Consider the following 48,003-nt stretch of genomic DNA (forward strand, 5'->3'; position numbering starts at 1 on the left):
CCAGGAACACCCCGACCGGCACACGTGAAGCCGGGACAGCGCTGGTGGTACACGCATCTTCGGACCCGTCGAGCCCACAACCTGCTGACAGGACTCCTCCGCGACCGGCAACTGTTCACGTGGCTAGGGCGTGTCTGATAAATGCTGTAACCAAGCGATGACACCGTTGAGCACGACAGCGGCTCGATAGACGACGGCGAGTTTGTCATAGCGAGTGGCCAGTCCTCGCCACTGCTTCAAACGGGCGTACCCGCGCTCGATGACATTGCGGCCCTTGTATTTGATTGCATCGAACTTCGGTGGATGGCCACCCTTTGATCCTCGCCGGAGACGATGGCCTTGCTGATCGGAGGGTTCGGAGATGACTGCCTCGATCTTCCGCGACCGCAGCAGTGACCGGTTCGCTCTCGATGAGTAGGCCTTGTCGCCAAGGACGGCGTCCGGGCGGGTGCGTCGACCGACCTGAAGGTTGTCCAACAGAGGGGCGAGCATCGGGCTGTCGCCGTCCTGGCCAGCGGTGCAGATTGACACCAGCGGCAGTCCGTGGCCATCGACGAGCTGATGAGTCTTTGTTGACAAGCCTCCGCGCGAGCGGCCGAAAGCGTGGTCAGGCGACTCTGTCAGTAGATCCTTGTAATTCGACGAGTCCCTTTTTTAGGCGGCTGATGTTCGTCGCGTGTTTATGTGCGCGAGCGATCGTGGAGTCGACTGAGACGGTGAAGTCGACTTTGTCATTCTTTGCCGCGTGGACAGTCAGAGCCTGGTGGATGGCATCCCAGGTGCCGTCGGCGGCGAGGCGGCGGTGCCAGGTCCACACGGTCTGCCATTTGCCGAAGGTCTCGGGCAGATCGCGCCAAGCGATACCGGTGCGGTAGCGGTAGATGATGCCCTCGATCATCTGTCTGGGATCGGAGAACGGGCGGCCTCGTCGGCCGGTCGGTGCCGGGAGGTAGTCGGCGATGAGAGCCCATTGGTCATCAGTGAGTAGTTGGAATCGAGACACGATTCCAGGGTTTCAGAATCCCGCCGGGAAATTTATCAGACACGCCCTAGAACTAGCCGAAGACGACTACACGATCGCGAAGACTACGAACCCATTAGAGGGCGGCCCGAACAAAGCGATCAAGGACTTCCTCCGAGCCCATCGAGGACTGAACATCGATCATGCCCGCCGAGGAGTCGACTGGCTGTTGTCTCTGCGCACCGAGGCACCCAAGGACCCGTGGTCGTTCGTTACTCCACGAGCGTGGACACCACCGCGCAGCGTCCCGAATGTGGTGAAACCCGACACGGGCCGAGAGGAGACGAATCTTCTCTACGGGACGGGATTCAGCGTCGAGGATGGCAATGGGATCCAGAAGGGCTGGGGCGGCAGAACCCGGTGAGAACCAGCATCGACACGCCCTGCCCATACACACATTTTGGCCTATAACCCGTGGAATCTGGGCGCAAGCGATTCGGCGGGAACGCAAAAACCCCTACACCCGATATCTCATCGGATCGCAGGGGTTCTGCTTAATGCGGAGCCGGTGGGATTTGAACCCACGGTCCCCCTATTGGAGGACTTCACCTTAGCAGGGTGACGCTTTCGGCCGCTCAGCCACGACTCCTTTGCAGTACGGTGATCCGCTCCGGCGAAATGCACGGTGACACACCCTCCAGCACTACAGATAACAGCCTAAGGTAAAGGTGGCATCCAGGGCAAAGCGCGGAGTCGGAGAGTGGGCTTCGTCATAATCCGGTCCACCGCTGAAGCCCGCGAAACCGGGCCGAATGTCCCTTCTGCACTGCTCTCCCACACCGGAATTCCAGCATTCATCAATGTCCGGGCGTAAAATCGGCGTGAAGTGCTTTGCGGTCCGAACTCTTCTTCCCGCGGGAACACCGGTCGATTACCCGACGACGACGGCGATGTTCCCTGCGCCCGAGAGGAGAACGGCGAGCGGGCCGTACTGCACGAGTAGACAGTTCTGAGGAGAAGACAACTTGCCAGAGTTTCCCCCTGACAAGCGCGGACCGCACGGGAGCGACCCCAATTCCCAGACAACTGGTCGTCGGCTCCGCGCCTCCTCTCGCCCCCGCTTCCGTGGAGACACCGCCGCCAGCGACGATCATTCGACACCGCAGTCGAGCTCGCACGCCCGCTCGCAACAGCAGAACTCGCGTCCGTCGATACCCGAGCAGGCAGACTCCCCTCACAGCGCGCATTCCGGCTACAGTGCCGATTCCCGCTACGGCGCCGACGCTTACCGCCGTGACGCGCAACAGCAACCAACTCAGGGAGTCGAGCCCCGCCGGCCCGGCGAGAACTCCGGCCAGGATTCCGCCGCTCGGTCACCGCATGCTCCACCACCGCGCCCGGTAGCTCCGCGCACTCGCCGCGAAGCACGGATGCTGCGCGCTGCCGCCGCCAGCGGAGCTTCAGCAGCCGGAGTCGCCGCCGCAGCGAACTCGAATTCGAACTCGTCCGACGCTTTCGACGCGAACTTCCACCGCAATGCTGCCCACGATGCCCCGCGCACGTTCGCACGCAGCGAATCGGCCACTTCGGCGAGGGATCCCCGTGACTCCGCCCGATCGGACAACTTTTGCACGGAAGACGCGCCGACGACCCGCCGCGATGCACGCGAACGGCACTCCGCCGAATCCCGCGGCCAGGGCCGGAAGAAGGCACCAGCCGCACGATCAACACGCAATGCCGCGGCCGCAGCAGCGGTCGGCGCGGGCAGCACAGCATCCGCTGTCGGAGCATCGTCTGCCGCCAGAAGAGCCGACGACAACGGCCCAACGCACAACGCGAAGCCCGCCGAGCACGGACCGGCACGGGCCCGCCGTCATTCCTCCCGCCTCGGCGAAACCTTCCCCAGCCTCGTCGGTTGGACTTCGCTGAGTACGCTGCTGCCCGGAATCGGACTGCTGCGCACACGATTCCGTCCCGCCGGCCTCGTCGTGTTCGGACTCTTCGTCCTCACTCTCCTCGCCGGGCTCGTGTATCTACTGGTCAAGGGGCCGGTGCGGGCTATCGCCACGGTCGTCGCCAGCCCCTCTCTGCTCAACTTCCTCGCGATCGCCGCCGTGCTCGTGGCCGTGATCTGGATCCTCGTGATGATCGTGTCACACCTCGGGCTGCGCCGCGGGCACAAATACCGGCCCTGGCAGAACAAGATGGCAGGCATCCTCGTCGTCTCCCTGGCCCTCATCATCGGCATCCCGCTGGGCGTCGGCTCCGTCTTCGCACGCGTGCAGTCGGACACTGTGGCCAGCCTCTTCGGTGACAGCACAGGCAAGGCCCACAGCCCCGAGGAGCTCTGGGCGGACAAGCCGTACATCAACGTCTTCCTCATGGGCCGCGACAACGGCGACGACCGTGAGGGCACACGCCCGGACACGATGCTCGTGGCCTCGATCGACACGAAGACCGGCAACGCCGCGCTCATCTCCGTGCCCCGCAACCTCGCGTTCCCGATCTTCCCCGAAGACAGCGAACTCGAAAAGGCCTGGCCAGACGGGTTCCGCCCCTCCGGCGACCCCTCCGAAGACCTCATCAACGCCGTGTGGCAGTGGGGTGAGCAGAACCCCGATAAGATCGGCGACGACCACGGACTCGAACCGGGAATGTGGACGACGATGCAGGCTGTCGAAGGCTCGCTGGGGCTGAAGCTCGACTATTGGGCCGCGGTCGATATGGCCGGGTTCGAAGATGTGGTCGATGCCATCGGCGGAGTCCAGATCGACGTCGAACGCCCCATCCCGATGGGCGGCGGAACGTCGATGTCCGGCGTGAAGAACGAGGTCTACGGTTGGGTCGATCCCGGCCCGCAGGTGCTCAAGGGCAAGGACGCACTGTGGTACGTCCGCTCCCGCGAAGGCAGCGACAACTACGACCGCATGTGCCGTCAGCAGCGCATGCTCAAGACCACGCTCGAACAGATCGATCCGCAGGAGATCGCCACGGCCTATCCGAAGCTCGCGAACTCCGCGACCCGGAACATCGCGACCTCGATTCCGCAGAACGAGATCCCGGCCTTCATCGAGCTCGCCCTGATGATGCAGAAAGGCGACGTCACGACGGTCCAGATCAACAACGATGTCACCCCCACCTACGACCCCGACTTCGATGTCCTCCATAAGTGGATCCTCGGCGAGGTCAAGGGTGCATCGGACGGCGAGGAGACTCCGAAGCCGACGAACGTCGGCAGCAAGTCCCAGGAGTCCGGTGACAGTGCGGATGCGTCCGAGGACACCGCCACCGAGGATGCAGGTGCCGACAGTGCCGAAGCTGCGGACTCCGCCGATGGTGCGACCGAGGAAGGCGGCGCCGAGGCGGCCCCCACCGAAACGACGACGCCGGGTGAGCCCGATGCTGAGGGCAAGTGCTACCCGAAGGGGTACAAGCCCGGTGACGACTTCCCTGGCTACCCCGGCCCTAACGGCGGAACCGGCGAGCAGGGGTGAACGACACCCCACAGACTCCCATCCCCGCGGTCGCGATCATCGGCGTCGGACCGCGCGGTCTCACTGTCCTGGAGAGGCTTGTGGCGTTGGCGGCGAAGCGCTTCGCTGGCAGCTCCGAGACCGCGCTGACTATCCACCTCATCGACCCGTATCCGCCGGGTGCCGGCATCGTGTGGCGCACCGACCAGCCCGAGTCTCTGCTGATGAACACCACCATTGCCGAGCAGACGGTCTTCCCCGACTCCAGTTGCACCTTCCTCAGCCCCGATGATGTGCCGACCGGACCGTCCATGGCCGAGTGGTATGTCGCGGACGGCGGCACCGAACCGCTGCACTCGACGTTCCCCAGCCGCAGCCTCTACGGCCGCTACCTCCGCGATGCCTACCGCCGCATCCGCGCCCACGCACCGGACTTCATCGAGATCGTCGAGCATCCGACGAAGGCCGAATCCGTCATCGACCTGCCCACGATGGATCTCCCGCAATCCGCGCCCGAGGAATTACGGGCCGCGGTCCCCGAGCAGCTCGTGCGTTGCCAGAACGGCACGACGATCGTCGCCAGCGCCGTCGTGCTCGCCGTCGGCCACATCCCCAGTGCCCAGCCGGAGGAGCGCGCCCGCCTCGCGGCGTTCGCCGAGCAGAATGGCGGGCTGTATCTGCCGCAGGGCCTGCCCGCAGAAACCCCCGTCGCCGAGGTGGCCCCCGGTGAGCGTGTCATCGTCCGTGGCATGGGGCTCAACTACTTCGACCTGCAGACCTTGTTCACTCATGAGCGCGACGGTCGCTATCTTCCGCAGCCCGGCGGGGACCTGAAGTATGTGCCCAGCGGAGACGAACCGCGATTGGCGCTGGGATCACGTCGCGGAATCCCGTATCGCAGCAAACCGATCTGTCAGGAGCATCCTCGGCGGGACTGGCCGCTGCGGTATTTCACGAAGGACAATGTCGCGCTGCTCGCCGGACTCGACAACCTCGATGGGGAGCGCAAAGCCGGTGCGCGGTTCAATGACCAGCTGTGGCCGCTCATCCTCGCCGATCTGCGTTTGGCGTACTATCACACGCTCTCCCAGGTCCGTCCCGAAGCGTTCGCCGATGACCCCGGTCAGCTGCGTGAGGCCATCGGCGAGGCCGTGTCACGCCACCTGACCCGACGCACCTGGCAGGAGACCCACCCGCAGGCGGCGGGCGATGCCGGTGCCGCCGAGACCACCGAGGAGACCGCCCGCCAGGGCCGCGTCACTCGCGAAGCCTTCGCCTGGTCGGAGATCGAAGAGGCACTCGTGCCCGATCCTGCCGATCGCATGTCTCTGCACACTCTGCTCAACCCGCTCGAAGGCGAGCTGTTCACCAGTCGCGAACCCGGCGAGCCCGGTTCCCTGCACGAGTGGATGCTCGACTTCCTGCGCACCGACCTGCACAGCTCCCTGGCCGGTCCGACCGGCAGCCCGGAGAAAGCATTGTTCACTGTGCTGTGGCAGTCCCGCCTGCTGCTCAAGGACCTCATCGTCGCCGGTCACATCGATCGGGTGAGCATCGACATGGAGATCCTCGGCTGGTTCGAGGGCTTCGTCTCCGGCATCTGCGATGGGCCTCCCCCACAGCGGATCGCCGAACTCCTTGCCCTCGCCGAGGCGGGAATCGTGTCCTTCATCGGCCCCGATATGCGCATTGAGGAGAACCCGGACGCACTCGAAGCGCGTGAGGCGAACGCCGCTGCGGTATCCGGGACGGCCGCCGATGTGGCGTCCGGGGCGAAAACGCCGGGGCCGCGACCGGAGCTCTTCACGGTCACCTCGGCGCAGGCCGCCGGTGAGATCACGGGCAGTGTCGTCATCGATGCCGCATCCCCGACGAATTCCGTCTCGCGCGCAGCCGATGTCCTGCTGTACGGGATGCTCGAGCGCGGTCAGCTCACCGCAGCACGCTTGACCTTGGACGACGGTCGGGAGAAGTTCCTCAACGGACTCGCGCTCACCCCTCGCCCCTATCGCACGATCGATGTCGAAGGAAACGTCAACCCGCGCCGATTCGCATTGTCCATTCAGCTGTCGTCGAAGCAGTGGGGTCTGGCGATCGCCGCGAACCCCGGCACCGATGCGGCCACACTCAACGACTCACACGCCGTTGCAGAGGCGATCCTCGACCTCCTCTGAAGCCCCGCGGGCTCTCGCCAGACGCCAGACGCCGAGCACTGAACGCGAACAGCCCAGTTTAAGGTGCACAGCCCAGCTTCAAACGTGGGCTATCCAACTCAGACTGGGCTATTCGCAGACCCGCGCCACCGACGCCCCGCGCCACCGACGCCCCGCGCCATGGCGGCTACGCCATTTCCAGGGCGGCTTCGGGCTTCGTGGTCCGGGCCCGGACGATCGCGAGCAGCGACATCACGATGCCGATGACCGCCCAGGCCAGCAGTCCGCCGTAGGCTGCGGCCTGTCCGGTGGTGCCGGCGGCGATCGCGGCGAAGCCGTTCATCGACGGGGTCAGCGGCAGGATCGGTGCCACAAAGTCGAAGAACTGCGGCACCGCGCCGATCGTCCGCCCGGCCACGGCCAGGACCACGGCGATCACCGACAGGAACCGCCCCACTCCGCCGAACCACGCCACGAGGGCGAAGTTGAGGATCATGAACACGATCGCCGAGGCGAAGGTGAGCACCGCGATGTCGAAGCCTTGGACCGCATCGATGTCCATCACGGTCACCGCGAGGATCGAGAGCACGAGCGCCTGCAGCACACCGACGACCACGCCGGGCAGCAGACCTCGGGCCCACACGGCGAGCGAGGGCTTCGTCGACAGCAGGGCCCAGGCCGGAATCGGTTTGAGCACCGTGTACGTGACGAGCCCGCCGATCCACAGGGCGAGCATGATCAGCAGCGCGATCGTCGATCCTGCCAGGACGTTCGTCAGACCATCCGGGCTCGGGGCCTTGATGTTCGCCGAGGCGACCTTCGACAGCTGGTCGCGTTCCGGAGCCGTGTAGGAGGGCACATCGTCCGCTCCGTCCTTGACTCCGTCCGCGAACTTGCTGACACCCTTCGCGTATTTGCCGGTGCCCTTGTCGAGTTCGTCGAGTCCGGCCGCCAGATCGGAGGTGCCTGTCGCGGCCTCGGAGACACCGTCGGTGTACTTGCCGACACCGGTGCTGTACTCGTCGAGCCCCGCGGAGAGCTGCCCGGCTCCGTCGGAGAGCTCTGAAGAACCGTCCGCGAGCTGCCCGACGCCCTTTGACAGGGCCGGCATCCCGTCGGCGAGCTGCTGGTTGCCGTCGGCGACACCGGCGGCACCGTCCCGCAGACCCTGAGAGGCCTTGAGCAGCTTCGGAGCGTTCTTCGAGATGTCCGCCATGCCCTTCGTCAGCTTCCCGAGGCCGTCCTCGAGTCCCTTGACGAACTTGCTCACACCGTCGGAGAGCTCCGATGCGCCGTCAGCGAGTTCATCGGACCCGCCGAGGAGAGAGGCGCCGTCCTTCTCCTGCTCGAGCCCGTCGACGGCGGTGTTGAGTCCACCCGACGTGCCGTTGAGCAGGCCCTGCGCGTAGGCCTGTTCGATGCCCTTGCAGACCTGATCGGGGGTGCCGGTCGGGCACATCTCGGCCCGCGCCTGCTTCGCCTCGGCCGCGGTCATGATGTCCTCCTTCACGAGCCCGTCGAGATCCGGCTTCGCACCGGCCAGCTGATCGGCCTGGTCAGCGCCCTTCTTGAGACCGTCACGGTACTGGTGCAGACCATCGGAGAGGCCGGAGGCCCCCTTGGACACGCCCTGCGCGCCCTTGTCGAGTTTCTTTCCCCCGTCAACGAGGTCGTCGAGTCCGCCTTCGCCGGAGTCACCGGATCCGGCGAAGCCCTTGATGATCTCGTCGATCGACTTCGTGTATTCGTCGACTCCGTCGGAGAGTTCGCCGGAACCGTCGGCGAGCTTCTGGGTGCTGTCGGGAAGTTTCGCTGTCTTCTTGTCGAGTTCGTTCAGGCCTCCGGACAACTGGGAAGCGCCCTTCGACAGCTCTCCGGCACCGTCAGAGAGGTCCGAGGCACCGGTCTTGAGTTCGCCGCCGGACTTGCCCAGCTGTTCCATCCCCGCAGCCAGTTCACCCGCGCCGCTCGCGGACTTGTCCGTGCCTTCCTTGAGTCCTTCGGCGCCCTTGTCGAGTTCCCCGGCGGCGTCGCCGAGGTCCTTCATCTGCTCGCCCATCTCGTTGAAGCCGACGTAGATGTTGTCGAGGTAGGTCTCGGTCATCTTCGTATTGAAGGTCGTGCGGGCCACCTCGGCGACGGAACGGGAGATCTGCGTGTCCAAAGCCGGTACTGTGCCCGAGACATCGACGTCGATCTGCGTCTGGGTCGCCGATTTCGCGTCGTCGACCGAGGTCACTGCGCGGGAGAAGCCTTCGGGGATCGTCAGCTGCGCGGCGTACTTGCCGTCGGACAGCCCCTTCTCAGCCTCGTCTTCGTCGGTGATGACCCAGTGGATGTTGTTCTCATCCTCGCCCACGAGGCCGCTGGTGAGCTGTCGCCCGATCGGCACGGTCTTGCCGTCGACCTTCGCGCCGTCGTCGTTGTTGACGACGGCCGCCTCGATGGTGTCGAGGCGGTCGCCGCTCTTCCAGGTGGCGAGGATGAATCCGGCCGCCACGATGATGGGGATGAGGACCAGGCCGAGGAGGGAGAGCCAGTTCACCGGTCGCTTCGAGTTCGCACGTTCGAGTCTCACGACTGCACGCCTTCCATGTTGGTGCTGTCAGCGGCGTGGGTGTGTTCGCCGCCTGATTCGCTGTCGGTTTCGCCTCGTCCATCGGGCCGAGCTTCGTCGAGGTCGAGGTGAAAGTAGTTCGTGTCGGGGCTGAAGATCCCGGTCACATCGCCGTCGGGCAGGCCGAGGACGACGGTGGTGCCGTCTGCGACGAGCTGCGGCAGGAGGTCGCGCAGGTCGCGTCCGGGTCCGGCCGCGTCCCGTGCTCCTTCGCTCAGGTGCTCGGCACCGTCGATGATGAGCAGGTCCGGCGCCGAGGCGGCCATCCGAGAGATGTCGCGCGGGCTGATCGCCTGGTCGGCTCCGCCTGAAGTGAGGTCGAAGTACGGCACCTGGCGGCGGACCCGTCCGGAGTGTTCGGGCAGGACGTTCTCGCCGATCTTCATCTCTCCGGCCGTGAGCCCGACGCGGCCGGAGACGGCCAGCAGCAGGGCCCTGCGCGCGGCGCCGCTGGCGACGAGGATCTGTCCGGGCCGCAGCGAGATGTCGACGCGGGCGAAGCCGCGCTCCCCCGAATACACGCCGATTCCGCGACCGTAGACCCGGTAGTCCGAGTTCGGCTCCGGCCAATCGCGCAGCGCCACCTCGTGGGCCAGTCCCTCACCTTCGACGTCGAGGCGCGGCAGGATCCGATCGAGCCACTTCGGCAGCCACCAGGCTTTGTCGCCGAGGAGCTGCATGATCGCGGGCACCAGCGACATGCGCACGAGGAACGCGTCGACGAAGATTCCCGAGGCCAGGGCCAGGGCGATGGATTTGATGATCGGCTCACCGGCGGGCACGAAGGCCGCGAAGACGGAGAACATGATGATCGCCGCGGCCGAGACGACGCGGGCCGACGAGGCGAAGCCGGCCCGGATGGCCTCCTTGGCCGAGGCCCCGTGGACATAGGCTTCGCGCATGCCGGACACGAGGAACACCTCGTAGTCCATGGCCAGGCCGAAGAGGATGCCCATGACGATGATCGGCAGGAAGCTGATGACCGGCCCAGTCGAATCGATCCCCAAGGGGGCGGCGAAGAGTCCGTCGTGGAAGACGAGGACGACCGTACCGAAGGAGGCGAACACGGACAGGAGGAAGCCGCCGGTGGCCTTGATCGGCACTGCGATCGACCGGAAGACCATCATGAGCAGGATGATAGAGAGTCCGACGACGAAGATGCCGAAGGGCAGCAGAGCCTTGCCGAGCTGGTCGGAGACGTCGATCTGAATCGCAGTGGCACCGGTGACGGCGGTGTCGAAGTCGAAGTCGTCTTCGATCTCCTTACTCAGGTCCCGCAGCCGATCGACCGTGTCGAGAGTCGCAGGATCGTCGGAGGCAGTGGTCGGAATGATCTGGAACAGACCGACGGTCGCGTCCCGGTTCGGGGTGGCCATGATGACCTGTTCGACGCCGTCGACCTTCTCGATGCGCTTCTCGATCTCCTCGACGTCTCCGAGCGGGTCGTCACTGGTCACGATCTGGCTGGTCATGACCAGGGGTCCGTTGTAGCCGGGCCCGAAGTGTTCGTCGATGAGGTCGTAGGTCGCCCGCGCCGGGGTGCCCTGCTCCTGGTCACCCGCGGTGGGCAGGGACAGCTGGAGCTGGGTTGCGGGGATCGCGAAGAGCGCGAGTCCGCCGACGATGACGACGATCGTCAGCAGCGGGATCTTCGTGACGACCTTCAGCCACCCGGCGAAGAACTTGTTCATGATCGTCGGCGGGTACGGGTCGCCGCCTTCGGCGCGCGCCTCGTCGGCGATCTTCTCCCGCATTTCTGGGTCGGTCACCTCGGGGGCGGTGGTCGCGGAACCAACGCCCGCCTCGGCGCTGGTCGATGTTCCATCCGCCGAGGCGGCCGTACCGTCCGTCGCCCGCTGAGCGGCCGCGGCGAAGGCCTTCCGGTAGCGCTTCGTCGGCTTCGGCGTGATCTTGGCCTTCACGAGTCCCAGCAGGGCCGGGACCATCGTCAGGGAGATCATCACGGCCACGGCGACGGAGCCCGAAGCGCCGATGCCCATGATCGTGAGGAAGGGGATTCCGGCCAGGGAGAGCCCGAACAGGGCGATCATCACGGTCATGCCCGCGAACACGACGGCGGACCCGGCGGTCGCTACGGCGCGTCCGGCCGCCTCGATGGGGTCGTGGCCTTCGGCGAGGAGGTCACGGGCGCGAGAGACGATGAAGAGCGCGTAGTCGATGCCCACGGCCAGGCCGAGCATGAGCGCGAGCATAATCGACGAGGAGTTGATCGTCGCGAATGCGGTGCCGCCGACGATGAGCAGCACGGAGATGCCGACGCCGATGAGTGCGGTGATCAGCGGCATGCCTGCGGCGCGGAAGGAGCCGAGGGTGAGCAGGAGGACGATGAAGGCGATGACGACGCCGATGCCTTCGACCCAGGAGATCTCGACACCGGTGATCTGGAAGAGCTCACCGCCGCCTTCGACCTCCGCTCCGGGCAGGGCGTCGCGCAGCGGGTCGAGGGCGTCGATGAGGTTGTCGCCGGCGTCCTCGCCGACGTCCTGCTGAGTCCCGTCGTACTGGACGGAGATCATGGCCGCCGTCTCGTCCTTGCTGATGGCGCCCTCGACGAGGTCGGAGTATGGAGAGGTCACCGTGTCGACGTGAGGGAGGTCCTCGATGCGATCGATCTCGTCTTCGATCGCGTCCTTGTACTTCTCGTCCTCGACCGAATCGCCGTCATCGGCGACGACGATCACCGAGGCGGAGACACCGGCGGCTTCGGGGAACGTCGACTTCATCGAGTCGAGAGCGGTCTGCGCCTCCGAGCCCGGGAGCGTGAAGTCGTTGTCGAAGTCCTTGGAGAAGGCTGCGACTCCGGCACCGATGAGTACGAAGATCAGAAGCCACGCGGCGATGAATCGCCACGGGGTCCGATACGCACGACGGCCCAGGGCGTAGAGGAAAGTTGACACGAAAACCTCGATACAAAAGTGTATTGGATACAGTATTGTATTGTTGTGCAACACCCACCATCCATGCAAATGGATCCCAGAATTCGCGCGGATTCTCATAGGATGCTCAGCCGCCGACAGGACCACCGCCACGAAATGACGATGAACACAGACGAACTCAGCCCGCGCAGGCGCCAGACCCGAGCCACCCTCGTTCAGGCCGGCACCTCGGTCTTCGCCGTACGCGGCATCGACGGCGCCTCGATCGAGGAGATCTGCGAGGCCGGAGGGCTGACCCGCGGGGCGTTCTATTCGAACTTCTCCAGCCGTGACGACCTGGTGCTCGCGATCATCGAGATGCGCACCGAGGAGAATCTCGATCGACTCGATGCCACGATCCAACGATGGACCGAGCAGCTGACCGCAACGGTCGAGGTGCCGGAGATCAAGGCACTGATGACGACGTTCATCGACGACGTCTTCAACGAGAAGAAGCAGACCGTCGCCGAGACCATCACCGAGCAGGAGATCGAGCTCTACTGCCTGCGGGTGCCCCACCTCCACGCGCGCTACGTCGAGCTCAACAACTCACAGTTCGAGCGTCTGGCCGCACTGGTGACCACGGCTCTCGACGTGGCCGGAGCGACGACGAAGCAGCCGATCGGCGACTTCCTCACGGTCATCATCTCCGTATTCAACCGGATCGCGCTGAGTGCAGCGGCAGGCAAGGCGATGGATGAGCACGTCGACATCGACCCGAGCCTCATCATCGAAGTCCTCATGCACCTCATCGACTTCTGCCCCGACGACGAGGACTGAACACGCTCGACGAAGCGGCCCAAGGCACTAAGGTGGTGCCCGTGAACGAACTCCAGCGCGAATTCTCTGCTTTCATCAACAATATGGACGTCCGCCTCGGCGCGTTCGTCCTCGCCGACCTCCCCGAGACCTTCGAGAAGGAGGATGGGGAGACCGTGAAGTTCCCGAAGGACTTCGGACCGCAGTCACTGCCGATGCTCGAACTCTTCGTACTCTCGAAGTTCCCGAACACCGAGGAGATCCTCAAACCGGAGCACCGCCGCTTCTTCGAAGGACTCATCCGCTACCTCGGCGAAACCTATCTGCGTGCGATCGGCGGGGTCTGGGACCACGACGAGTCGACAGGCAACGGGATGCCGTTCATCCGCCCCGACAACGCCGACGGCCCGGCCGCCGGTGAGCCGATCCCGCTGGTGGGCATCGTGCTGGCCGCTGTCGATCAGCGCAGCGCCGAGGTCTTCACCGCGGTGCTCGAGAAGGCCAGGGAGCTCCTCGGCGGGGACGGCCAGCCGCGACGCAAGTGCACGGGGCTCTCACTCGGCGTGCTCAACGCCGAGAACTCGAGTGAGGAAGAGGTCGAGTTCCTCTCCCGCTTCATCGGCACCGTCGAGCCGGGCATCGCCGCCTGGACTCAGGAGCAGGCCGATCCGAGCTCGTGGGGCTTCGACCGGGAGAGCCTGGCCCGCCTGGGCAAGCAGGTCGCGGTCCGCTACGACGGACCCGACGACATGATCGCCGAGGACGAGACTCCCTTCACCGCCGGCGCCATGCGTTTCATCGGCGAGACGGTGCGCCGCATCGCCTTCGGCCAGTGGCGCTACGGCGCCGGGCTCGAAGCCGATGATCCGCGCAGCAAGCAGCCGTTCATCCGCTTCGTCATCGGCGAGCAGAACCTCGACCTCGTGCCGTGGCGACTCATCCAGGCCGCTCTGGAGAACGACGATGCAATCGCCTCCGCCCTCGACGCGGTCATCGAGATGCGCGAACAGGAAGCCGCCGAGGCGGCCGAGAGTTCCGATGATTCCGCAGGTGGCGCGAACGCGGCAGACGACTGAGAGACCGCCGTCGCCGGGAGGTCGCGGACTGGATCCGTGGCCGTCCCTGCGCGTGATTGTGGGTTCAGAGTTGGAAGCGGCGGTTTCCGTCCAAACCTTCGGCCGGTGAGCCGGGCGCGAGGTCTATCTGCTTGCGCGCCGGGTCGATGCGCACGCTCACCAGGGTCGCCGATCGGTTCCCGTATGCGGCGTCGGGTGCCGGAGTGCAGCACACTGGCGCTTCTCCCGGCTCTGTCGTCAGCAGCTTCGTGAGATCGCCGACCGTTACGGGTGCGCGCTCTTCATCGCCCGATGAGGCGGCACCGTGGGACGAGCCCTCGTCATTACCCGCACCGGCACGTTCGGCTTCGAAGCGCACGACCGCCTCGGCGAGGTGACGGTAGCGCTCCTGTGAAGTCGATTCGGGGCGCAGCTCCATCGCGCCGTCGAGCAGATCCGGGTGCAGGAAGTGGTTCGTGTGGATGAGGAACCCGGACTTCCCCGTCTCTTCGTCGGCGGAACTCGTCGCCTGTACCCGTCGTTCGCGCTTGGCTGCACCGGCGATCTCGACCTGGACAGCCGCCTCGGCGGTGATGACGGTGATGATCGACGACGATGAGGTCGGTGCCGAGTCGATGATCTCGAGCGCCTCGGCGAGGGTGCCGGCTTCGGCCAGGACCCGGGCGAGGATCATGTGGATGGGCACTCCCCCGGCCTCGTCACCGGCGTGCTTGAGGATGTTGAGCAGCACCCCGACGCCCGCCTCGTTGAGGCCGATCTTGCCGAGCATTCCGAACTCGGCGATGCCGACGTGCCGGTGTTGCCCGGGCACGGAACCGACGTCGTTGAAATGCCACAGGGTGGAGAAGTCCACCGCCCAATCCCAATTCTGCGCGGCTACGGACGCGCCTGGGCTGGTGTGGCTCACGGTCGAGCATTCGGTCGGTGCGGCCGTCGCCTGGGTCATGATCTCGGTGCGGGCGATGATCTCCATGAGCTCGGTGACATCGATGCCAGCACCGGCGGCCACGGCTTCGGCCTCCTCGGCTCCGGTCAGCCACCATTCCCGGAGTTGCTGCCAACTCGACGCTGCCGCCGACTGCACGGCCGCCTCGGTGATGGACAGGTGCGAGAAATAGCGCCGATACGCGTCTAGGGTGGAGGCGATTCCCGTGCGGAGCTCCTCGCCGCGCTGCTGTCCGCGGGCAACGTGGTCGCTCGCGCGGACGGTGAAGGTCGTGGGCCGCACCTCGGCGGCGGGGACGAAATCGGTGCTCATGGTGCCTCCTCCTTCGGCCGGCGGCTCAGTCCTTGCCGACGAGAGAGCCGACGCCGATGTCGATACCGAGATAATGCATGTGCGCGGCGGTTTCGGCAAGGGCGGCGAAGAGGTTGAAGTTGTGCAGGCTCTCGAAGCCGCGCGACCAGTGCAGGCCCGCCGCGATCGAGTAGACGCTATGGTCGTCGGTGGCTTCCATGCGCGCGCGGATCTCGCCGAGGCGTTCGTGGTGGTGTTCGACGAGTTCGACCTTGCGGTCGTGGAGTCCGGTGAAGCGGAAGCCGTGGGCCGGCAGCACCGCCACGTCCTCGTCGAGCTGACCGATCTTCTCGAGCGAGCGCAGGTAGTCGCCGAGGCTGTGCGTGATCGCGCCGGAGTCGAGGCCGATGTTCGGGGTGATCGTCGGCAGAACGTGGTCGCCGGAGAAGAACAGTTTGTCCTCGTCGCGGACGAACGCCGAGTGTCCGTACGTATGTCCCGGAGTCCACATGGCCGTCACTCGGCCTTCGTCGAGCGGGAGTTCGGTGCCGTCGTCGAGGACGTGGATGTTCTCGGGCAGCTGGCTCATCGCCTGTCTGTAGAGGTCCATCGAGGCGCTCTTCGAGCCACCCTTGCTCGACCCGACCTGGAGGCTCTCGACTTCGGCCCAGCGGTCTTCGGGCACACCGTAGACGCGGGCGATGTTGAGGTTGGGGTCGATGCCGGTGCCGAGGTCGACGGCATTGGTGTAGAAGCGCTTGATCGCGCGCAGATCCTCGCCATGCATGGCGACCCACGCGTCAGGGTTCTTCGCGAGCAGTGCGGGCACGAGCCCGATGTGGTCGCGGTGGTAGTGGGTGATCGCGATTCCGTGGATGTCGGCGACCTTGAAGCCGAGGTCGTTAAGCGCCGAGGTGAGCGCCAGGTACTGGTCCTTGCCGTCCCAGCCTGGGTCGATGAGGACGATGCCGGTTCCGTCGGCGATGGCATAGCAATAGATGTAGACGAGGGGGTTGTTCGGGATCGGGACCGGGAGGGCCCAGACTCCTTCGGCGACTTTTTCCACCGGAGGCAGGACGCGATCCTTCCATGCCGCCGACTGCTGGGAACTGAGCGTTTCGATCGCCATACTTCTCTCACACCTCTCATGGGGGCCACATTGTCCGTTGACTGCAATCTACTCCGTTTCCGTTGAGAACTGACAGTTCGTTCGATAACCGGGCCCGGAATTCACTGTCGGGACTACCGATATCGTCGTTCAACTTGCCGTTCCCCATCGTAAACGTTGCGATTTGGCACTGATACTCAAGGAAATCCTCGGCGAGGGTTTCGTTTTCAGTACTTTCAACGTTAAGATCATGACGCACATCACTTCCGGGTCGGTCGTCGATGTCGACGTCCTCGGCCCGGTGGGCGGCAAGACTCATTGGGGAGGATTGATATGGCTGCCTCTGGCTCACTGAAGCGCAACCTCGGACTGTGGTCCATCGTCGGACTCGGGCTCGGCTATATGACGCCGACGGTCGTGTTCGACACCTTCGGAATCGTGTCCGGCGAGACCTCGGGAGCCGTGCCTTCGGCTTATCTCATCGCTCTCATCGTCATGATCTTCACGGCGTTCAGCTACGGCAAGATGGTCAAGGTCTTCCCCACCGCGGGCTCGGCCTATACGTATACGCGGGAGACGATGTCGCCGGGACTCGGCTTCCTCGTCGGGTGGACGTCGCTGATGGACTATCTGCTGCTGCCGATGGTCAACTGCCTCATCGCGCGCCTCTATATGGAGTCACTCGTTCCCGATGCGCCGCCGTGGGTGTGGGTCGTCGTCTATACGGTCGTCATGACCGGCATCGTCACCTCGTCGATGCGGGGAACGGCGAACTTCAACGCCGTGCTGCTCATCTTCGCGGTCACGATGGTCACTCTCTTCTGCATCTTCGCGATCGTCAACCTCACCAACGGCGAGGGCGCCGGAGTCGTGTTCAGCCCCGAGCCCTTCGTCCACGAAGGCGTGAAGCTCTCGACGCTGCTCACCGGCGCGACCGTCGTGTGCTTCTCGTTCATCGGCTTCGACGCCGTGACGATGTACACGAACGAGGCCAAGCACGTGAACCTCATGCCGAAGGCGATCATGCTCACCGTCGTCTCCGGTGGCGCCATCTTCCTCGTCGCCAGCTACTTCGCGCAGCTGCTGTTCCCCGACAACTCGCAGTTCAACATCGTCGACGATCCGCTGCCGGAGATCGGATTCCTCACCGGCGGTCACGTCTTCCAAGGCTTCTTCCTGGCCGCGGCATTCGCCGCCACGATCGCCTCGGGGTTGGCCTCACACGCATCCGTTTCGCGCATGCTGCTCGTCATGGGGCGCAACGGCGTGCTGCCACGCAAGGCCTTCGGCTACATCAACCCGAAGACGCACACTCCGGTGTTCAATATCGTGCTCGTCGGTGCGGTGTGCCTGCTGGCGATGTCGTTCAGCCTCGAGTTCATCTCTGCGCTCATCAACTTCGGTGCGCTCATCGCCTTCACCTTCGTCAACCTCACGGTCATCGCTCACTACGCGTTCCGGACCCGGCAGGTTGTGGACTTCAAGTCGGCGTTCAACTTCGTCGTCATGCCGGCGATCGGAGCGATCCTCACCGGTGTGCTGTGGGTGAGCCTGCATGAGACGGCGCTCATCGGCGGACTCGTGTGGTTGACCATCGGCGTCATCTACCTGGCCGTTATGACCCGCGGGTTCCGGCGCTCCGTGCGCAGCTTCGACGACCCTGAGGCCGACGCCGAGATGTCCGAACCCGAGATGCCCGAGTCGGCCGAGGGTGCTGGGGCACCCGAGGCTCCTGAACCGGAAGCACCGGTTCGCGACTGAGGTTTCGGCACCAGGGTGCGATACCCGCCAAATGGCGTGCATGAGCGGCTTCAGAATTCATAAGTGGTGATCTTGATCAGTACGTATGAATTCTGAACCCGCGAGTGCTGACACATCGCGCCGGGCGCACGAGAAAGCCCCCGAACTCTTCGCTGCTGGCGATGAGTCCGGGGGCTTCTCACTGGGCGGAAGCGGTGGGATTCGAACCCACGGTGCGGGGTTGCCGCACAACGGTTTTCAAGACCGTCTCCTTCGGCCGCTCGGACACGCTTCCATTGGTTCGTCCACGCCTGTGTCAGAGATGGAATGAACCCGGCCTGCTCGACACGAGGTCGAGCCACCATAGTTTCTCACAACCGCAACAGCATCTGCCAATTGGCGGTTGAGGAGAAGCAGTCAGTCCTTCTTGCGCTTCTTCATCCGGTTCCGCTTGCGTTCGGTGCCCAGAAGGTCGTCGAACACGGAACCGTTCCCAGACTTCGAATCGTCGCCGGACTTGTCCGATGATTTGTCGGAACGTGCCACGGCTTCATCTCGGCTCTTGTCCGACCGGTCGGAGACCTGTTCGCCGAACGTTCCCCGGTCAGTGCCGGAATTCTGCGAACGCTCGTTCCACGTATTGCCCAGCTTCGGTGCGTCCTTCGGCTTGGCCGGCTGCGGTTCATGTCCCGTGCTATCCGCGTCCTCTGAGATGGCGCCGCGAGCCGCGAAAGAAGCCGGTACTCGTCGGACCGGAGCTTCCGATTCTTCTTCCTCGACGAATTCTTCGTCTGCAGCCGGAGCCGCTTCGGGTTCACCGTCCTGAGGCGGGACCACGGTCGAGTCTTCGACGTCGTCGATGTCGGGGTCCGCGACGGCATCTACGGTGTTCTCCGCGGTATCGGCGACCTCGACCTCGGCGGCTTCGGGGGCACCGGTTTCGGACTCGTTGGTCTCGGAGTCACCGGATGTCGGCTCTGCCGCAGGAGTTGCGTCGGCTGCGGGCGTTGCGTCTGTTGCGGTCTCGACCTCGGGTGCCTCGGCAGCTTCGGTCTCTGCGGTGGCAGGTTCGTCCGCTTCGCTCGTTCCGGACGGCTTGCCGGAGGCAGAGTTTTCGGTGTCCGTGTCTTCGGAATCGGAATCGGAATCGGAATCCGAGTTCGCGATCGCAGCCGCAACGGCACCGGAGGTTCCGCGGGGTGCGGCAGCGACAGATTCCGAATCGGCTGCTGTCGCCTCGTCTGCAGGTGGAGCCACGGCGAATGAGTCGCTCGACCCAGCATCCGCGCCCGAACCCTCGCCACCGGCGGCGGCGTCGGACGCGTGCGATCCCTCGGCTGCGTCAGAACCAGCCTCGCTGGATTCGGCCCAGCTGGGACGGGTCTCGGCGGCCTCTTCGGTGCGGGACGGCTTGCCCTTGAGGACGAGGGTGAGCGTGGCCAGCGGCACGGACAGCCAGTTCGGGCGGTTGCGCAGTTCGGTGACGACCTCGACGAGAAGTCGGTCGACCAGCGCCGCGCGCAGCACGGGATCGTTCAGCCCGATGCTGTCACCGCGAGCACGCGAATATCCGGACAGCAGCGAGTTCTGCACCTGCGAAGCCCACAGGTATTCGGGCGAATCGAAGATCGCACGAAGCGCCCCCGGATCATTGCCGAAGCCGCTGACGACCAGCGAGCCGTCCTCGGAGTCCAGCGCATCAGTGCGCTGCAAACGAGCGAAGCCGGCGGCGTAGTCGATGCTGCGCAGCAGTGCCACGAGGTCGAAGGCGGCGGGCTTCGGATCCGAGTTCGTCGAGTCCGTGAACTTCACGACCGAATAGCCGTCGGTCGAAGAGCTGACCACGTGGTCGAGCGTCAGCTCGCCGTGGATCTTCTGCAGGGTGCCGATGGTCTCGAGTCCCTGCAGCCGGGCACGGTGCCCGCGCAGCTCCGGGACCAGCGAATCCAGGGCCAGAGGTGCCCGGCCGAGCGCCCAGTCGATGCGTTCGACCCACTTCTGCACGAGCTGCCTCGTCGGTTCACCGGCGCCTTCGACGACACCGAACTCGGCGGCCATGTCCGTGTGCAGCTCTCCGATGCGCCGGCCCATCTCCGCAGCGTGGGCGTTGTAAGCCCCGATCGAACCGGAGTCGACGGCGCACACCGTATTGACGGCCTCCCGCCAAGCGGGCTCGGCGTCCACATCGACGTGGGAGAGCAGCGCCATCGGCGCCTCCATCTCCTGGACCTCGAACATGTCGTACCAGCGGCCCGAGCCCCAGCCGATGACCTCGGGCACGCTGCGCGACCCCGCCTCGGTGAGGAGGACGGGAATCGTCAGCGATGACGGCATTCCGTTCTCGAGGACGCGGAAGAAGGAGAGCTCCATCGGCTCGTATTCGTCGTGGATGACGACGGTCGACTTGTGCTGTCCGGAGTCCGAGACCTCGATCGGGCGGATCTCAACGGGCATGACGTCCTCCGCCCCCACCGTGAGGTCACCGATCGATGGCTTCGGTGGGACCGCCTCGGCGGCGGTGTTCGTCGATCCATTCGCCGAGGCGGCGCCCCCGTTCGCGGTAACCGGGAACGGCATCGGCGCACGGTCCCGGGCCTCGGTCTTCTCCTGGCTATGGCGCAGGGATTCCGTGGACAGCTGCCCGCCGTCGAAGACCTTGCGCTTCGTGATCGCGTCGGCCATGAGGTTGACGAAGACGGGATCGGCGGCGCCGTCATAGACGTAGACGGTGCCGAGTGCGAGGTCATCGATCCGGCCGATGAGGGCGTGGCGCAGGTGCATGTCCTCGGCACCGCGCAGGGTCAGGGGGATGTTGAGACGACGCAGGGTCGGGCCATCGCCGACGGAGATGACGGTCACCAGACCGGCGAAGCCGCCGAGCTCCTCGGCGGTGTAAGTGAACGCGCGGGCCACCGACATGGGGGTGATGTCGGGGTCGGTCCCGAAATCTGCTGCGTGCTTGGGGAACCACGGCTGTCGGGGTATCCAGCTGGCTAACAGTTGTTCGAGCTCACTGCTGATGGCCATGACGTCTCCTAGAAGGGATTACGGGCATCCTCCATCCAATCATGATATGGGGTGTTCGCGGTTCAGGGCGCACCCGAAACCCCGAAGTCGGGAGCCGAATCACGGGGTTCTGGCGGGTGCGAGGTGTCCTCATGTCGATACGAGTTGCCAAATGGCAAGACAAAGGGCGCACAATAGTCTGGTGGTTGAAACAGACATGACACCCCAGAAGCTCACACTCGCCGGCGAGGTCGAGGCGGCTGCGCTGCGAATTTCCGATTCCGTCATCCTGTCGCCACTTCAGATCTGCGAGCGGTTGACGACCGCAACCGGTTCCACGGTCTACCTCAAGCGCGAGGACCTGCAGATGGTGCGGTCCTACAAGATCCGCGGCGCCTTCAACTTCATGCTCCAGCTCGACGCCGACGAACGCGCCCGTGGAGTCGTGTGTGCCTCGGCGGGCAACCATGCGCAGGGCTTCGCCCGCGCGTGCAAGGAACTGGGCATCCAGGGCACGATCTTCGTCCCGAAGACGACGCCGAAGCAGAAGATCGAACGCGTCCGCCACTTCGGCGGGGAGCAGGTGACGATCGAAATCGCCGGCTCCACCTACGATGACGCCTCCGCGCTGGCGCACCGATTCGCCGAACGCAATGAGGCACTCCTGGTTTCGGCGTTCGACGATATGCGCACGATCGCAGGTCAGGGCACCGTGGCCGCTGAGATCCACGCACAGCTCGAGACCGATCCCGACTACATCATCGTGCCCGTCGGCGGCGGCGGAGTGCTCGCGGGAGTCGCCGCCTATGCTGCCGAACGGATGCCGAACACGAAGGTCATCGGCGCCGAACCCGCCGGAGCCGCCTCGATGATTGCTGCTCTCAAGGCCGGCCACCCCGTGACCTTGGAGAACATCGACCGCTTCGCCGACGGCACTGCCGTGCGCCGGGCCGGCAACATCACCTACGACGTCATCGCCGAACACGGACTCGACATCCGCCCCGTCGCCGAAGGCGCGGTGGCCACCGAGATGCTCGACATGTACCAGGTCGACGGAATCATCGCCGAACCCTCCGGAGCCCTGGCCTCTGCCGGGATCGGGGGACCGGACTCCGACAAGCCGATCACGATCGAACCCGGATCGACCGTGGTGTGCCTGGTCTCCGGCGGCAACAACGACATCTCCCGCTACCCGGAGATCCTCGAACGCTCGCTTGTCCACGAAGGCCTCAAGCACTACTTCATCGTCGACTTCCCGCAGGAGCCCGGTGCACTGCGCCGGTTCCTCAACGAGGTGCTCGGACCCGAGGACGATATCGCGATGTTCGAGTACGTCAAACGCTCCGACCGTGAGACCGGACCGGCGTTCGTCGGCATCCAGCTCGGCTATGCCGAGGACCTGCCGAACCTGCTCGAGCGGATGGAAGCCTCATCGATCGAGGTCGAGCGCGTTCACCAGAACTCGCCGATGTTCCGCCTCTTCGCCTGAGGTTGGGTTGCGCAACTTGGCGGCTCGCCGCTGCTGAGTGGCGGATGATCGCCTGAGGAGCGGAAGCCCCTGCCCTCTCGCGCACCCAGCTACTAGAGTGGTTGCATGCGCGCTATCACGATCTCCTCCCCCGGTGACCCCGAGGTTCTGCAGGTCACCGACGAACCGACACCCGAGCTCGCCGCGGATGAGGTACTCGTCCGCGTCCATGCCGCCGGAGTCAACCGGGCCGACCTGCTGCAGCGTCGCGGATTCTACGATCCTCCACCTGGAGCCACCCTGATTCCCGGTCTCGAGGTCTCCGGCACGATCGAGAAGCTCGGCGCCGACGTCACCGGCTGGTCCGTCAGCGACCGCGTGGCGGCTCTGCTCTCCGGCGGCGGGTACGCCGAGTCCGTACCCGTTCCCGCAGGTCAGCTGCTTCCCGTCCCCGATGACTTCGACCTCACCGAGGCGGCCGCGCTGCCCGAGGTGCTGTCGACCGTCTGGTCGAACATCGTCGGCCGCGGACAGGTGAAGGCAGGCGAATGGCTGCTCGTCCACGGCGGCGGGTCCGGCATCGGCACGGCCGCCATCCAGATCGCGCGCCACCTCGGCGTGAAGATCGTCGTGACGGTCGGCTCGGATCGGAAGGCCGAATTCTGCCGCAGCCTCGGTGCCGATGCCGTCATCAACTACCGCGAAGAGGACTTCGTCGAACGCGTCCGCGAGATCTGCACTCACGATGACGGGTCGACAGGCGCCGACGTCATCCTCGACATCATCGGCGCGAAATACCTCGAACGCAATATCAAGGCGCTGGGCACCGACGGCCGACTGGTCATCATCGGCATGCAGGGCGGGACGAAGACCGAGATCAATCTCGGCTGGCTCATGCAGCCGCGCAAATCCGTATCCGCCACGACCCTGCGGGCGCGACCGAAGGTACAGAAGATCGCCATCGTCGCCGAGGTGGCCGAACAGTTGTGGCCGGCCGTGATCTCAGGCGACATCCGCCCCATCATCCACGAAACCATGCCGTTGACCGACGTCGTCCGTGCCCACCAGACACTGGAGGACGGCGCGAACATCGGCAAGGTTCTGCTCATCGTCGATGAGGAAGGTGCACAGCAATGACCGAGAACCCCGAGACCGGAGACAGCGTCGACAACGACACGACTCCGCCCACCGGCGCAGGTTCGCCGGCCGACAGCTCAGCGCCCACCGGCACAGAGTCGCCGGCCAGTGAATCTGCGCGGGCCGACGGCTTGGCGCGGGCGCAGCAGGATAAGGCGGATGTCTCTTCACCGGCGAAGGTGATGCGCATCGGCACCATGGTCAAGCAGCTGCTCGAGGAAGTCCGCGGCACCGAGCTCGATGAGAAGGGACGCGAGCGTCTCGCCGAGATCCACCGCCGCTCCATCGACGAACTCGAAGAAGGACTGTCGAAGGACCTCATCGACGAGCTCGAACGCCTCGACCTGCCCTTCGATTCGACCGACGGTCCGCCGACGACCTCGGAGCTGCGGATCGCACAGGCCCAGCTCGTCGGCTGGCTCGAAGGTCTCTTCCACGGCATCCAGACGGCGATCATGGCCCAGCAGGCCATGGCCCAGCAGATGGGCGGTCGCGGCCAGCTGCCTCCGGGCATGGTCCCGCCCGGGATGACCCCAACTGAGGGACAGCCGAGTGAGAAGGAGTCGGACCCGGACGACCGCGGCCCCGGCAACTATCTGTGAAGCGCTTCCTCTCCGGCCTGCGCAAAAAGGCGACGAAGACCGCGATCAAGGACGATGACCGGTTCGGCACCGGGCTATGGCGGCACAACCGTGACCGCTTCATCCGCGCCGTCGACCGGTATTACACCACCGCGGTGGCCCTCCACGAGGCACGGGACTCCGATGGCAGCGCCACGTCGGGAGCCGCCTCGGCGAACGCGGACGAAACGTCCGACGGTGAGGTCACAGCCGCCTCGGCGAACGATCCCGTCGACGTCATCGTCGACGGCACCCACCGGCTCAATGCACTCGTCGAGGTCGTCGACGATCTGACCGCGACCCTGCACACCCGGTTTCCCGTCACCGGTCAGGTGGTGCCCGGGCCCGCGCGGCAGGCTGTCGGCGACGCACCGGAGCTGCTGACGAAGGCCTCGTCGAAGGTCGGCGAGGCGGTGCTCGCGGCATCGATGGCACGGTCGGACGGACAATCGGGACGGTCGATCGACTCGAACGCCGAGGCCACGGTTCGGTTCATCACGGACGCCGAGGAGCTGCTGGGGCGGGCGCGGGAGATTCTCGCTAGGGTAGAGGAATCATGAGACCTCCGATCAGCCCCGAAATCCTGCCGCCCGATGACTTCGACCTCGGCCTCGTCGCCAGCGATATCGACGGCACTCTGCTGCTGAACTGGAAGCCGATCTCGACGGCCACGATCGATGCGATCCACCGCTGCCAGGACACGGGAATCCCGTTCGTCCTCGTCACCGGGCGGCCCATGCGCTGGCTGGCACCGATCGCCGAGCAGATCCCCGATCTCGGACGGGTCGTGTGCCTCAACGGGGCGGTCGTCTACGACATCGCCTCTCAGTCCGTCGTCGATGCCCACACCATCGACGCGCAGTCGCTGGCGGAGATCACCGCGGCCGTCCGCGTCGATCATCCTGAGGCCCGGTTCGCCTACGAGACTCTCAACGGCGGTTTCATCGACCGGGAGTTCGTCACCGCCCGACCGCGTGAGGCCCGGGTCATCGACGATGTCTCCGAACTCGCGGGCGAAGACGTCGTCAAGGTGCTCGTGCGCCTGGAGACGAGCGATTCGCAGGCGATGCACGACCTCATCGATCCGATCGTTGACGGCACCTGCCATGCGTCGTTCTCCGAACCGGACAACGGACTCGTCGAACTCGCACCGTTCGGGATCACGAAGGCGAAGACGCTTGAGGACCTGTGCGACCACCTCGGAGTGGCGCAGTCGCAGGTGATGGCGTTCGGGGATATGCCCAATGACATCGAGATGCTGTCCTGGGCCGGACACGGAGTCGCAATGGGCAATGCGCTCGGTTCGGTCAAGGCGATCGCCGCAGCCGTGACCGAAGCCGTCGACGACGATGGAGTCGCCCGCTACCTCGAAGCCGTCTTAGACACCCGCCCCAACTGACCCCTGTTGCTACCTGACGGCGGCCCAGCTACCTCGCGCGAGGTTGCTGGGCCGCCGTCAGGTAGTAATTAGGGGCGGGTGTTGGTGGTGCCCACTGCGTCGAGGAGGCTGGAGTCGAGGTCGAAGTAGTCGACCAGAGCCACGGCGAGGCCGTCGTCGTCGATCGAGTCGGTGACCACGCTCGCGAGCACCTTGAGGTCGTCCTTCGACTGGCCCATGACGATTCCGTGCTCGACCCATTCGATCATCTCGATGTCGTTGAGTCCGTCGCCGGCGCCCACGGTGTGCGCATGTTCGACTCCGAGTTCCTCAGCCACGAGCTCCAGGCCGCTGGCCTTCGAGACCCCGTCCGGAGCGATGTCGAGCCAGTTGCTCCAGCCCACCGAATAGCTGACCTCATGGAGTCCGAGCGAGTCCACGGCGGCCGCGAACTCCTCAGCGGTGCCGTTGACCTCACGCATGACGATGCGGGTGGCCTGCTTCGTCAGCAGCTCTTCGAAATCCACGATGTCGAGGGTGTCTGATTCGGCGAGTTCGCCGACCGGGAACGCCCCGGACGCCCACCGGTGCAGGTCCGGATCCTCGACGAGGAACAGCGCCGCCGGCAGCGCCGCGTGCATCTGCTCGAGCGCATCCTTCGGGTCGAAGGACACCACATGGTGCATCTCCCAACCCAACGGCAGCTCCGGATCGAGGCGGACGACGACGGATCCGTTCGAGCACACGACGAAACCGTGCTTGAGATCGAGCGCGTGGACGACTTCGAGCGCACCCGGCAGGGCACGGCCGGTGGAGATCACGAGGTGGTGGCCCTCCTCGACGAGCCGATCGAGCACCTGCCTCACCGACTCCGACAGGGATCCGTCGTAGCCGACGATCGTGCCGTCGACATCGAGTGCGATGAGGTGCGGGGTCAATATGTCTCCCAACGTATGCGTGATTTCTCTTGTCGTCGTTCCTACCGGCGCCGAGGCGACCGAACCCAACCGAGAAACGCCGGGTTCCGCCGAACGGTCAGTCCCCCGCGTCCCGGCACAGCCTCAGTAACGCGGTCCTTCCGGTCCCTGTGCGGTCATCCCACCGAGGTAGGGCCGCAGTGCCTCGGGCACCGTGACCGAGCCGTCCGCCTGCTGATGGTTCTCGAGGATCGGCACGAGCCAGCGGGTGTTGGCCATGGTTCCGTTGAGGGTGGCCACCGGCCGGGTCGATCCGTCGCTGCGTTCGCGGATCTGCAGGCGGCGGGCCTGGAAGGTCGTGCAGTTCGACGTCGAGGTCAGCTCGCGGTACGTGCCCTGGGTCGGCACCCAGGCTTCGCAGTCGAACTTGCGGGCGGCGGAATCGCCGAGGTCGCCGGCGGCGGTATCGATGACCCGGTAGGGCAGCTCGCACAGGCCGAGCATCTTCTCCTGCAGCGACAGCATCCGCTCGTGTTCGGCTTCGGCGTCCTCGACCGGAACGTAGGCGAACATCTCGACCTTCTGGAACTGGTGGACGCGGATGATTCCGCGGGTGTCCTTGCCGTAGGAGCCGGCCTCGCGGCGGTAGCAGGAGGAGATTCCGGCATAGCGCAGCGGTCCGTCGGTCAGGTCGATGATCTCGTCCATGTGGTATCCGGCCAGGGGCACCTCGGAGGTGCCGACGAGGAACAGGTCATCGGCTTCGAGACGGTAGACCTCATCGGCATGCTCACCGAGGAACCCGGTGCCGCGCATGACCTCGGGGCGGACGAGCGTCGGGGTGATGGTCGGGTTGAACCCGGCCTCCTCGGCGACGTCGCGGGCGAGGTTGAGCAGAGCCATTTCGAGCTTCGCACCGAAACCGGTGAGGTAGTGGAAGCGCGAACCGGAGACCTTCGTGCCGCGGGTGGTGTCGATGGCCTTGAGTTTCTCACCGATCTCGAGGTGATCGAGCGGTTCGAAGCCGTCCGGGGTGAAGTCGCGGGGCTCGCCCACGGTCTTGAGCGTCACGAAGTTCTCTTCGCCGCCGGCAGGGATGCCGTCGATGATGAGGTTCGGGACCTTCGATACGAGCTGGTCGAAGGCGAAGGTGGCTTCTTCGGACTCCGCCGACAGCGACTTCACGGCCTCGGACTTCGCCTTGCCTTCAGCGATGAGTGCCGGCTTGTCCTCCTTCGGCGCTTTTGCGATCTGGGAGGAGAAGGACTTCTGATCCGCACGTGCGTCTTCGAAGGCGGTGATGGCCGCACGACGAGCGGAATCGGCGGCGATGACCTCGTCGATGAGCTCGACGGATGCCCCGCGAGCCTCCTGCGATGCCTTGAACAGGGCCGGGTTGTCTCTGAGAAGCGCTAGATCGATCACCCTCTCAGCTTAACGGGCCGGGCCTGTTTTCGATATTCGGCACTCAGCCTGCACACGACTTCGGCACTGTACATTTGGGCCATGATCATCGAGTTGGATCCCCTGATGACCTGGGTCATCGTCATCGGCGCTCTCGCGGTGCTCGTGGCCGCGTTCCTCATCGGCCGCCGCACCGGCGTTCGTCGCGCACTCAACACGATGCGACGCTCCGCCCACCCGGCGAACCTCTCCGACGAGGTGGTCGATGACGCCGCCCGGTACCGTGCCGCGCTCATCGTCAACCCGACGAAGACCGATGTCCACAACCTGGCCTCCACCGCCGAGGCGATCTGCCGTTTCGAGGGATGGAGCCGTCCGCTCGTGCTCGAGACCACCGTCGACGATCCGGGCGCGGGAGCTGCCGTCCGCGCCCTCGACGAGGGGGTCGACGTCGTCATCGCCGCCGGTGGTGATGGGACCATCCGCGCTGTCGCCTCGGCGCTGGCGGGAACATCGACCCCGATGGGAATCGTTCCGCTGGGAACGGGGAACCTCCTTGCCCGCAATATCGACCTCGTCCTCGACAAGACGGAGTGGGCGCTGCGGATCGCCCTGTGGGGACGAAATCGCGAGATCGACGTGGGGATGGCGAAGACCGCCCCGGACGGCGATACCCATATCTTCACCGTAATGACCGGGCTTGGCTTCGACGCCGCGGTCATGGCCGACACCAGCGACGACCTCAAGGCACGTCTCGGATGGCTCGCCTATGTCGAAGCGGGGTCACGGAAGCTCACCGGCAAACCCAGTCATGTAAAGGTCACGTTCGACGACGAATACCGGATCTCGGCGCGGGTGCGCTCGGTCCTCGGCGGCAACTGCGGGAAGTTGCAGGGCGGCATCCAACTGCTGCCGCAGGCGGTCATCGACGACGGCATGCTCGACGTGCTCATCGTCAGCCCGAAGAACCTCGGCCAGTGGGTCGGCGTGCTCGCATCGATCGCCGGCCGCAGGGCCTCACGCGGGCTGCATACGAACATCCGGAAGTGCCGCAAGGTCGTCATCGAAGCCAGCGACGACGTCGATATTCAGCTCGACGGGGATCCGCTGGGACAGTCGTCGTACCTCGAGATGGAGGTCGATCCCTCAGCCCTGACCGTCCGAGTGCCCACCGTCGAACAGCGCAAGCAGATCCGCGCCGAGGCGTGGCCGGTCTAGCTCGGAACCGCTGAGTTCTCGCGGCCGAGGCCTCCCCTCGCCGAGGCGACCGTGACAGTCATGCTCTTACCAATGAGTAGGTCACGAAACGGTTAAAGGAATTCACCTAAGTGTTACCGCTTTTAAACCTGAACAAAATGTACAGAAATAGTTTAGAAAACCCTTAGAACCTAGGATGAGTGCCGTATCACACCCCTCGTTACAGAGATTGAAGGCACTCCAATGAAGAAGATCATCCTCGCGCCGGCAGTCGCGCTCGCGTTCACCGGTCTTGTCGCGAGCCCGGTCGTCGCCGCGGAATCGACGTCCGCTCAGTCGGCATCTACCCAGAAGGCCGAACAGCAGAAGATCGACCAGCAGAAGGCCGAAGCCAAGAAGAAGGAAGAGGCCAAGAAAGCCGCGGCTGAAAAGGCTGAAGCCGAGAAGAAGGCAGCTGCAGAGAAGGCAGCTGCCGACAAGAAGGCCAAGGAAAAGGCCGCGGCCGCCAAGAAGGCCGCTGCTGACAAGAAGAAAGCGGACGAGAAGAAGGCTGCCGAGGACAAGAAGGACGACGCCAAGAAGCCTCCGAAGAAGGTCGATCCGAAGCCCGCTCCTGCCCCCAAGGACGAGGACAACGACGCCAAGGACGACGACAAGTCCGAGGACAAGGCCAACCCGATCAACGCTTCGGTGCAGGTGACCTCGGGCGAGGTCACGGCAGAAGAGCTCGCCGAGGAAGGCGTGACCGTCAAGGTCACCGGCCTCGAAAAGGGTGACAAGGTCTCGGCCAAGTCCGGCCTCACCGGCCCGGCCGTCACCGCTCAGGGCTCGACCGCGACGATCACGCTGCACTCGGCCAACGAGGTCAAGCAGAAGAGGGTCAACTTCGCTCTCCAGCTGGAGCGTCCAGGCACACAGTCAGTCACCGAAACCAGCGTGGTCCCCCTGGCTGACGAGTCCGAGGCACCCGAGGTCGACCCGACGGTCTCGCTCAGCACCGACGAAATCTCGCAGAGCGGCATCGAGGATGACGGCATCAAGGTCACCGGCGAGGGCTTCACCCCGAACGGCACTGTCACCGTCGTCGGCGGCAACGCAACGTCGCCCTTCGCGACCCAGGAAGTCGAAGCCAACGCCGACGGCGAGATCTCCGCAACCCTGAAGTTCGAGGGCGACGAAGCACTTCCGGCCGGCGATTACTCCGTCTGGGGCGTCGACCAGGAGTCCGAAACCAACTCCCCGGCTCAGGACTTCACCATCACCGAAGACGGCGCCGTCGACCCGACGGTCACGGTCGACTCGAAGGAGATCTCCCTCGAGGACTTCAAGAAGGACGGACTGAAGTTCACCGGAACCGGCTTCTCTCCGGATGGTACCGTCAGCGTCAAGGGCGAAGCCGTCTCCTCGCAGAGCGCGGCAGCACCTCAGGCCGAGGAAAAGGCCCGCGCTGACGAGAACGGTGATGTCGAAGGCGTCGTGGTCGCTCCCGAATCTCTCGAAGCCGGCACGTATTCGCTGACTTTCATCGATGACACGACCAGCGCCGCCAGCAACTCTGTCGAGATCACCGTCACCGAAGAGGATGACGACGCCGTCGATCCGATCGATGCCTCACTCAAAGTCGATCCGAAGGAGATCACCGCCGAGGATCTCGCCAACAGGGAAAAGGGCGTGACGGTCACTGTCTCCGGTGTCAAGAAGGGTGACAAGATCACGGACTCCCTCACCGGAGAGACCGAGACGGCAGAAGCCGACGGTGACTACGAGCTCAACCTCTGGTACGAGGGCAACCCCGACAACCTCGAGGTCGGCAAGGTTCCGTTCACCGTCACCATCGACCGTGAAGGCACCGAGTCGGAGACCCTCGAGGGCAACATCAACGTTGTCGCCGAAGACGGAGACGATGACGGGGACGACCGCAACGAAGACGGCAATGACGATGGCAAGGATGGCAACGACGATGGGGACGACGGTGAGACCGAAGCTCCCGCCGATGCATCCTTCACGGTCTCCCCGAAGAAGATCGAGGCAGCGGACTTCGCCAATGAGAACAAGGGCGTCACCCTCGCCGTCGAGAACTGCGAGCCCGGTGCGGATGTCCACTTCGAGGTCAACCCGAAGGGCATCAACGTCACGGCGTACGAGAACACCGTCACGGCTGATGACGAAGGCAATGCCTCGGTCAACGTCTTCGGCACCTCGTCGGATGTCTCGGCCTATGTCGGTGCTTACACCGCAACCGCGACCTGCGGTGACGACACCATGAAAGACTCCTTCACAGTCACCGGTGGCGCCAATGGCGGCGGATCTAACGGCGGCGACAACGGAAATGCCGGAAACGGCGGAGACGACGGCAGCCAGCTGCCGCGTACCGGTGCCGACCTCGGCGGACTGACGACGGGAGCCCTGCTCCTCCTCGTCGGTGGTGCTGCGATCGCACTGACCGGCCGCAAGAACAAGTTCGGACAGACTCCGACGAGCTTCTGATCCGAGCCAGGCGGTCAGCCTGGAACGACAGACGAAGGGGCGGCTCAGCACACACTGAGCCGCCCCTTCGTCTGTTCTGCCGTCTGAGACGAATCGGTGCTTCCAGGTGAATGGAAAATGAACTCTGCGACGGGGCCGAAGTCAGTGCTGAACAAAACGACCACAACTATGCGTGTGGTGAATGTTGCATTACTGTTACATTCGTAATACTTCACACCCAGCTGTCATTTTCTAAGGAAATACATGAAGAAGCTCGCCCTCGCACCCGCGGTGGCCATCGCCATCACCGGCCTGGCCGCATCCCCAGTCATCGCTGCCCCCGGCTCGGTCAACTACTCGCACTCTGTCGTCAAGAACTCCGGCGACGCCCAGGAAAGCACTGCACCTGAATCACCTAAGGCTGATGCGCAGGCTATCGAGGCAGAGGTGACGACCTCCCCCAAGGAGATCACCGCCGAGGATCTCGCCAACAAGGACAAGGGAATCGTCGTCACGATCACCGGCCTTGAGGCCGGAGACAAGATCTCGGATTCGCTCACCGGCGAAGCCGGAACTGCTGAGGGCGATACCTTCGAATACAACATCTACTCCACTCAGCCTGCCGAGGACATCGAAAACGGTACGGTTGATCTCTCCGTCACGATCACTCGCGACGGTGAGCAGCGCACCTACGACGGGCTGAGCTTCAACGTCGTCGATGACACCGACGAGCCCGAGGCTCCCGAGGTCGACCCGAAGGTCTCGCTCAACACCGACAAGATCTCGCAGAGCGAGTTCGCGAAGAACGGCATCACGGTCACCGGTGAGGGCTTCACCCCCGGAGGCAAGGTCACCGTCGTGGGCGGCACCGCACAGTCACCTTTCGCAACCGAGGAAGTCGAAGCCGACGACGAGGGAAAGATCTCCGCCACCCTGAAGTTCGAGGGCGACGAAGCACTTCCGGCCGGCGACTACTCCGTCTGGGGCGTCGACCAGGAGACCGAGACCAACTCCCCGGCTCAGGACTTCAGCATCACCGAAGACGAGACAGAAGAGCCCACCGCTCCTGCTGAAGAAGCCAAGCTGACCGTCTCCCCCGAGTCGATCACCCCCGCTGACTTCGTCAAGGAAGACAAGGGCGTCACCCTCGCCGTCGAGAACTGCGAGCCCGGTGAAGACGTTCGCTTCCTCGTCAACCCCAAGGGCGAGTCGAGCGTCACCGCCTTCGACAAGACCGTCCAGGCTGATGACGAAGGCAAGGCCAACGTCAACGTCTACGGCACAAGCGCCTCCAACGCCTCGGCCTACATCGGCGACTACGATGTGACCGTCACCTGCGGCGATGACGAACTGACCGGTGAGTTCTCCGTCGAGGAAGATCCGAACGCCGGCGGCGGCGACGATGACGGCAATGAGGACGGCAACGGCGGAAACGACGATGGCGACAACGGAGATGCCGGCAACGGCGGCGACCTGCCTCGCACCGGTACCGAGCTGACCGGCCTCGTCGGCGGCGCGGGCCTCCTCCTCATCGGTGGAGCCGCAGTCGCTATGACCATGCGTCGCAAGAAGGTCGCCCAGGATCCCGCTGAGATCTGATAGCGACTGACCTGACTGATCGTCCGAGCTCGACTGAGCCGGGCGTGAGATGAAGAAGGGCGCGAACCCAATGTGGGTTCGCGCCCTTCTTCTCTCTACAGCCAAATATCCGCGGCCAACATCTGCAGCCCGGCAGACGACAGCTCATTCCATGCGGTCGTACCTCGAACGCAGGGCGAGGAAGCCTCCGTAGAGGACCAGGCCGAGACCCACCGCCAACAGCAGATACGGCCCGAACGGCTGGTCGCGCATGCCCTTGAGCGCGCCGTCGATTCCGGTGAATTCCTCCGGATCACCGGTCGCCGCGGACACCACGATGAGGATGCCCACCGACAGCAGCGTTGCGCCCTTGCCCAGGTACCCGACGACGCCGGTGAATCCGACGAGGAAGCGAATGATCGCGCTCTGCGGACGACGCAGCTCCTCTTTCCATTTCCGTCGCTGACCATTGATACAGAACACGATGCCGATGATCGCAATCACGGCGCCGGCGGCCATGAGGATATACAGTCCGCCCGGCGCCTTCGCCACGGTCGTCGAAGCCTGTGAGCTCGACTTGCCCGAGTCCGCTCCCCCGCCGAAGACGAACTGCGCGAATGTCGCGGCGACCACCAGGTAGGCGATGGCGGAGCCGACCATGGTGAGGAAGCCGGTCCACTGCTTCCGGCCCTGCTTCTGCTGCGGATCCTTCGTTCCAGCGCCGCGCAGCGAGGCCGAACCGAAGAACGCATTGATCAGGCACCACAGCGCCATGAGCGCACAGCCGAGGAAGCAGATGATGATCAGCACCATGCCGAAGGGCTGCGAAGCGATCTGCCCGATGGCTCCCGCCTGATCGGCCTCGCCTCCGCCCTGGCCCAGTCCGATCGTCACAGCGGTCGCCCCGAGGATGGCGTGGACCAGTCCGTTGGCAATGAAACCCGCACGGGCGACTCTTTCGAACCACTGGCTGTCCGCGGCTTCCTGAGCCGCCGAGTCGGCACTGTCGGCGACCTGTCGAACCTTCTCTTTCTCGTTCACAGAAGTCAGTGTCGCACGATATCTGCACCAATCTGCGAAGTTGATAGTCACAATCAGGTGCACATTCGAAAGGCGGAGCGCGCACCCACAATAGGGTACGCGCTCCGCCTCGGCGTTCATGGCTGCCGTTCGCTATTGCGCCCCGACCCGACCTCGCCGTTCGGCTCAATCGTGCCGTTCAACTCAGCCGCGGCGGTACCGGTTGTACAGCACCAGGGCTCCTGGTTCCGGACGTCCCTGCGGGCGACGTCCCCGCGAGATCGAGACGACGTCTCCGCCCACGGTGCCGGCGGCGAAGACGCGTGCATCGCGTTCCTGCGCCGACCTGCGCGCCCGGACCTCGTCCTCGAGCTCCTCGTTGCGGCTCTTGAGCGCATCGACCTGGTTCTGCAGGTCGATGATCTTCTTGATCCCGACGAGGTTAACGCCTTCGTCCTGCGACAGCTGCTGGATCAGTCGCAGCTTGGCGATGTCCTTCCCGGAATAACGTCGGCCCCGGCCCGCAGTGCGTTCCGGAGTGACGAGACCCAGTCGGTCATACTGCCGCAGCGTCTGCGGGTGCATGCCCGCCAGATCCGCGGCCACCGAGATGACATACACCGCCGCACTCGATGAAATGTGCATTGTGATTCACCACCTCAGCTGGCCTTGGCTTTGTCCAGCAAGCCGGCGCGTGGATCCTCACCTTCGGTGGCGGCCTTGAAGGACTCGACCGCTTGTTTGGCTTCCTTGGACAGATTCTTCGGCACCACGATCTCGACTGTCGCCAGCAGATCGCCGGTGCCTTTCTTCGTCTTCACACCTTTGCCCCGCACGCGCAGGGTCCGTCCCGACGGTGTCCCCGGTGCGACCTTGACCTTGACGGGCGTTCCGCCCAGGGTCGGCACCTTGACCTCGGCGCCGAGGGCCGCCTCGTCGAAGCTGATCGGCAGCTCAATCCGCAGGTTGTCACCATCGCGGGTGAAGACCGGGTGCGGGCTTACGTGCACGGTGAGGATGACGTCACCGGGCTCGCCGCCGTTGGGGCTGGTCTTGCCCTTGCCGGCCAGGCGGATCTTCTGCCCGTCCTTGACCCCGATCGGTGTCCGCACGGTCAGCGGCTTCCCACCCGGCATGTTCAGCTTCACCGAGGCACCGTTGATCGCTTCGGTGAACGACAGCGTCGTACTCGACTTGATGTCGCCGCCCTTGAGCGGAGGCTGGTAGCCGCCGTAACCGCCACCGCCGAAACCTCCGCCGAATCCGCCGAGCAGATCCGCCAGGTCCGGGGGAACGTCTCCCCCACCGCCGTAGGTCGTGCGGGTCCTGGTGCGTCCGCCGCCTCCGAAGAGGTCGGAGAACACATCGTCGAATCCGCCGCCGGCAGCCCCGCCGGGTCCACCGGAACCGGCGCTGAACCTGGCACCGCCGCCCATGGCGCGGACCTGATCGTACTGGGCCCGGGATTCCTTGTCGGAGAGCACCTGGTGGGCCTGGCCGATCTCCTTGAACTTCTCTTCGGCCTTCTCATCACCGGGGTTGGCGTCCGGGTGATACTTGCGCGCGAGCTTGCGATAAGCCTTCTTGATCTCGGCGTCGGAAGCATCCTTGGAGACGCCGAGGGTTTTGTAGAAGTCCTTATCGAACCAATCATTCTGAGGTCCGGTATTCACCTGGCACCTCCTTTCCTTCCAATCAATCCTGTCATCACGGTATTCACTTGTCCTCTCACAATCCGCAGCCCCGGGGCACTGCCCCGAAGATCCGGACCGCCGCCGAGGCGGTTCCCCGGCCCCGTACGTCGGTGAACCGGCGTGCGGGGCGGGCGGCCGCCTCGGCGATCATGGTCGTTGCTCAGTCCTCCGGCTGCTGGACACCGACGCGGGCGGCGCGGATGATGCGCTCCCCGATCCGGTAGCCCGGCTGCATGACCAGGAAGAGCGTCGGATTCTCGACCTCATCCGAAGGCTGCTGCATGAGCGCTTCGTGGATGTTCGGATCGAACTCGTCGCCGACCTCTCCGTACTGCTCGACGCCGAGCTTGTTCAGCGATTCGACCAGCTTGTTCACGTGGGTCTCGAAAGGCCCGGTGACATCGCCGTTGTCGCGAGCGAGCTTGACCTCGTCGAGCACGGGAATCAGGGCCTCGACGACCTTGATCGTGCCGCCGAGCGCCGCACGCTCACGTTCGCGGTCGGCGCGCATTCGGTAGGCCGCATACTCGGCGTTGATGCGTTTGAGGTCGGCCAGGTATCCCGCTGCCTCCGAACCCGGTTCGGGCTCGGCCTCCGGCTCGATGTCCTCGAGACCCGAGGCATCGGACGGGATGTCCACACCAAGGTCGCTGGCATCGGCCTGTTCGGCATTCGGGTCCGCGGTCGGCTCCTCGCCGGCCTCGGCCGAGGCCGACTGCGCGTCGGCCTCGGGACGGACCTCACCGGTGTTCGGATCGACCCGGCGCTTGTCACTGAAAGTGAAGCCTGGCTCCTCGGACGACTCGTCGTTGCCCTCGGCAGTCATTACTTCTTCTCCTCATCCTCTTCGTCGACAACTTCGGCGTCGACGACATCGTCGTCTGCGCTTGCATCGGCGGTACCTTCACCGGCAGCTTCGGCGCCTTCGGCACCGCCCTGCTGGCTGTAGATGGCTTCGCCGATCTTCTGCTGGTTCTCCACGAGTTTGTCGTAGGCGGTCTTCACTGCGTCCTCGTCTTCGCCCTTGAGCGCTTCCTTGACAGCGTCGACGTCGCCCTGCATCTCAGTCTTGATCTCTTCAGGGAGTTTGTCGGCATTGTCGGTGAGCAGCTTCTCGGTCTGGTAGGCGAGGTTCTCAGCATTGTTGCGGACATCGGCGGCCTCACGGCGCTTCTTGTCCTCTTCTGCGTGCTCCTCGGCCTCGCGGACCATGCGCTCGATGTCTTCCTCCGGCAGTGCGGAACCGCCGGTGATCGTCATCGACTGCTCGGTGCCGGTGCCCTTGTCGGTGGCCGACACGTGGACGATGCCGTTGGCGTCGATGTCGAAGGCGACCTCGATCTGCGGCACACCACGCGGAGCCGGAGCGATGCCGGTCAGCTCGAAGGTGCCGAGGTTCTTGTTGTCGCGAGTGAACTCGCGCTCACCCTGGAAGACCTGGATCGACACGGAGGGCTGGTTGTCCTCGGCCGTGGTGAAGGTCTCCGAACGCTTGGTCGGGATCGGGGTGTTGCGCTCGATGAGCTTCGTCATCACGCCGCCCTTGGTCTCGAGACCGAGCGAGAGCGGGGTGACGTCGATGAGCAGAACGTCCTTGCGCTCTCCCACGAGGACACCGGCCTGGACTGCCGCACCGATCGCGACGACTTCATCGGGGTTGACGCCCTTGTTGGGCTCCTTGCCTCCGGTGAGTTCGGTGACGACGGCGGAGACGCCGGGCATACGGGTCGAACCGCCGACGAGGACGACGTGGTCGATGTCAGACACAGACACGCCTGCGTCCTTCATGACTGCGTGGAACGGAGCCTTGGTGCGCTCGAGGAGGTCCTTGGTGAGATCCTCGAACTTCGCGCGAGTCAGCGACTCGTCGAGGTGGATGGGTCCGTTCTCGCTCATCGACAGGTACTGCAGCGAGATGTTCGTGCTGGTGGCCGAGGACAGTTCCTTCTTCGCCTGCTCAGCGGCTTCTTTGAGGCGCTGCAGAGCAGTGGCGTCCTTGGTCAGGTCGACACCGTAGTTGTTCTTGACCTGCTCGACGAGCCAGTCGACGATCCGCTGATCCCAGTCGTCACCGCCGAGGCGGTTGTCACCCGAGGTCGCACGGACCTGAATGGTGGAGAAGTCGTCTTCATCCTTGCCGACTTCCAGCAGGGACACGTCGAAGGTGCCGCCGCCGAGGTCGAAGACGAGGATGGTCTCATCTTCCTTGCCGCGCTCGAGGCCGTAGGCCAGAGCAGCAGCGGTCGGCTCGTTGATGATGCGCGAGACGTTGAGTCCGGCGATCTCACCGGCGTCCTTCGTAGCCTGACGCTCGGCGTCGTTGAAGTATGCGGGAACGGTGATCACCGCGTCGGTGACCTTCTCCTGCAGGTATTCCTCAGCGTCGTGCTTGAGCTTCTGGAGGATGCGGGCCGAGACCTCCGGAGCGGTCATCTTCTTGCCGCCGATCTCGGTGGACCAATCGGTGCCCATGTGGCGCTTGACCGAAGCGACCGTGTTCTTGATGTTGGTGACAGCCTGGCGCTTGGCGATCTCACCGACAAGGGAGTCGCCGTTCTTGTTGACCGCAACGACGGACGGGGTCGTGCGACCGCCCTCTGCGTTCGCGATGACCTTCGGGTCGCCGCCCTCGAGGACGGTGACGACGGAGTTCGTGGTTCCGAGGTCGATTCCAACTGCACGTGCCATAGTTTTCTCTCCTTACAGATCGTGAGTTCCTGCGACTCCAATGTGTGCGATCGGGCGGCTCCGGTTCTTGAGTCAGAACCACTCGACCGCACACATTGAGCCAACCGGACTCAAGTATTCTCTTCGAGGTTCCAACCGTCAAGTCGGCCTCATCAAAGTTGCGTACACCAGACTCAACTTAACTGAGGCGGCTTTTATTCCGCGCCCCCGAAAAATCTTCGGAAACGACCTGTAGGATCCGGCTCGAAATGAGAATTTCCTGATAATGCAAGAACTCTTTGAGAATAAGTCCTTGCGATCTGAGAATAATGTGACATGATTCACAGATGGACGAACTTACTACAGAGGTTCGCTTCCTACCGGCAGGCAACGCCGACCTCGTAGTGACTACCCTCGGGCTGATCAGCTCTCAAGAGGTGATCAGCGGAGAACCTGTGCGCCTTCCGCCGTCCTATAAAGGCCAGAGAAACTTTCCCGGCCTGTTCTGGCTCGCGACCACTCACAGGACCGTCGTATACGAGAGCCTCCTCGAACTCGATCGGCTCTGGCTTGCAGACTTCGACCCCAGCACCGTGCAAATCGCAACGCAACCGTTCCATCTCCAAGGACGAGACGGTGCCCACCTCCGCCGACACGTCCCCGACATACTTCTCGAACACAGCAACGGCAGCTTCACACTCGTCGATGTGAAACCAGCAACCAGACTCTCCGACAAACGAGTACAGGACCAGTTCTCCTGGACCGCCGGATTATGTAGGGCGAAAGGCTGGAGCTACGAAGTATGGTCAGGCGCAGATCCCATTCTGATGCGCAACCTCCGGTTCATCGCCGTCGGCCGACGAGCACAGTTCCTCCACCCAAGACTGCTTGACGAGTTGGAACCACTGGGACACCCAGAAATGACGCTTGCCCAGACTGAGCAGGCTGCAACCGGCTTAGCCGACGAAAACACCCTCCGGATGGCAGTCCTCGCACTGTTGTGGGCTAACCGGTGGCACGTCAACCTCACAAAGCCGATTTCCCTCCAGACCCAACTGTTAGAAGCGCCCCATGGATGACGTACTCGACCTCAACGTAGGAAACTCGCTTTGGCTCGATGGGCAGCGATGGAAAGTCACTGAACTCCAGGCCGACTCCGTCCTGCTCTCAAGCGGGACAGTCATCCGCAAAACGAACATCAATTCACTCATCGGGCGGGCGACCAACATCGAACCACGCTCAGACGAGCAGATACCTGACTCTCTAGAATTCTCAGCCACGGACCGCGCCCTCTTGGACGCGTTGTCAGAATCACAACACACCACTCTCACCGAGCGAGCGCGGGTCGTGGAATCGCTCCTACAGGCAGGAATCGGGGACAAACAGGCAAAGGAGCGTCACAAGAAGGCTGCTCAATCCCTGGGCATCGGAGTCAGCACTCTGTACAGGCTGAAGAAGCGGTACAAAGAACGTGGACCTGCCGGCCTCGTGGACACGCGACTCGTACGCCACGCCAGAGACCAGGTGACTCACGAGTGGGATCGCATCTGCTCCGACGTATTGGCAACCTATCGAGATGCTTCCAACCCCACAATCTCCACAGTCATCTCGAAAACTAACCGCGCGTATGTCGCCGCCAACCCCGACGCGAAAACTCCCTCCCGGTCGGTGGCCTACGTGAGAGTGAAACAACTCGACAAAGGTCAATACACTTTCGGAGCTGCGAAACAACGTCGTTCAGTGGCCGGTCGCCCGAAGGGCGTCCTGAGCCGACTGCAATCGGACCGACCGGGACAATACATTGTCCTCGACACGAATAGCCTCGACGTATTCGCGTTAGAACCCGTCTCCTGCCGTTGGGTCAACGTCGAACTCACAGTCGGGATCGACCTCAACACGCGAATCATTACCGGGCTGACACTGCGTCCCGTGGCAGCCCAATCAGTTGACGTGGCATCGGTGCTCTATCAAACCGTCACTCCACAATCCTGGGGACGATCTCCGGAATCCCCTGTAGGGCCCTACTTGGGACTGCCCGAGAATGTCAGCGCAACTGAGGGTAGCAAATCCAGTCACGAGCTCCTCCCCGACAGCATCATCGTCGACCACGGCAAAGCGTACTTGTCGCGCCACGTCCTCTCTGTCTGTGACCGCTTGGGCATCAACGTGCAACCTGCACGCCCTATCCAGCCCACAGACAAGGCCGTGGTCGAAAGGTTCTTCCGCACTCTCCGGCAATCACTCCTCGAACACCTCCCCGCGTACAAAGGACCAGATGTGTATTCGCGGGGCAAAGACGTCGAGAAATCAGCGTTCCTCTTCGTCTCCGAATTAGAACAGATCATCCGAGAATGGGTGGGCATCTACCACGACACCCCTCACTCGAGCCTCCGAGACCCGCACGTGCCCGATATCAAACTCACTCCAAACCAAATGTTCGAACGCGGAATCTCTCAATCAGGAACTCTGAGACTTCCGACCAACGATGACATCGTTATGGAATTCCTCGAAGTCGAATGGCGACAGATACACCACTACGGAGTCGAGGTGAACGGCAGACGCTACGACGGCATCGGGATCACCCCCTACCGGGGACGCCGGTCAGCCTATACAGGTAATCACGCAGGCAAGTGGCCCATCTACGTTGACCGCGATGACGTCCGCTGGGTCCACTTCAAAGATCCCGCGGATGGAACTTGGCATCGGCTCGAATGGGAACACGCCCACTACCTCAATGCCCCGTTCAGCTCCGAAGCCGCCGACTACACGCGACGCCTCAGCATCACCGACAACACGTTCCACGACCCACAAACCGCCATCCTCACCCTCCTGAAGGACTGGCACGAAAACGCAGTCACAGACAGGCGGGCAAAGAACCTCGCGAAGAAAGTCAGCGCCACCACAAGCTCAACCGCGGGCACCGACGACCCCGAAATCGACCCACGCGACCGGGCATCCACTCCGGGCATCATCGACCTCCTCACCCACACCAAAACGAAAACCAAGTCAAACGTTCACGATGATCTCGACGTCTTCGACAACGACGACGGCCCCGAAGACGAAGGATTCGAGGTATTCGACGAATGAGCAACCCCTACGCAGAATGGCTCCGCCTCAACGAAACACGACTCTTCAACCTCGGAACCAAAGCCGGTTGGATCGATTTCGTCAACGCCGGCCCCCGCCCTGACTTCCCCACACTCACGCCCAACCAAATGGCAGACCTGGATGCCGATACCCTCGACGACTACAACCAAGCCAGAAACATATGGAACGCCAACCCCGCCACCGTCAAAACACCCCAACTCAAACACGCTCACGAACTCATCGACCAAGTCATGGCCTCGGCCCACCGTGATGGCAACAGTGTCAGAGGCTCCATCGCTCTCGACGCCCTGCCCGGCTTGGGCAAAACAACGATCGCTTCAAGCTACGCCAGGCAGTTCGATCTCCGGCAACGCACACGGTACGGAAATACCACCACTGACGGACACCCCCGCCTCCCAGTCGCATTCATTCCACTCTCTGCAGGAATGACGCTTAAACAACTCAATCAGAAAGTTCTCCGCTTCTACGGCCACCCAGCAGCAAGCCGTGCATCAAAAGCCGAACTCGGCACCCTCGCAATGGACTGCATCCACAGCGCCGAAACCCGACTCATTGTGTTCGACGATCTCCACTTCATCAACTTCAATCACCGCAACGGCATCGAAGTCAGCAACCACTTGAAATGGTTCGCCAACGAATCCGCAGCAACATTCATCCACGTGGGCGTCGGTCTCGCCCAACGCCAATACTTCGAAGAAGGAGCCGGAGGTGACCCCGCCCTGTCACAAACGGCACGAAGAACAACATCCTGCTCAGTCGTACCCTTCACCCGATCAACACAGTCCGCGGAACGTGCATGGAACCGCCTCCTCACATCGTTCGAAGCCCACCTGAAACTCGCCCGAAAGACCGAAGGAGCACTGACAGCACTCTCTGAATACCTCCACGACCGCACCCAAGGACACATCGCATCCCTGACTAACCTCCTCGACCGAGCGTGCGCCATTGCTATCTCTTCCGGAGACGAAGCCATCACCTACGAAATCCTCAAGAAGGTAACCATCGACAATGCTGCCGAAACCACATCTAAATAGCAGTGACGACCAGCCGGGCAGACGGTCAAGACTCGGCGAATACATCCCCGTCGAACACAGGACCAGATGGCCGATCACCGTCACACCAGCCGCTACCGAACCAGTACACAGTTGGATCACGCGCGTCAGTCACCGGTACGGACTCACGCCCCGCCAACTCATCCAAGCACTCGGAGTCCCCACCGAACAGACCGCTGACCGCTCCCTCACACAACTAGCCAAACATTGGGACGACGTCGCCCCACTCCTCGGACCCAGATCGTTCACTTCTCAAGATATTGCCTCAGCCACCACCAACAGACCGCGCCGATACTGCCCACAGTGCCTAACAGACACTGGAGTGTGGTCAACAGAATGGAACCAGCACTGGTTACTCGCCTGCCCCACCCATCAGATTTTCCTCCACGACGTGTGCCCGACGTGTGAGCAACCCCAATGGCGTTCAGCCGCATGGCTCGGACACATCGCACCCCCGCACCGCTGTACCCAACGCGTCACCGGAACGACACAGCCCTACTCCGAACCCCGAAATACCCGCCCCTGGTGCAACACGGACTTGAGAAGCGCCCCACCCCATCCGGCTCCATCCGAGCTGCTCACAGCACAGCACACCCTGCTCAACGCACTCGCCGAGCAAGAAACCTCACCCACAGCAACGAGAGAATTCGGTCCCTGGTCCCAGATCACCAACCACCAGCACGCCCACCTCTTCACCACCCTCATCACCTACGCCGACAGCCACTCCACCGGGATCGCAGGACAAACAACCACTCTTCTCACCGCATGGGAGGCCTACCGAGAACTCAATTCCGCAACCGGCACGGGCCCACACTTGCGCACCCTCTTCTCCGACATCGCCACAACCGGCCTCCTCGGGCCGCCAAGAACCGCCCGCGGCACCAACCTTGGACCAATCCTCATCGCGTCACTGCTGAAAACACGACAACACCTCTCCGCGAACAAACAACTCGCCTTCCGCATAGCACGAACATGGCCAGCACACCCACCAGACTGGTCAACCAGCTCCCTGCACTCCCAGCCCGACCTCCAGCAAACAACACTCCCAGAACACTCAACCGTCCCACTGACTCCACCACCTGAATGGATCCCACAAACACTGTGGCCCGGTTTCGGTACCGATCACTCCACACCAGGTGCCCGAGCAGTTGAATCATTGCTCCTCCTCCACCTCGGCCGAGCAACCAAATGGAGCCACCTCGCCCTCGAACTCGGGCTGCCCGCCACACTCCAACACCAGGCCCGTGCCCACATCAGACGACTTGCCGCAACGTGCTGGCACGACCAACTCGCCCTCCTCGAACACCAATTCACACGACTCCTCTCCACCCCACCCCCGATCAACTACCGAATCCGCCGAGTCATCGCCGCAGACACCGACGAACTGACACAAGCACTCAGGAAGACCATCGGCTCCGACCCAAGCCCGGACCTACTCCGCCACTTCTGGGAAGTCCTGACAGGCGGAGACATCGCCCTCGCTCCCCTGCCCCTCACGATCAGTATCGATTCCCCGAGCTACACGAAGTTCGCCAATCAACGACATAACTTCCATCATGAATACCGACAGGCATTTACACACGCTCTGAACTACCTACAGAACGAACACGGAATGCCCAACGACGAACCGCTCATCTGGTCGCCCCCACCTTGAAAGAGTCCACCGGCAGATCCCCCTGCACACGAGTGGACAACCGTCCCCGCGCTGACGACTCACTTGCGATGGCCAGTCGCATGGAAATCCGAACTCGTCCCCACATGGCCCACAACCAGCACACCCACCAGCACTATGGGGTGGACAACAGTCCTACTCACCGACGGGTGGGCATACTCTCCAATGAACTACAGCGGCCACAGTTCCCAACTGACCGAGGCACTCGCCCATACTTGCGGGACACCAACAGAACGAGAACATCTCACCGCCCAAATCCCTCGCCATAATCTCAACACCGAATGGCAGCTGCTCCCGGACGAAAACTGGACAGAAACTTCGGAAAAGCTCCCCGGCACTGACATACGGCCCATGCGGCCATGACACACCCGCATAGACACTCGCGCCACCGACGTTCTGCTTCCGCAAACGTCCGCCTCTGGACCCTTCAGACACCTCCATCACAAACGGCACTCACTGCGACAAAAACTAGGACCATATGATGCCCGCCAGAAATCCCTTTGAACAGGCTCGATTCAGCCTGCGTAACGGAGGAGCCATCGCAGCGTCCTCACGATTTGCACCTATCGCTCACGCCTTCCTCATCCGACATCTCCAACACCTTGAAAATCCCAGCCTCGACGAGCTCACGGAAAGAATCACTCAATTCGCTTCCCGCCCACGGCCATACCTGCCTGATGAATCATTCGGACAACCATATGCGGGAACGCCACAACAGGATGTCGAATGGTGCTGGATCAACCCCAACAGAGTGCTCCTGAAGGAACCAGGAACACAATCATTCATCCATGACGCGAGCGACCGCGCCCACTACGCCAGCCAACCCCAACGTGGCCCCTCCCCTGACAGGGTCACAGGAATCGCGGAATTTGCACGGCGCATCGCCAGTGAGCACGGCGAAGAACGTGGCCTCCACACCCTGCTGGGAATTGGTGAGGACGGTGCGATCTCTGATGACGGAGTCTTACGCATCAATGTCGACGGCTTCGCATCACCCCTCGGTGACATATTCCGCATTAATGGCAACGGCAACCACCGTCTCGCTGCACTCGCCGCGTTAGAGGTTCCTTGTGTCCCCGCTGAAGTTGAGTGGCGTCGCGGCCCGTTCAGTACATCCCCGTGCCAAATTGACGAAGACTGCGACGAACGCATCGCTTACCGGACGCTCCTCCACACATTCGGGATTGCCTCCTACATCGATCCGACAAACTTCGCCGAAAATTACTCCGGAATAGTCACCGAGGACTGGCCGTTTCTCATCGACGACGCACATTCGGCGGCAGAGTCCTTAACAGCGTTGGAAGCCCTCGCCGGAGAACCGTACACATCATCAATTGGCCGGCTACCTCGTCACTTGTTCACCGATCCTGCAGCACTCATCCAGGCCGGCCGTAACGTCATACAACACCTATCCGACTTGGAATCAAATTTCGGAGTGCAACCGATCCGGAGCCCATCGGCTATAAAACGCGGTCCTATACGCTGGTTCTTCGACCGTCGTTGAGCATCACCAGCCACTAGCAGGGCAGCGAATACCGACGCTCTAAAAGGGGCGGGGGCTCTCCGCGAAGCAGTCGCAATCGTTCGGAGAACTACCAAAAGCTCGGCTTTCAATCTGGCGATTTGCCCCAAGATGGCGGCGGGAACGATGCCTTAAGAAAGTCCAAAGCCGGCTTCTTCAGTGACTGAAAAATACGATAGATTCACAGACAAGCAGCACCGTCGGAAACTGGAGTACCTGTGGCATCGCTTCTTTGGCCTATCAGGCGTTCTGCATTGGTTCACGACTGCCGAGGCGACGCAGTCCTGCCAGTTGAACGACCGCGTTTGCAGAAATTGTTCGACTCGTCATCACATCAAATCGCGATAATCATCGCTGACGACGAGTTCGAAGTGGACCGTCGCTCGCTTGTACTGCAGGAACTCCACCGCTAGCGTGAGAACCAACACCCACGGTTTACGCATCGCCACAGAGTAGAGAACCAAAATGAAACCGACGACCGCAATTAGTCTGGGATTGTTCGCAGCTTGGGCAGCGCACGACGCAGAAGAGCTGATTACGATGGCTCCAACGTCCCGCGGAGTCTTTCGCCAGTTGCCGAGGGGTCTCCCCATTCCGCGCTCACTTCGAGAACGCGGCCTATCGCAGAAACATGTCAATGTGTCGCTGTGTCTCATGGCCGTTCCCGTTGCACTGTCTGCTGTTGCGGGCATCAAGACCGACGGAAAATCCCCGTGGTTTCGCGGCGGACTACTAGCCTTCGGAGTCCATGGATTTACTCATATGACCAACAGTGTCGCAAAGCGCGGTTACACCACCGGGGTTGCCACTGCGCCAGTGATCGTCGTGCCATATTGGCTCTTGGCTCGATATGTCCTCCGACAACAGGGAGTCAACGGGTCCAATAAGAGAGTAAATGCCACTGCCCTCGCTGCCATTCCCCTCACACTCGGAGTCCACCTGATCTCAGCCGCGTTGCTTCGCGAAGGTTCCCTCGGGCCTGCGCTCCAACCCGAAGATGCCGAGAGGTGAAAACACCTCAATGCTCAGGTCGTCGGCCAACCCCAATAGCAACTGGAGACCAGCATTGATCCCCGACACACTACCGGAACCGTGCCGAATATCTTGAAAGCAAGAAACGACGAACCACCTGCTCTACGATAGGAGCCGGTTATTCAACTCGCAGCGAAGGTAAGCCTGGATTCGAAAGAGTCCATGTTGGTTCCAATGGGAGTTGCGCACACATACGCTGGAGGACCCCCGGAGTCCTTATTACGGCGACAAAGTGCCCTGAACGTGGCTCTTGTAACCCCGCCGAATCACACGTACCACGCTACATCGCCTGAAAATGGCCCATCGACACATCCGCGACAATCTATAGCAGCGGCATCAGCAGTGCCCCTACATGCAACATCACTCCCGAAGTGCTGGCTAGACTTTCAAATGCATTGTCATCAGTGAGGACCATGGGCGCACGCCCTTCCGAGTCGTTTCATTCGGCAGACAAACTGGGCCAAGCCTCCCCCAGCGCGCCACAAGTGCAACGTGTGCACATGGAATCCGAGTGCACGCATAACCGAACAGCCAATGTCAGACGAAGCTCTCGTAACCAGCGCTCAGCATCCAACACTTGACGACGCCGCTTGACGCCTTCGCGTATGCGTCGTTCCCTCTGCACTTCATCTCGCGGAACAACTGATCAACGCGCACATAGTTGAAAGGTGTCAGTTATAGGACCACCTGGCAATCGGTTCGTAAGGTTTGACAGAGTAAATCTGGAGGTTGCGCGTCGAACGCTAGGTCCAAACCTGGCGCTGCAGGCAGTCAATTGCAGGCACTCCGCCACCAGACCTGGATTCACACGATAGCCATGTAGCTACGAACAGACCAGAAAACGCAACTCGCCGCCAGTTCGCACTGTGTCCGACGCTGTGTCAAGTCCCGGTTTTTGTGGAGGATGAACGGTCGTTCAGTGATCAGGCAGCATCGGCAAGCACTTCGTTGTCCTCGAAGTACTCGGCTTCAACCTCGGCCGGAGTACGGTACCCCAGCATCGAA

At 63.3% G+C, this 48,003-nt stretch carries 32 protein-coding genes, 2 tRNA genes and 1 pseudogene; 20 read left to right on the forward strand and 15 right to left on the reverse strand.

From position 1 onward, the window contains the following. Nucleotides 1-123: 123 nt before the first annotated feature. Nucleotides 124-1,003, reverse strand: a protein-coding gene (locus ACPUD7_RS15550) for an IS5 family transposase (protein WP_425120404.1) whose coding sequence is annotated in 2 segments (ribosomal slippage) — nucleotides 124-645 and nucleotides 647-1,003 — 879 coding nt in all. Because the reading frame shifts where the segments join, the coding sequence is not laid out codon by codon here. Between the two features lie 518 nt (nucleotides 1,004-1,521). Then, nucleotides 1,522-1,610 (reverse strand) — tRNA-Ser (locus ACPUD7_RS15555). Nucleotides 1,611-2,391: 781 nt separating this feature from the next. On the opposite strand from ACPUD7_RS15555, the gene ACPUD7_RS15560 reads away from it, so the two are divergent. After that, nucleotides 2,392-4,455 (forward strand): LCP family protein, encoded by a 2,064-nt coding sequence (locus tag ACPUD7_RS15560; protein ID WP_135539885.1) that lies wholly within the window; start codon nucleotides 2,392-2,394, stop codon nucleotides 4,453-4,455. Beyond that, nucleotides 4,452-6,608 (forward strand): FAD/NAD(P)-binding protein, encoded by a 2,157-nt coding sequence (locus tag ACPUD7_RS15565; protein ID WP_425120405.1) that lies wholly within the window; start codon nucleotides 4,452-4,454, stop codon nucleotides 6,606-6,608. Before ACPUD7_RS15560 ends, ACPUD7_RS15565 begins: the two co-directional genes overlap by 4 nt. Nucleotides 6,609-6,774: 166 nt before the next feature. Here the strand turns inward: ACPUD7_RS15565 and ACPUD7_RS15570 are convergent, their stop codons facing one another. Both ACPUD7_RS15570 and ACPUD7_RS15575 read right to left on the reverse strand, forming a co-directional pair. After that, complete coding sequence (locus ACPUD7_RS15570) at nucleotides 6,775-9,165, reverse strand: YhgE/Pip family protein (protein WP_135539881.1); 2,391 nt, start codon at nucleotides 9,163-9,165, stop codon at nucleotides 6,775-6,777. Continuing rightward, nucleotides 9,162-12,122 carry an MMPL family transporter gene (locus ACPUD7_RS15575; RefSeq protein ID WP_425120406.1) on the reverse strand — a complete coding sequence of 987 codons (2,961 nt, stop codon included), beginning with the start codon at nucleotides 12,120-12,122 and terminating at the stop codon, nucleotides 9,162-9,164. The genes ACPUD7_RS15570 and ACPUD7_RS15575 overlap by 4 nt, the downstream gene beginning before the upstream one ends. A gap of 135 nt (nucleotides 12,123-12,257) precedes the next feature. Between ACPUD7_RS15575 and ACPUD7_RS15580 the strand changes: the two genes are divergently transcribed. Then, complete coding sequence (locus ACPUD7_RS15580) at nucleotides 12,258-12,920, forward strand: TetR/AcrR family transcriptional regulator (protein WP_425120407.1); 663 nt, start codon at nucleotides 12,258-12,260, stop codon at nucleotides 12,918-12,920. 41 nt (nucleotides 12,921-12,961) lie between these two features. Further along, complete coding sequence (locus ACPUD7_RS15585; RefSeq protein ID WP_425120408.1) at nucleotides 12,962-13,975, forward strand: hypothetical protein; 1,014 nt, start codon at nucleotides 12,962-12,964, stop codon at nucleotides 13,973-13,975. Nucleotides 13,976-14,039: 64 nt separating this feature from the next. Here the strand turns inward: ACPUD7_RS15585 and ACPUD7_RS15590 are convergent, their stop codons facing one another. Next, entirely contained in the window at nucleotides 14,040-15,233 is a 1,194-nt protein-coding gene (locus ACPUD7_RS15590) for a C45 family autoproteolytic acyltransferase/hydolase (protein ID WP_425120409.1), read from the reverse strand. 25 nt (nucleotides 15,234-15,258) lie between these two features. After that, entirely contained in the window at nucleotides 15,259-16,341 is a 1,083-nt protein-coding gene (locus ACPUD7_RS15595; RefSeq protein ID WP_425120410.1) for an MBL fold metallo-hydrolase, read from the reverse strand. Between the two features lie 312 nt (nucleotides 16,342-16,653). Here ACPUD7_RS15595 and ACPUD7_RS15600 point away from each other — a divergent pair, with 312 nt between their 5' ends. Next, entirely contained in the window at nucleotides 16,654-18,081 is a 1,428-nt protein-coding gene (locus ACPUD7_RS15600; RefSeq protein ID WP_423058599.1) for an APC family permease, read from the forward strand. A gap of 186 nt (nucleotides 18,082-18,267) precedes the next feature. On the opposite strand, the gene ACPUD7_RS15605 is transcribed toward ACPUD7_RS15600, so the two are convergent. Both ACPUD7_RS15605 and ACPUD7_RS15610 read right to left on the reverse strand, forming a co-directional pair. Beyond that, nucleotides 18,268-18,355, reverse strand: a tRNA-Ser gene (locus tag ACPUD7_RS15605). A 122-nt stretch (nucleotides 18,356-18,477) separates the two neighbouring features. Beyond that, on the reverse strand, nucleotides 18,478-21,087 hold the full coding sequence (locus ACPUD7_RS15610) for a maltokinase N-terminal cap-like domain-containing protein (RefSeq protein WP_425120411.1): 2,610 nt from the start codon (nucleotides 21,085-21,087) through the stop codon (nucleotides 18,478-18,480). A 196-nt stretch (nucleotides 21,088-21,283) separates the two neighbouring features. On the opposite strand from ACPUD7_RS15610, the gene ilvA reads away from it, so the two are divergent. The 5 genes from ilvA (at nucleotide 21,284) to ACPUD7_RS15635 (ending at nucleotide 25,690) form a co-directional block, all read left to right on the forward strand. Then, nucleotides 21,284-22,555, forward strand: coding sequence for a threonine ammonia-lyase IlvA (ilvA, locus tag ACPUD7_RS15615; protein WP_039209495.1), 1,272 nt, complete (start codon nucleotides 21,284-21,286; stop codon nucleotides 22,553-22,555). A 105-nt stretch (nucleotides 22,556-22,660) separates the two neighbouring features. Beyond that, nucleotides 22,661-23,671 (forward strand): NAD(P)H-quinone oxidoreductase, encoded by a 1,011-nt coding sequence (locus ACPUD7_RS15620; RefSeq protein WP_425120412.1) that lies wholly within the window; start codon nucleotides 22,661-22,663, stop codon nucleotides 23,669-23,671. Continuing rightward, nucleotides 23,668-24,273, forward strand: a complete 606-nt coding sequence (locus tag ACPUD7_RS15625; protein ID WP_425120413.1) for a proteasome activator — start codon at nucleotides 23,668-23,670, stop codon at nucleotides 24,271-24,273. Before ACPUD7_RS15620 ends, ACPUD7_RS15625 begins: the two co-directional genes overlap by 4 nt. Further along, on the forward strand, nucleotides 24,270-24,851 hold the full coding sequence (locus tag ACPUD7_RS15630; RefSeq protein WP_425120414.1) for a hypothetical protein: 582 nt from the start codon (nucleotides 24,270-24,272) through the stop codon (nucleotides 24,849-24,851). The genes ACPUD7_RS15625 and ACPUD7_RS15630 overlap by 4 nt, the downstream gene beginning before the upstream one ends. Next, nucleotides 24,848-25,690, forward strand: a complete 843-nt coding sequence (locus ACPUD7_RS15635) for an HAD family hydrolase (protein ID WP_425120415.1) — start codon at nucleotides 24,848-24,850, stop codon at nucleotides 25,688-25,690. Before ACPUD7_RS15630 ends, ACPUD7_RS15635 begins: the two co-directional genes overlap by 4 nt. 68 nt (nucleotides 25,691-25,758) lie before the next feature. On the opposite strand, the gene ACPUD7_RS15640 is transcribed toward ACPUD7_RS15635, so the two are convergent. After that, nucleotides 25,759-26,607 carry an HAD family hydrolase gene (locus ACPUD7_RS15640; protein WP_425120416.1) on the reverse strand — a complete coding sequence of 283 codons (849 nt, stop codon included), beginning with the start codon at nucleotides 26,605-26,607 and terminating at the stop codon, nucleotides 25,759-25,761. Between the two features lie 123 nt (nucleotides 26,608-26,730). Continuing rightward, nucleotides 26,731-28,011, reverse strand: a complete 1,281-nt coding sequence (serS, locus tag ACPUD7_RS15645; protein WP_425120417.1) for a serine--tRNA ligase — start codon at nucleotides 28,009-28,011, stop codon at nucleotides 26,731-26,733. 81 nt (nucleotides 28,012-28,092) lie between these two features. On the opposite strand from serS, the gene ACPUD7_RS15650 reads away from it, so the two are divergent. From ACPUD7_RS15650 to ACPUD7_RS15660, 3 genes are all read left to right on the forward strand, one after another. Further along, nucleotides 28,093-29,208: a diacylglycerol/lipid kinase family protein gene (locus ACPUD7_RS15650; RefSeq protein ID WP_425120418.1), complete on the forward strand. Its 1,116-nt coding sequence runs from the start codon at nucleotides 28,093-28,095 to the stop codon at nucleotides 29,206-29,208. A gap of 222 nt (nucleotides 29,209-29,430) precedes the next feature. After that, nucleotides 29,431-31,674: a hypothetical protein gene (locus ACPUD7_RS15655; RefSeq protein ID WP_425120419.1), complete on the forward strand. Its 2,244-nt coding sequence runs from the start codon at nucleotides 29,431-29,433 to the stop codon at nucleotides 31,672-31,674. 243 nt (nucleotides 31,675-31,917) lie between these two features. Next, nucleotides 31,918-33,252: a lipoprotein 17-related variable surface protein gene (locus ACPUD7_RS15660; protein WP_425120420.1), complete on the forward strand. Its 1,335-nt coding sequence runs from the start codon at nucleotides 31,918-31,920 to the stop codon at nucleotides 33,250-33,252. Nucleotides 33,253-33,396: 144 nt separating this feature from the next. Here ACPUD7_RS15660 and ACPUD7_RS15665 read toward each other — a convergent pair whose 3' ends face one another. From ACPUD7_RS15665 to dnaK, 5 genes are all read right to left on the reverse strand, one after another. Continuing rightward, nucleotides 33,397-34,272, reverse strand: a complete 876-nt coding sequence (locus tag ACPUD7_RS15665; RefSeq protein WP_425120421.1) for a DUF1206 domain-containing protein — start codon at nucleotides 34,270-34,272, stop codon at nucleotides 33,397-33,399. 183 nt (nucleotides 34,273-34,455) lie between these two features. Beyond that, nucleotides 34,456-34,896, reverse strand: a complete 441-nt coding sequence (locus tag ACPUD7_RS15670) for a heat shock protein transcriptional repressor HspR (RefSeq protein WP_425120422.1) — start codon at nucleotides 34,894-34,896, stop codon at nucleotides 34,456-34,458. A gap of 14 nt (nucleotides 34,897-34,910) precedes the next feature. Continuing rightward, entirely contained in the window at nucleotides 34,911-35,924 is a 1,014-nt protein-coding gene (locus ACPUD7_RS15675; protein WP_425120423.1) for a DnaJ C-terminal domain-containing protein, read from the reverse strand. A 181-nt stretch (nucleotides 35,925-36,105) separates the two neighbouring features. Beyond that, entirely contained in the window at nucleotides 36,106-36,771 is a 666-nt protein-coding gene (locus ACPUD7_RS15680; RefSeq protein ID WP_425120424.1) for a nucleotide exchange factor GrpE, read from the reverse strand. Next, on the reverse strand, nucleotides 36,771-38,633 hold the full coding sequence (gene dnaK, locus ACPUD7_RS15685) for a molecular chaperone DnaK (RefSeq protein WP_425120425.1): 1,863 nt from the start codon (nucleotides 38,631-38,633) through the stop codon (nucleotides 36,771-36,773). Before dnaK ends, ACPUD7_RS15680 begins: the two co-directional genes overlap by 1 nt. Before the next feature lie 326 nt (nucleotides 38,634-38,959). Here dnaK and ACPUD7_RS15690 point away from each other — a divergent pair, with 326 nt between their 5' ends. The 7 genes and pseudogenes from ACPUD7_RS15690 to ACPUD7_RS15720 all read left to right on the forward strand — a co-directional run bounded on the left by ACPUD7_RS15690 (nucleotide 38,960) and on the right by ACPUD7_RS15720 (nucleotide 46,977). Continuing rightward, nucleotides 38,960-39,691 (forward strand): TnsA-like heteromeric transposase endonuclease subunit, encoded by a 732-nt coding sequence (locus ACPUD7_RS15690; protein ID WP_135448048.1) that lies wholly within the window; start codon nucleotides 38,960-38,962, stop codon nucleotides 39,689-39,691. Continuing rightward, nucleotides 39,684-41,699, forward strand: a complete 2,016-nt coding sequence (locus ACPUD7_RS15695; protein ID WP_135448047.1) for a helix-turn-helix domain-containing protein — start codon at nucleotides 39,684-39,686, stop codon at nucleotides 41,697-41,699. Before ACPUD7_RS15690 ends, ACPUD7_RS15695 begins: the two co-directional genes overlap by 8 nt. After that, nucleotides 41,696-42,754, forward strand: a complete 1,059-nt coding sequence (locus ACPUD7_RS15700) for an AAA family ATPase (protein WP_425120426.1) — start codon at nucleotides 41,696-41,698, stop codon at nucleotides 42,752-42,754. The genes ACPUD7_RS15695 and ACPUD7_RS15700 overlap by 4 nt, the downstream gene beginning before the upstream one ends. Next, nucleotides 42,729-43,145: pseudogene (locus ACPUD7_RS15705) on the forward strand (TniQ family protein); the annotation flags it as partial. The gene ACPUD7_RS15700 and the pseudogene ACPUD7_RS15705, both read left to right, overlap by 26 nt. A gap of 783 nt (nucleotides 43,146-43,928) precedes the next feature. Beyond that, a complete protein-coding gene (locus ACPUD7_RS15710) occupies nucleotides 43,929-44,426 on the forward strand; it encodes a hypothetical protein (protein WP_425120427.1) in 498 nt (165 codons plus the stop codon). Between the two features lie 496 nt (nucleotides 44,427-44,922). Further along, entirely contained in the window at nucleotides 44,923-45,948 is a 1,026-nt protein-coding gene (locus ACPUD7_RS15715; RefSeq protein WP_135448041.1) for a hypothetical protein, read from the forward strand. A 483-nt stretch (nucleotides 45,949-46,431) separates the two neighbouring features. Next, nucleotides 46,432-46,977, forward strand: coding sequence for an HXXEE domain-containing protein (locus tag ACPUD7_RS15720; protein ID WP_135448039.1), 546 nt, complete (start codon nucleotides 46,432-46,434; stop codon nucleotides 46,975-46,977). Nucleotides 46,978-48,003 lie beyond the last annotated feature (1,026 nt).

This window comes from Brevibacterium sp. FAM 24630, from assembly GCF_049804075.1.
Lineage (GTDB): Bacteria > Actinomycetota > Actinomycetes > Actinomycetales > Brevibacteriaceae > Brevibacterium.

Bases quoted from the DNA above. Each gene is read 5' to 3' on its own strand.
- ACPUD7_RS15590 (WP_425120409.1), bottom strand. From the start codon at position 15,233: ATGAGCACCGATTTCGTCCCCGCCGCCGAGGTGCGGCCCACGACCTTC.
- ilvA (WP_039209495.1), top strand. From the start codon at position 21,284: ATGACACCCCAGAAGCTCACACTCGCCGGCGAGGTCGAGGCGGCTGCG.
- ACPUD7_RS15625 (WP_425120413.1), top strand. From the start codon at position 23,668: ATGACCGAGAACCCCGAGACCGGAGACAGCGTCGACAACGACACGACT.
- ACPUD7_RS15635 (WP_425120415.1), top strand. From the start codon at position 24,848: ATGAGACCTCCGATCAGCCCCGAAATCCTGCCGCCCGATGACTTCGAC.
- ACPUD7_RS15560 (WP_135539885.1), top strand. From the start codon at position 2,392: ATGCTGCGCGCTGCCGCCGCCAGCGGAGCTTCAGCAGCCGGAGTCGCC.
- ACPUD7_RS15595 (WP_425120410.1), bottom strand. From the start codon at position 16,341: ATGGCGATCGAAACGCTCAGTTCCCAGCAGTCGGCGGCATGGAAGGAT.
- ACPUD7_RS15580 (WP_425120407.1), top strand. From the start codon at position 12,258: ATGACGATGAACACAGACGAACTCAGCCCGCGCAGGCGCCAGACCCGA.
- ACPUD7_RS15680 (WP_425120424.1), bottom strand. From the start codon at position 36,771: ATGACTGCCGAGGGCAACGACGAGTCGTCCGAGGAGCCAGGCTTCACT.
- ACPUD7_RS15695 (WP_135448047.1), top strand. From the start codon at position 39,684: ATGGATGACGTACTCGACCTCAACGTAGGAAACTCGCTTTGGCTCGAT.
- ACPUD7_RS15690 (WP_135448048.1), top strand. From the start codon at position 38,960: ATGGACGAACTTACTACAGAGGTTCGCTTCCTACCGGCAGGCAACGCC.
- ACPUD7_RS15610 (WP_425120411.1), bottom strand. From the start codon at position 21,087: ATGGCCATCAGCAGTGAGCTCGAACAACTGTTAGCCAGCTGGATACCC.
- ACPUD7_RS15720 (WP_135448039.1), top strand. From the start codon at position 46,432: ATGAAACCGACGACCGCAATTAGTCTGGGATTGTTCGCAGCTTGGGCA.
- ACPUD7_RS15600 (WP_423058599.1), top strand. From the start codon at position 16,654: ATGGCTGCCTCTGGCTCACTGAAGCGCAACCTCGGACTGTGGTCCATC.
- ACPUD7_RS15650 (WP_425120418.1), top strand. From the start codon at position 28,093: ATGATCATCGAGTTGGATCCCCTGATGACCTGGGTCATCGTCATCGGC.
- ACPUD7_RS15620 (WP_425120412.1), top strand. From the start codon at position 22,661: ATGCGCGCTATCACGATCTCCTCCCCCGGTGACCCCGAGGTTCTGCAG.
- ACPUD7_RS15655 (WP_425120419.1), top strand. From the start codon at position 29,431: ATGAAGAAGATCATCCTCGCGCCGGCAGTCGCGCTCGCGTTCACCGGT.
- ACPUD7_RS15715 (WP_135448041.1), top strand. From the start codon at position 44,923: ATGATGCCCGCCAGAAATCCCTTTGAACAGGCTCGATTCAGCCTGCGT.
- ACPUD7_RS15660 (WP_425120420.1), top strand. From the start codon at position 31,918: ATGAAGAAGCTCGCCCTCGCACCCGCGGTGGCCATCGCCATCACCGGC.
- dnaK (WP_425120425.1), bottom strand. From the start codon at position 38,633: ATGGCACGTGCAGTTGGAATCGACCTCGGAACCACGAACTCCGTCGTC.
- ACPUD7_RS15700 (WP_425120426.1), top strand. From the start codon at position 41,696: ATGAGCAACCCCTACGCAGAATGGCTCCGCCTCAACGAAACACGACTC.
- ACPUD7_RS15670 (WP_425120422.1), bottom strand. From the start codon at position 34,896: ATGCACATTTCATCGAGTGCGGCGGTGTATGTCATCTCGGTGGCCGCG.